The following is a 57,671-nucleotide window of genomic DNA, read 5'->3' as shown; positions in this document are numbered from 1 at the left end:
CCACCACAAGCAACAACAGCCCACGAATGCCATGGTGTGTCTTTAGGAGCTGTGGTAACTCCAAGATTGATATTCGGAACATTCCAGCTAACATCTCCAACATCTGTAGAACCACCACCAGGATGTTCTTTTGTTTCTTCCAGCGGATTAATAGCACTATCCATACCAACTTGTTCTTTCTTGGTAACCTCTTGAATTTTTTTACCAAAAGCAATTTCTTCATCTGTATAAGTGATTGGTCCTAAAAGTTCTAAGTTCTGTTGCATCAATTTTCCACCTTCACGATTAACTAAGACTTCATAAATTCCTGAAATTAGAGAGATTTTATAATCTACATTCGCCATAATCGCAGCTCCTTCTGCCATTTTTTTAACACGCTCATATACTGGTATCATTCCAGAACGTTTAGTGTCTCTTACTCGCATCCATAATCTGGAATAATCGGGTACTACATTTACTACTTGCCCTCCATCCTGAATATGGTAATGCATTCTCACGGTTGGTTTTACATGTTCGCGGTAATAGTTGATACCTGTCGTATAAAGTTCTAATGCGTCTGAAGCACTTCTACCGTTCCATGGATCGGCAGAAGCATGTGCTGCCTGCCCAAAAAATTCGACTTTAAAATCTACCAATGCCAGAGAACTTTGAACATCAGCTTTGGTAGAAGCTGATGGATGCCAACTAATATTAGCATCAACACCATCCCATAAGCCTTCTCTAACCATCCAGATTTTCCCGAAGTACTTTTCTTCACTCGGAGTTCCAAAAAACTTAACAGTTCCTTTAATTTTTCCAGATTCTATTAATTCTTTTACTGCAATTGCAGCTCCTAAACTTCCTGCACCAAACAGGTTATGTCCACATCCGTGACCAGCGCCTCCTTCCGTTAATGCAGCTTTTGTAGGTTGTGCTTTTTGAGATATTCCTGGTAATGCATCAAACTCTCCAAGTACACTAATTACTGGTTTTCCTGAACCATAAGAAGCTACAAAGGCAGTTGGCATTCCTGCTACACCTCGTTCTACTTTGAAACCTTGTTTTTCTGCATAATCGGCCAGTAACTTAGATGATTGATTTTCCTCGAAAGCAGTTTCTGCTAATGCCCAAATTTGATCGCTGATATCGATTAACTCTTTTTGATGCTTTTCTACAGAAGCAATAATGGCTTGCTTGGTAGATGATAACTTTTTTTGACTATATATTGGAGTAAACGCTAATACAGAACAAAAGAATAGATTTATGAAGTTGAATGATTTCATATGATAGTCTGAATTGAATGAGTTTGCTTGTGATACGAGTCATAAAAATAAGACTTTTTTATGGTTTCAATCCTATATAAAGAATTACCTGTAATAAGCTGGGGTTAAAGATTTAAATGTATTTGTATAAAACGCTTACGGTACAACCACAGGTCCATAAAAACGATTACTAACTTACTACTTACGAATACTCATTTGTTAACATTTCTTAACGTTAATTACAATAGATTTAACCCAAGATAAAGTAATAGAATAGATATTAAGTTGTTATCCATACTTAAGAATTAATAATAAATCAATTTTTAAAATGAAGATTAAAACCCCATTTAATTTTTTAGCTCTTATTCTTATCATAACTTTTGTTTCTTGCGATAATTTGGTTGTAAAGAAAAATCCAAATGCAGGAAAAAATGACAAGTTAATTGCACAAGCTGATATACCTGTAGAAGAAAATAAAAATCTTACCATCAATGAGATTTTATCATTTGATATTGCTTTTACTCAATTAAATGAAATCGTAAAATCTTCAGAATTTTCTGAGAAATTCAAAGGAGAAAAATCATTTACTGTTTTTGCACCTTTAAATGGAGCGTTCTCTAAACTTCCAAAAGGAACGTTAGAGGATCTTAAAAAAGAAGAAAACAAAGAAAGCTTAGCAGCTATTTTAAATTGTCATATTATACCAGGTACGATAAACGAACAAGATATTATCAAAGCAATTAATGAAGGAGGCGGAAGTGTTAAATTAAGAACTCTTGGAGGAAACAAATTAATAGCTAGTAGGAAAAGAGGAAAGATATACTTGATCGATAAAAATGGAAATGCTGGAAGATTGATGAAAACAGATATTGAAGCTACAAACGGAATGATTCATACCCTTGAAACAGTTATGCTTCCGAAAAAATAAAAGACCATAATTTAATGTGTTTGTTTAAAACCGGGAAACCTCACAATAGATAGAGTTGTGAGGTTTTTTTTGTTTTGTAAGGTTATAGAGGTTTAGAAAACACTTTATTGCTAACTACTCTAAATTCTAGAGCAACTAAAATCAGAATGATGAAAGCCTCAAGACCAAAATAAAAGAATCCCCATAGCGTCATCTGATCATAATAAAAGATAACCGCCCCTACAGTTATAAAACAATAGATTAGATTAGCAAATGCGATTATTTTTACGAAAAATTCATATTTTAAAGGGTTTAAGAAAAAGCAAACAGTAGAATATAGGAGCAGTACGATTGCTATTATGGCCAAAAAATGTAGTGCTTTTAGTGGAATTCCTATGAGCTGTCGTATAGCAGGAAGTAAAATGGATAAAAACACCAAAGTTAGTAATGCGCCTATTCCATCAACTAAAAATAATAGTTTAGGATTTTTCCTAAAAAATGGAACTAATGATGACAAGATATAGCTCATTAATTGATATGTTTTCTAACTATAATATATATCAAAAGCAATTAGTTTAGATAGAGCAGAAAACCTCTTAATAGCATGGTTTATTTCTGCTTTAACCTTTACCAACATTAAATGAATAAGTAGCTACAATATCACCATTTATTCTAAGATGTGTGTCATAACGTCCTTTATTTTTAAAAGTACAAGTGAAAGATGTGATGTTATTGTTGTTTTGAGTATTGTAGATATGAATATTTTTTTCTTCTGATCCTGAGTAATAAACCAATTCAATATGATCTTTTTTGATTTTCCGTGAAGATTTAAAACTAAAAACGACTTCGGTATTTTTAGGTATAGCTGTATCTAATTTATTCGGTGAGACGGGCTGTATATCGTTTGCAAAAGCTTCTCCATAGATCAACGGAGCGCTTACAAATGAAGAGACTTTTATCGTATCATCTAATAGCCATTCTTGATGTATTGGAAAGTGATTTTTGGCAAAAAATACTGGATCAGTTAAGAAATAGCCGTCATTATAGGAAGTGATAAAAACACCATATTCATCGAGGTAGCCACTAGACCAAGTAGCATCACATAAGTACCATTTGTTATTTAGCTTAACAGCATTCCAAGAATGATTAGGCATTTCTAATTTTTTGATATTAGAGGAAACAGACCTGCCATAACCATCAATAATTTTACAAGAAATGTCGACCAAATTGCAAAGTTCTTTAACCAAATATGCATATCCTGTACACATGGTTTTCTTTTTGTTTACTAATCTCTTGAATACTTTTTTCTTGTATTGATGATTCCATTTCATAAATGAAACGGAATCATTTCGATACTTCCTTCTTTTTCTACTTACCTGAGAGAATTGCACTTGATCTCCTTTTATATTTTGACAAACCCATGTGTATATCGCTCGGAATTTCTCTACCTCAGTAGGTAATTCATTAGTTAGCTGATACGCTAACAACGGAAGATTTTCTAATGAAGCTCTTTTGTAAGAAAAAGCAATCTTATCCGCTTTGGTAAAGTCTACGGATTTAAAATCCGAAACTTGGGAAAATACATTGCAAGCAATTAGAAGAAAGAGTGTAGTGCTAAGAAAAAATTTCATGTGTATGCTTAAATTAATCTTTTGTAGAACTATATAATTTTTTCACAGCTACTTTTCCCATCAGAACACAACCATCTGGTTTTAGATTTACATTAAGTGCAATATTGTTTCCAGAGGTGTTATCTTGAATTTTTACTTTTTTTGACGTAAAACCAATATAGCTAAATACCAGAACATCTCCTTTTTTTAGCATTACTGGAAATTCAAAATTGCCATCAAAATCTGTTGATGTACCAATGGCAGTTCCTTCTAGTAGGATATTAGCACCTGGTAATGGATTTCCGCTTTCGGAAACAATACCCTTAACTATAATCGAATTGTCATTAATAGCACTTTGAAGTTTTGAAGGATTATTAATTGAGTTTCTTGTTTGATTATCTATGTTTTGCGCATGAGTCTTAGCAAAAGAGAATAATGCCATACAAGCTATAGTGATTGCTCCCAAAACATTAAACTGGCTTTTTCTAAATTCCTTGTAAGTAGTTAATTGGTGTTTCTTAAATCGACCACAAACGTTATTCGAGGATTGGCTTTTAAAGTAGTTTGTAATTTCTACAGAAGTCATACCCGAAAAATCTATTACTTCTTTTGTACAATGATTACAAAATCCACCTTTATCTGTTGGAGAAAAGTTTTCGAAATTCTGATGGCATGGCTCTTTGATGTTTACAGTAAATTGATTCATAATCTTATTCTTTTTAGTTTATACATCAAACTTAGACGCTTTGTTTTGTATATAAAATGTAGAATTAGGGAACACAGCTTTTAGATAGGTAAACATTGCTTTTTGCAGAGTGAAGAAGAGTTATCTTGGCAGTTAAATGAGTTAATCTCTATTTGTATTGTAAATCTTTGGTTGTATCCATCTTATCATAAAGTAACCAACAATTAAACCAATAAATGAAAAAAAGATGTCATTAATATCATAGACATTATTGCCTCCAAGGTTATGAATTTTTAGTTCTTGAGTTATCACATATACTCCAGCTAGTATAGTTGCTAGTACGTAAAGTTTGTAGATGGAGATTTTTGTTTTTTCGGGGAGTATACGGAAATTAATATAAAGACCTATTCCTGTTAGTAGGAATGTCCCTATGATTGATTCAAAGAAATTGGGTAATGAAAGTAACACGATTTTAACCCAGTTATAGGTGCTGCTATTTAAAACAGTTGGTCGAATGAATTTGAGTATAATAAACAGGAAGACTAGTATCGTTTGAATTCTCGCTAGTTTCAATAAATCGGTCATGAAAATAATTTTGTTGATGCTTACTGGTCTATTAAATACATGAAATGTTACTCATCCATACTCTATTGCATAAAATGATTATTAATTCTTTAGAGGGGTATTCATCCAGTAGTTGGATAATATTTCGGGAGAGATAACAGATTTACTTTTAAAGATTGGTTTGGTTTTTATCATAAATAAGCTGTCACGTATTGCTTTTGTATCTATGGATAATTCTTGTACAAAAAACTCTCTGTACTGATGGAAAGAAACTGATTCTCTTTGGTTGATGAGGTTTCCTTCTAAATCTCTGATGTTTTTAATTTCTATAGCGATTGCTCTATGGCTTTGCTTTTTTTGCTTGCTAATAAGCTTGGTGCCGAAAACTAATTTTCTCTTTTTAGGATATATATAGATGTTTTTTTGTAGTAGTCGAATACTGTCTATTTGTAGTTTAGTTCCATAATACCATAGGCTATAATTTCTTTTTCTAAGAGCCTCTCTTGAAAAAGGTCTTTTATTAAGAACAATTTCGAAACGTTTTTGCATTTGATTTACATATACTTTTTCAGGGAAAAATTTTGGAGGATATGATGTTTCAAATGTATTATCAAATGAAATATAACTTGGATACATTTTTTCAAAACGTTCTTGGTATTCTATAATGATTTCATAGAGTAATTTTCCAGATGTTTTTTCCGTTGTATTTTTTTCTTCATCTTCAGGTTTAGATGAGTCAAAAACTGAATATATCATCTTATAGATTTTGAAATCTCCTTTGCTGATATAGATTTTTCCAGAAACCTTTATGTTTTGCTGGGTTTTGGAAATACCAATGGTATATAATGGTATATTATCAATAGAAGTAGAGGGAAGTATTTTAAATCTATGGTTCTTTATGAAGTTTCTGTTAAATCTATTCACAAAATCATAAGTATTTATACGATAGTTTCGGAGTGCATCATGTAATCTTAAGAGTGTATATTCATTTCCGCCTTGTCCATTCAATGTTGCGTTGTTAGATATAATTTTATCTCTATTTACATAATTATAGGGTTTGGCGGCAATAGTATCAACGGGAAAGTCTAAATTATTTTTGTATTCTAATATTTTTATTTTGGTTTCTTGTAAATCATCAGATTCAAAACCTTTATCAAAAACTTCTAAAATGGCTTCATTTAAATTTATATAAGATTGATCTTTTATTTGGTAATCTCTATAATAGCCTACATATGAAAAAGGAGAAAATGGATGATTTTCTGGTATCTTTTCTATGGCTAGTCGTACAATTATATTTGCTCCATATCGTTTTATCTTTTTGGTATTCGTTACAACGACTTCTTCCAATTCTTCAATTTTCTGAACTAATGATATGACATTAACTTGTTCAGATTTGAGTTGAGATAATAGTATGTTTTTAGAGATATATCCTATTGAAGATACAACTAGCGTATCGCTTATGTTTTGAATGTTCGTAGGAATCTTAAATCCACCATCTGCATTTGAAATTAGACCTTGAGATTTATTTTTGATTCTAATGGTTGCAAAAGAAATCGGTTCTTTGGTTTTAGAATCGACTAATTTTCCTTGTATAAATTCACTTTGTTGTCCAAATACTATAATCGATTGAAAAATAAATAAAAAGAAATATGGTTTTGGTGTCAGTTTTGAAAACAAAGACATACCGTTTTTGATTGAATTTGATTAGATGAATTGTAAAACGTATTAAAAATAAAGCTTAATTCTTTGTTTCACAATGGTATATGTTAAAATAACAATTCTGTAACATAATTGAAGTAATAGTAGTACTATTTAAAATTTTACGTTTGTGCTAATTCAAAAACGGTAATTTCTGGTCTTACATTAAATCGTACCTGATATAGATGCCCGATAGCTCTATTGATGTATAGTTTTCTTCCATTGTTAAGATCAATCTCTCCAGCATCGTATTTTTTATTCTTAACCGGAAGTAGAGGAGGTTTTAGAAAAGGTGGTTTGCATTGTCCTCCATGGGTATGCCCGGATAATATCCAACCTTCATAATTATTCCAAACATCCAAATCACAAACATCAGGATTATGACAAAGTGTGATATTGGCTTCGTCTTGGTTTTGTTGTGATAATATTTGTTTTGGGTTAAAATTTAATCCCCAATAATCATCAATTCCAATAATGTTTAGCCCGTTTATTTTTTCCGAGTTATTACTTAAAATTTGAATTCCAGCTTGTTCGAGTTGGTTGGTAATTTGATCTGCAACATCTTGTTCAGACCATTCCTCTCCATAATCATGATTACCAAGAACTCCATATGTGCCAATTTTTCCTCTAACTGTGTACTTCAGAACTTCATTTAACTGTGCAAATTGTTGTTCATTTTCATAGCTAACATAATCACCTGTATATACCACAAAATCTGGATTAAGTCTTTGAGCTTTCAAAAAAGAATCAATGATGTATTGATAATCAAATTCATTTCCAATATGTACATCACTAATTTGCATCAGTGTTTTTCCAATAAATTGATCTGGGAGATTTTTCACAGGCATTTTTCTATGAACAAATTCTAACCAAAAAGGTTCTATTTGCCAAGTGTAAAAACCTGTGGTAATAGCAATTCCAGCAGTTCCTAATATTCCTTTTTTTATAAACTTTCTTCTATTCATATGCTTTTTGAGAATAATGCTGGGATACTAACTCGATAAACAACAGTGGATTTATGTGTTTTTAGGTTTATTGTCTAAAAAATTATTCAAAAATACAATTCTTTTATCTGTTGAATAAATTTTTAGGTTGAATGACATCTACTCGTACTATTTTATCATTTTCAAAAGTGAAAATTTCAACAATGTTTTGACCAACCTTATCAGATTCATCAAGCCAAACTTTGTCATGTAGAATTACTTTATCATCTATTTCCACTAGGTGTTGTATTTCAGATATAACATTTGGATGACTTTTAAAATGGTTTGCTCTATTAGCTTTCAAATTTTCTCTTCCATGTATCTTTATTTCAGATTCAACAAAGACCTTTACATTTTGATCAAATCCAAGCACGTATTTTTCAGCATTTTTTTCGTTAACGGCATCAATTATAGAAACAATCGTTTTACTATTCTTTCCTGAAATTTCATAAGTGGGTTTGGAGTTATTAGTGCAACTGATGAAGCATAGACCGATTAGTACGGATAGTATTTTAACGGTGTTCATAATTCCCTTTATTTTTTGTTCTTTTTATTCCACTCTTCCCAGTTTTTAGATTCTTTTCGCCAAAGAGGTTTTGCTTCTATATCTAAAGAGTGTTCGGGATACAAAACGTACCAAGTTGTTGCAGTATATCGATCAGTACCACCACCAACAATAGAATCTTTGAGATAATTGGTCATGAAGTTGGTAGCATAGCCGTTAGTTCCTGAAATTTTTGTCCAATGGTTTTGTGTTCTGAATCGAAGTTTAAGAGAATCATTATCAATTGCTGGAGCTTGACCAACAATGGTATTGATTTGTGCGAAAACTTCTTTTCCTTCAAAAATGGTTAAAAAGGTTGCATCCGCAATATGTTCGACCCGATTACCACCCCAACCAATTCTAACTGGATATCCTAATCGTACCGCATCGATTAATTTTGATTTATCTCCGTAAATGACATCACCACTTTCATCATTTTGAAAAACCTTTTGCCAACCGGCATTAGATTTTTCAGTAGAATTACAAGAACAGCATAGGATACATATTAAACAAAGAATTTTTACTAAGTGATTTGTTGTTTTCATTTTGAACAATTTTTATTAGCATTTCTTTTAATAAGATGATATATCCTCTGGAGGTGTTCATCCGATATAATGGGTAACCAGCCCTTAATGTACGACTAATTTTTACGGTATATTAAATTCTTATTTAGCAATTACTTGTAAATGTATAATTAGGTGTGCGTATTTAGTGAACTTTTACCCGTACTCCTTTGGAATGGCTACTAAATTCTGGAGCGTACATACTTTGAATGGTAGTAATACCATTAGAGAAATCCCCTTTATTATTGACACGTAGATCATATTCAAACACGTGTACTCCCTTTGGTAAATAATCAAAGAAGAAATTGGTAGATGCATCTTTGGTACTTTCATAATAACCCAATCCATCCTGCCATTTGTATTTAGAGATAACATTGGTAGGTTCTAATCCAGATGCTCGCATATCTTTCATATGTACAAACTCGAAGTTGTTTTTTACATTGAGCTCTACACGCACAGTGATTAGGTTACCTATCTTAAGTTTTTCGCTACTCGTAATTCTTTTTAAAATCGTTCCTTCGGTAGTATTTTGTTTAAGAAAAAGTTCTTTTTTGATTATAATTTTATCTTCTTTTGGACCAGTAATTTTATCGAGATCTTCAAAATATTGCCAATAATATCCTCCGTACTGCGGCACAGCACTTTTGTTTTGCACCGTTATATGGTCCATTGTATTAGTGATCTCTTCTGCATTCCATTGTATTTTACTATATCCGGTACCTGCTTCAATTGTATTCATTGGGAGCAATTCAGTTTTATTTAATGTTGTTCCAAATGAAATTTCAGCGTTTTTTTCTACAGATAACCAATCACTACCTTGTAATAGTAGGGCATAAATGGCTTCTGTAGTCGCTTTAGTGGTACTCCAACTTTCTAGTTGTTTCTTTTTTAGTAACCACGTTTTTAATTCATTAATAGTATTAGTGTTACCGGTAATTTCAGAAAAAGCTTCTATTATCAATGCTTGCAATTCTATAGGAGATTGATACCAATACCAACCAGGTTTGTTTTCTTTCCAGTACATTCCGTTTTCCTTAGATATTACTGCGTTTTCTTCTAATGTTCTAATAATGTTTTTGGCGATTTTGGAGTCACCATATCTATATAGTATTAATGCTAGCATAGTTTTTTGAAATAGACTTTCTTGCATCCATTTGTTTTGCTCTTTGGGAATATGTTTCCTGTAAATACTATCGATTTTTTTGCTTATTGGATATTTTTCATTCCAAAAGCTTCGTGCATAGAAATAGTGAAGATCACTTCTGGAAAAAGCGTATGTGCTGTCGATACGTAGTTGCTGCTTATAATTTTCCACGTATTTACTGTCCAGATAAGCGATTGCTTTTTTTGCAATAACATTAGAGGTGTAGGCATGTTCTGTATCTATTTGTAGTTTTTTAAGATGTCCCAATCCAGATACAATATGTCTGGTAATATACTGATTTGTATTACCGCCACTAAACCATGGAAATCCTCCTGAAGTATCTTGCATGCCTTTTAGTTTATCCAAAATAGTTTCTTGTTTTGTGGTGATTTTGACAAGATCAAATAATTCTGCTAATCTTGTTTGTTGTTCTTTTTCATTTTTAGAATTTCTGAGCCATGGTGTTTCCTGAATCAATATGCTTTTTAACTCTTGATTCTTTTCTAGATCAGATACTAATTTTCCATTTGCTTTCCAGCGGTCAAATACTTTTTTAATTTTCGGATTGCTGTTCAAGATATGACTAGCGATCTCATTACTATAATATTTGGCAAAGGTTTGCTCTGCACATTCGTATGGATATTCCATTAGATAGGGCAATGATTTTATGGCAAACCAGGTAGGGTTGGTCGTATATTCTAAGGTGATCTGGTGGTTTTGTCTGGTAACAGAAGGTTGATCTATCATTTTAGGAAACCCAAACGTTTTTTGTTCTCCGGGACGTACCCACATAGGAATACTTTCTGTCACTAACATTCTATTGGTTAAAACTGGAATCACACTTTCTTCTCCATCACTAAATTTACCAGCTTTTGCTACAATCTTGTAGCGGATAGCTTGTACGGATTTTGGGATGTATAATTTCCAACTTACAGAAGTATTTCCTCTAGCATCTATAGCAAAGTTTTGTACAGTATTGTTATCTAGAAAAAGTGTTTTTAAATCGTTTTGAGAAACTTCATCAATTAGGGTTAGAGATGCCAGTCCTTTCATTTTCTTAATGTCCATATTAGCAATTTTAGCTGATATAGTTACAGTATCGCCTTCTCTTAGAAAACGAGGAATATTAGGAACAATGCTTAGTTGTTTTTGGGTAATTACTTCGCTTTGAATTAATTTCGTATTTAGTTGTTTGTCATAAGCAAATGCCTGAAATTTCCATCGAGTCAACGCTTCCGGAGAAGTAAAGCTAAAGCTTACGTTTCCTTTTTTATCGGTTTGTAACTGTGGAAAGAAGAAGGCCGTTTCTTTCAAGTTTTTTCTTGGTATCACTTTTTGTAATGCTTCTACACCTTTTTTAGTAGTAATGATAATAACACCGTTAACGGCTTTACTTCCATAGATGGCTTTGGCAGCACTACCTTTTAATACTTGCATATCTATAATATCCTCGGTGTTTAGCGATTGTCGACCTTTTAGAAAGGGTACTCCATCAACAACGATTAGTACTTTTTCTTTATCTTTTACAGAAGCATATCCTCGTATTTTTATAGAGGAAGAAGATCCAGCCGCCGCTGTTGCTGATGCAATTTCTACCCCTGCAACTTTTCCCATCAACGTCTGATGATATATACTGCTAATCTCTTGTGAACTTACAGTTACTACAGAAGCAGTTACACTTCTTGTTTTCCTAGTTCCATAACCTACTACAACCACTTCTTCTAACTCCGATGCATCTTCTCTCATCATTATGGAAGCTCTATTGTTATTTCCTTTGATTTCCGAAGAAATAAACCCTAGATAAGAAAATATAAGAAGATCATTTTTGTCAGCTTCAATTGTAAATAACCCATCAAAATCTGTTTGTGTTCCGCGAGTTGTTCCTTTAATCACAATATTTACTCCTGGTAATGGATGCCCGTCGGCATCTGTTACAATACCGGTGATTGTTCCTCCTGTTGCCTTTAATCGTTTACCTTTTTTAGGTTTTGTCGGTTTAGAGTGATATGAAATGGTTCTTAGATAGTTTCTATGACCTCGTTCTGGATTAGAAAAATGAAATCCAAAGGTATTGATTGAATTATAGGTGAAATTCCGTGGGCGATAATATTTTACCTGTAGGTTTTTTATCCAAATAGAAAGGTTTCTAAACGAAATCTGTGTTTGTATACTGGGAAGATTATTATAGTAATAGGGTTCTGCAATGGGTATTTTTATATCACCTTGCCACTCGTGACTAAGGAAGGTGTCCAAAGACATATCATACATGGAAGCTAGTATTTCTGCAGAAGCAGCTTTGTTGTTATTGTTTAAAATTTTAAGCTTCCAAGTCTCATTGTTGCCTGGTTCTAGTTTATTTCTGAAGGTCTCCAACTCAATGTTTAGATCCGTACTTTCATCTTGATGTGGAAAATAATGCGCAATCCTTTCAGTCCAGATGCAATTATACTTTATAAAAGAAGCTTGTATATCGATTTGATCTTTTTTTTGCTTTAAATGTATTGGTATGTTGTATTTACCATTAATAATTTCTACGACATCTTTAAAAATCACTTTATTTTTTTGATAAGCTTCTACATGAACAAATAAAGATTTTGCAGCGGTTCTTAATTCTATGTTTAGGATATTTTTAGTCTCTACTTGACTATCATTTATTTTAAAATTAAAAATTTGATTATCTGCAAGGTATTTTTCTTTTGGATTGGTGAGTGTAAATTGGTGTTCTGCAGTAATGTCATACCCAAACTCATCTTTAGTATGAAATTTAGCAACGTATTTTCCTCCTTTCCAATTTTTTATGTTGCCTAATGTTATTTTATCGTCTTTCTCGGTATTTATGGTATAAGTTTTTATAATATCCTTATCGTTATGTGTATCGAGGTCTTCGTTTTTATATGCATCGTTCGGAAACAATTTAACAAATGTATCTTTTGGAATTTGTTGAATATCTGGTGAGTTCCAAGGTCTTTTACGTAAAACTTTATTTGGATGTTTTAATTTATAAATGGATACCGTTCCTTTATAACCTATTGGATGATTGTTCAGATTTTTGATGCTTACATAAAGTGTATTATCTGTTTTATCTGATAATAAGTTCTGATTCATAAGGATATTAGCTTCTAAGCTATGGTAGCCTAGTCTAATGCCTTGCGTTTCATTTCTCGTTTCACCATTGATATCAGTAATCTCAGCATTTATGTTATAATTATATATGAGGTTAGATACTGATTTAGTTATAGAGTTGATTGAAGGAATAAAAGAGATAACAAAATTACCTTGCGAATTTGTCGTTGTACTTCCTGTGATCACAACTTCTTCTCGATCGTCGAGTAATTGATAATTTCTTTCTCTGGTAATTGTATAATTTACTTTGGTATTGGATATTGCTGCTCCTAAAAAAGCTTTAGCTACTCCTTTAATTTTCACAGAATCATTTAGGGTATAGGTTTCGGTTATTTTATCGAATGTAATTTCAAACCTAGGACGCTTATATTCCTCAACCCTAATTGTATGTTCTTCTACTTCAAAATTATACATATCCTCCCAGAACTTAGAGTCCTCTTCATAATCTTCGTCCATTTCTATAGTGAATTCTCCATTTAGTCTATTGGTAGGTAACGTAAATTCGCCATGTACAGAACCGAACTCGTTTGTTTTAAGACGTAGTTCTTTAACTTCATCATTATTGGCATCATATAATGTGACGGTTACAAATTCTCCAGCAACTGGGCTAGATTTTTTCTTATTTCGTTGTGTTAAAACTCCTTTGAAATATACTTTTTGCCCAGGTCGATAAATACTTCGATCTGTGAATATTTTGGCTTTAGCTTCTAAATCCTTTGAATAACTTCTATGATATCTTTTAGATACATATTTGGGATTAATAAATGTTTCCAGAAAAAGAGAATCATTACCTTTTGATACGAATGTATTTAGTTGATGTGATTTCTCTTCTAGGTTGATTGTTGCTTTTCCGTTTTCGTTGGTGGTAAGTTTTCTTAAAAAAGGCATTTCTTTTCTAATATCTTGTAATGATATAGAAGCATTTTCTATGGGTGATCCACTATATCTATTCACGACCTGATAACTGGTTTTTTGGTTTCCAGAGAAGGAAATTAATGCTAAAGAGCTAACTTGGATATAATTAATACCATAGATATCATTTTTGAAATCTGTACTAGGATTTTTTCTAACGATAATAAGATATTTTCCTGATGTTAATTCAGGTAAAATTACCTCGGTTGATCTTTCTATGTGATACTGATCCTTTGGTAAATTATATATCTTTTTTTTGACAGGAATGTGGTTTTTGGTAAAATCTGTGATTAAAGAATCAATATCATAGTAGCTATCCTTTATGGATTGATAAGAAAAAGGTACTTTATAAAATGAAATATGGATGCTATCGATATCTTTATATTTAATGAGAGCTCTACTTTTTTTGTTAGGTATAAGAAAATTTTCTGTGGTAATTTTTAAACTTGGATTGGTAATTAATTCTTTAAGTTTTTTTGCTTCAATTCCTGGAGGGGTATTCGGTGCTTCTTTTAGAATCTGATCACATATTTCTATAGCTTTCGTATTGTAATCTGGACGAAAATAGATATGCATATTATTTTTATAATACTTTGCTAAATCTAAGAATATCGGTATTCTAGATATTCCTGTGTATTGTGATTGTAAATTTTTTAATGCATCGAAATACAAGTTCTTTTGAGAGTTATTTTTTTGTTTAACAAATTTTAAACGATCTAAAGCTGTATGAATAAGCGATAAAGAATCTTTTCTTAGTAAGTGTATTTTTTCAATACTTTGATATAATTTCAAAGTGTTTTTTATGAATGAAAATTCATTCTCATTACCAATTTCTTTAGTGCTAAAAACGGTGGGGATACTATAATAATCGGGTAGGATAGGAGCAAGATCCTTTTTTGTATGGGAATAGTTGTTTGAATGATAAAAACCAATAGCTCTATTGGCTAAAAGATCATACAGTGTATTTCGGTATTTTTGGTCATTATCTCCAAGTTTTAAAATTTCTGAAAATACGGTGTCATTAATTATTAAAAGTTGTTCTGGTTGTTTTAGAGAGTTTTGATAGTATGTGTGTATTTGTTCGTTTAATGTGTTGATATCCCAAGTTCTATAATCTAAGGATATAATTGTGTCAGTACTAGTTCGGTTTCTGATTTTATATGCATTGCTGTCTAGATAGTTTTCTAAACTTTTAGCAAGAATAGACTCTAGAATATTTTTAGTAGGGAATTTTGTTTTCTTTATCTCAGAAAGTAACATTTCATATACATTACTTTCCGCATTTTCCTCCAATAGAAGTTTATACTTAGCTTGGTATAAAAATGATTTGATGATTTGCGATTGGTTGTCTTCTCGCTGTGCTAGTTTACGTATTAGATCAATTTCTTTGTACGCAGATCTCGTTTTGCCTTCAAGTTCTAGGTTTTCAATTTTTGCCCATAGTTTATCGTACTTATATTGAGCACTACTGCTGATTGTAAGAAAGAAAAGTAGGAAGAAGATGTAGTATAGATTTCTCATAGTAGTTAGTTTATTACTACGAAGTACATAAATCAATACAACTTATAACATCAAGAATGAGCGAATGAGGTATTTGGATTAGGGAAGTGATATATGTTAAACATTCTCTTCTTAATACATATGGAAGAAGAGAATGTTTAATATAGAATACAATATTCTTTATTCCTCATAGATATCAAATTCTGCAGAAACAGCTTTCATTAATTCTCCATCTTCGAAATCACTATCAGACATTGTAGAGAGTTTTTCTAAGTAGAGGTCGAATTGTCCATTTTTAAAAATGGTTAGCATTTTACCACCTTCTTTACAGCTAGCCGCATGCCATACGTTTGGAGGAACGGTTATGGTATCTCCAGGTTTTGCGATAACGGTCTCATCATCAAAAATTAATTCTACTTCTCCTTCTAGGATATAAAATACCTCGGTCATAATTTTATGATGATGTCTTGCCAGGTAGAAACCAGGTTTTAAGGTGTCTTCTACAAAGCATAATTCACCATTTGTTGTATCTGAAGAAAGTTTGATAAAACAGTGATCCTGAGAATAGTTATAGTTTTCTCCTTGTCCGTTTCTAATAATTTCTTTGTCTTTCATTTATGAATATTTTTAGTGAAACCAAATTCGTTTTAATGTGTTTTCTTTTTTCTGGATTAAATGGAGTATAAAACCAGCAATATGTAATAGTAATAAAAGGAACATCATTTTAGCAATGATATGATGCGATAGCATAATCGGATGAAATCCATCTGCATTGATTTCGGGTAAATCTTTCCAATTTCCTGATTGTAAAGAAGGTACTATTCCTTCCAAAACAAGTGATAGGAATCCAGATGTACACATCCAAAGAATAACCAGATAGAATCCATAATAAACACCTTTTCTTAGTTTTTCTCTGAATGATGTAGTTGGATACAAGTTCTTAGGTTTAGTATCGCTGAATAGTGCAATGATTCTGATAATTGTTAATAAAAATACCAAACTTCCCATTGAGAAATGCAATTGATATAGGAAGTATTTTTCTGCACTTACGGATAGGTGTTCCATTTTAATTCCTGTAAAGATGAGTCCAAAAATCAATACTGTAGAAACCCAATGAATCCATACGGTTCGATTGCTATATGTAGAAAGTGATGTGTCCATCGTTTTTAATTTGGGGTTATAGACTGCTTATCAAATAAACTTTACCATTATACATGGGTTGTAAATGATATGTTGGATTTTGACTTATGACATCCAAAAAGTGCTGTGTTTCTTTCATGTCTGCATTATCTACATAAACTAAAGTATCTTTATGGAAATTAGGTGCTAACATTCGGAATAGTGGTAGATAGAGATCTTTCCAACCATCTAAAACCAAAAGATCTATGGGTGTTTCATGATCTTTTAATGTTTTCATAGCATCTCCAATTTTTACGTTAATAAGGTGATCTACTTCAGCTTTTTTGAAAGTTGTGATAGCTTTTTGAGCTTTGGATTCAATTAGTTCTGTAGTTATTATAGAACCATTAGTTTCCATAACACCTAACGCTAAGTATAAGGTTGATATTCCGAAAGAGGTACCAAATTCTACAATATTTTTATAATTGTTTTTTATGATAAGTTGTGTTAGATCTTCGCCTTGCTCTTTGGAAATTGAAAGATATAGATCTTTAAAATCCTCGGGTTGTAAAGGTCTGATCACACCTTTTGAAACAGCCTTTATCATTTTGAAAAAATCACCTCTAGAATCGAGAAATAATTCATTTATTACTGAGTTTACTTTATCGTTGTTTATCGTATTCATATGAAATAATAAATTTGGTGTATGATTCTTTTTGAAACATTGTCAATGAATAAAAAATATCATAGCGTTCTTAAATTTAGGGGTAATGATTAATGTTAAATTCTATTTATAGTTAGGGTCTACATTATCATATACACGAATACCAGTTATTTTACCAGTTTCTTCATTGATATCATAGATGGAAACTCCTGCTTGGGGTTTGAAGGAAGCACTTCCCCATACGTCGCAAGTATATTCACCAGCGAAGGTTCCTTTATTATTATCAAAAATGTAATTATGGAATTTTAAAGGAACACCGCCATCGCTAAAAAAGTGATCAAAATGTTCTTTTAAACCTTGTTTGGTTTTGTGATTCCATCTCCAACCTGCAGGTTCTCGGAAATACACATCATCTTCAAAAGACAGCGTTTCCATGGTTTCTTCGGTTGATCCCACAGCAATAGACTTAAAATAGTTTACTACTTCCGTGGGTTCGGTTAATTCGATACGTTCTGATAAAATAGATGCTCTAAAAACATGTCCTTCCGTAATAGGATACACAGAATGATATGTTCGTATCGCACTGTATTTATCTCCGTCTTTTTCAAAAATTATCACTAATGGTAAATCAAAAGTATTGTTTAGCAGTATGTCGTATTCTATTACCAGATGTTTGCTGTCTTCAAATTCTTTAAAAATTTTAATCTCTTTAATTTCATCTTTTAGATAATTATGTTGTTTTTCCAGAAGTTGAAGAGCTTCATCTTTCCCATTAGAGACTCCTACACTTTGTAGGTTAAGAATTATATTATCAGAAAGTTGGGATAATATTTCGTTATATTGTTGTGTTGTTATTAATTGTATATAGTTCATGTAAGTTATATTTTAATTACTATTTTTAGATATAGGTAATTACATTTGGTGTATTAAAAAACTTCGTTCTCCAAAAGCAGGAACGGTTAGTGATTCTTCTCCTTCAAAAAAGAATGAGATTTCATCTTTCTTTTCCATAAGTCCCAGGCTATATAAAGATGGAACATAATGGTCGGGAGTTGGAGCGGCTAGAATTCCATATTTATGACTGGTAGTGTAATTTATCAATTCATTGAAATTTCTAGCTTCGATTTGTTTTTTCAACCAATCATCATATTCAGCTTCCCACCCATATAATGATGTGTCTTTTTGCATCATTTTTTGCATCCCTAACCTTATATTATGGATAAAAGCGCCACTACCAATTATTAATACTCCTTTTTTACGTAAACTCTTTAATTGTTTTCCTAATTCATAATGATAATTGGGATTGGCATTATAATTAATACTCATTTGAAAAACAGGCACATTTCCATCAGGGAATAAATGCATTAACATTGGCCATGCTCCATGATCCAAACCCCAATCGATTGTCTCTTTTGCAGAAGAGACAAGGTTGACAACTTCTTTTGCTATATCCGGTGCTCCTTTTGCATTATAAATGACATCATAATACTCTTTTGGAAATCCGTAATAATCATAAATCTGTTGTTGTGTATGAGATACGTTAACCAATGTTTGATCATTGGTACACCAATGGGCAGAAACAACCAGTGCTGCTGTTATCTCAAATGTATTTTGCAACTCCTTTCCCAAATCATAAAGAGTATTCCAAAAAACTCGTTCTTCTCTGGATTTTATAATGTCCATTGGATTTCCATGAGAAGTAAATAATACTGGCATTTTTCCTCCTTGAATTGGGAGGGAATCTGTAAATTTTTTGAAATTATTTAATGTAGACATATGAATTATATGTTAGTTTTAAATTTTGAGGTCATATGTTATTTTGGTTTTTAATAAAATCGGCGACTCTCTCTGCAATTAGGATAGTTGGCGCCATTGTATGGCCAGATATAAGATCAGGAATTGCAGAAGCATCAGCTACCCGTAAATTCTCTATTCCTCGTACTTGTAGTTTAGTATTTACAACAGCCATTGGATCATCATCTGATCCCATTTTGGCGGTACCTACAGGATGATAGATAGATTCTGCTTTGGCTCTAATGTAGTTTTCAATTTCTTCGTCTGAGGCATTGATAGGTAATGTAATTGTATCTAGATCTGTATAGGCCTTAAGTGACGCTGTTTGAAAAAACTTTAGGGCAATTTTCATACCCTTGATATATGTTTTTATATCCCTATCATCTCCCAGATAATTAGGATTCACTAGGATTGTATCTTTTGGATCCGAAGAAGCTAATCTAATAGTACCTCTACTCTTAGGTTGTACTAAACCTACATCAATATGGTATCCTGCATTTTTTGGTGGTGGGGCGCCCCATTGCATTGGAGCATTAATGTTGAACATTAACTCCATATCTGCAACAGGAAGATCTGGTGATGATTTGAAAAATGAAACACTTGTGTTTTCTGCAACGGAAAGTGGACCATATCCTGTCGTTCTCCATTCTTGCAATTGATTGGGATCTTGAGGGTTTGCTCTTAATGATACACCAACTCCATCTGGAGCGGTAACACCGATATCCGTTCGTAAGTGATCTTTAAGGTTTTTACCTACACCAGGTAAATCCTGAACAACTTCTATACCTATTTCCTTTAGATAACCGGAAGGGCCAATCCCCGATAACATGAGAATTTTTGGTGTGGCATAAGTACCTGCACAGAGGATAATTTCTTTGTTGGCCTTCACTATTTTAGTTTGACCATCTTGAAAATACTCTGCTCCAGTGGCTTTTCCGTTTTCAATAATTAACTTAGAAACGAAAGATTCTGTTTGAATAGTTAAGTTGGGACGTAATCGAGCATTATCGAGATAGTTTACTACGGTATTATGCCTTTTCCCATTTCTGTATATGCATTGCCATATGTCGAAACCTTCTAATTTTTCACCATTTAGATCATCGGTTATGCCTAATCCTACTTCTTTGGATGCTTGTTTGAAGATTTGGGTCATATATGTTCCTTCTGGCGTTCGTTCTAATTTCATTGGTCCATCGAATCCTCTATATTGTCCACTCCCATGATCACTACCTTCAATTTTTAGGTACCATTTTAATACAGTGTCCCAATCCCAACCTTCTAAATTCCAACTATTATAATTCGACGCAGTACCTCTAGACCAAGATCCAATATTTATGGAAGCGGATCCACCTAGAACTTTTCCTCGAGGTTGCATAATAGCTCTGTCGTTCAACCCTTTTTGTGGAGTTGAATTATAGCCCCAATTAGTATCAGGTGTCCACATTTGTCCCGCACCTTGGACATACCCCATGGCTTCTTTGTTATTTTCTTTTCCAGCTTCAATAAGTAGCACTGAGTTAGCTGGATTTTCTGTCAGCCTTGTGGCAATTACTGGACCAGCAGTTCCGCCGCCAACAATGATATAGTCAAATGATTTGTTTGGTTCCATGAGTTTTGTATGATTTTTATGTGTTGATAATAGTAGGTAGTTCATTCAACAATCTATAATTGCTGAATGAACTTTTAAGACCTCGCCTAGTTAAGTTAGTTGTGTAGTGGGGTTGAAGATTTAGTTAGTTTAGGGTAATTGTAAAGGAAGCTCCTGGTTGAAATTCGAATCCTTCTCCAATTTCAACTACTAAAATATTATTAGCGTCGATTCTTAGAGTTACCGAACTGTTACTAGAAGAAAATCCTTTTACGTTTTGTGCTTCGTCAAAAGTTAAATAGTATCTGTCGAATGTATCAGGTTCTAATGTTCTAAATAAAGGCCCGTAGTTTGGATCGTTAGCCCCAGCTACTAGTTCAAAAGAAATACTGTTTTGATCGATGTCAATATCATACAACCCTAGTAAGTATGCCGGGAATTCAGTAGCATCACTGACATTTGCAGTTGCTTCTAAAGAACCTGCCGGTTGCATGAAAAGATCTTCAATAGCGGTTTCGACTCCTGACGTAATGGTAGCAGATTGAAATGTGTTTGCCACTGTTACACTTACTCCTGTATTGATGGGAGGTATGGTGTTATTATCATCATCACTATCGCAAGAAATAAATAGTGAAGTTGATACTATTGTTAAAAATAGAAATAGGGTGTTTTGCTTTAATTTTTTCATAATTAAGGTTTTAAAAAGTTTACGTTTGTTTTGAAATATTTGAATAGTAAAAGGGAATCTTGGTTTAGAATTTCCCGTTTTCGTTTTTCCAATCTGATTTTGCAGGTATGGTAGTTATTACATCCCAATGCTCTACGATAAGACCATTTTCTAGTCTAAATAGATCGTAGAATGCGGTAGGATCTCCTTTACCGAATTTCCCTTCGCTAACAGCTAATACGAAATCACCTTCAGCTATAGTCATATGTACTTTATCGTATTCCATAACCAAACCGTTTTTAGCAAAGTATTCCATGGCTTCTCCAAATCCCTTTAATCCATCTGCCACTGCAGAATTGTGTTGTAAGTATTTTTCGGGATTGATATAGGAGGTTATCTTTTCATTTTGGTGATTCAGTAATACATCATTGATAAAGTTTTTTACGATAGTTTTATTAGCTGCAGTTTTATCACGATCACTAATTTCTGATGTTCCGTCTAATTGTGTTCTTCCGCTTGGGTTTGGTGGAGTAATAGGAGCTAGGTTGTCCCAATGCTCTACGATTTTACCGTTTTCGAATCTGAAGATGTCGAAACCTACTTTTGGACCAAAAAAGTCATACTCTGTATGTGTGAATACATAGTCGCCATCTTCAAAAGCTCTAACCACTTTTGCTTTAAATCCACCTTCTGGAGCATTTTTCATTAACTTACCAAAGCCTGTTAATCCATCTGCTACATCTAGATTGTGCTGGATGTATTTCTGCGGATTGATATAAGAAATTGGTGTTTGATCTCCAGTATTGAAACTGTTTAAAAGTGCTATTACTTTTTCTTTCTTACTCTTATGAAATGGTAATAATTCATAACGTCCCATGAACATACTGGATTGGTCCATTTTGGACATGAATTCTTTGGCTGTTGGATCTGCCATAAAATCATTGATCGAAGCATCCGATGCTTCTTTAGTGGTCCAATATACTGCAACAGCTTGTTTTCCTTGTTCATTAACTCCAGTGAGTCTTTGTAAAAAACCATCCCTTTTTCCTGTGAAATCTGTTTCTACTTTTTGATTTAAGGTATCGAAACTATCTATATCCGTATCTGGTTTTAGATTAAAAGTCATTACTTCTACAAACTCACTTTTATCCGCGTTAAAAGTTTTATCCATTCCATAGCGTTCCATTTTCATTGTAGAACCATTGATCATTTTAGCGTAATCTGCAACAGATGGATCACTCATAAATTTATTCATAGATGCTTCTGCATCTTTTTGACTTTCCCAAAAGACGATGACTACATACTCTCCTTTTTCATTAATTCCGCTTTGTCTTTTGATAAAACCAGGTTGTTTGCTGGTAAAGTTCGTTTCAATTTGTGCATGTCTAGTTTTAAAATCTAATGGGTCTACTGTTCCGTTAATTCCGAAAGTAGTTACTTCCATAATTGTTTTTGCTTCTTTTGACGTACCTTTTTTTTCTGAACATTGACTAAATAAAACAGCCAATAGAATTATTGAGGTAAGGTTGATTGCGTGTTTCATGTTACTGTATTTGATAATAATTAAAAGTTATCATCAAAATTAATTTACAGATACAAGAGTTAGATGGTGAATTTGATCCTAAATAGTGTCAAAATCGGAAAAATGTTAACGATGTGATTTTCTGAAGATTTCTGGTGAGGTTCTGACATGCTTTTTGAAGTATTTAAAAAAATTAGCCGGATCATCGAAACCAGATGTATATGCAATTTCTTTTATGGATTCATTAGAACCAATGAGTAGTCTTTTGATCTGGGTAATCGCGATCTCATCAATGAAAGTTTTAGCGGGTTTGTTCAGTATAGCATTGACGATATTATTGATGGTTTTTGTAGAACATCCCATCTTATCAGCATAATACATTACTTTTTTATGTTGAAAGCAATGCTCTTCTACTAATTGTTGAAAGGATAAAAACTCTGCTAAGTATTTTTTCTTTCCTAATAACTGTTCATTTTTGAATTTAGTTCTAGACAGTTTTGTAATTACCATATGCAAGGCACTACGAGTTATACTAATAGAGTACTCATCTTTTATTTTATATTCTAATTGCATTTGATTAATCAGAGTGGAAAAATCGGAAAATGTAATATCATAAGGATCTAGTTGGATTTTGGGAAAGCTAAGCAATTCATTAAATAATTGAAACGATTTAATTGCTTCTAATTTGCTAAGATGACTGATAACAAATTCTTCTGTAAAGATTAATAAAAAGCCTTTCACGTTAGGACTTTTAAAAAACTTTTGAATTTGATCTTTTCTTATTAAAAGTATCGTGCCTTTTTGATACGGATAGTCTACAAAATCAACAGTATGAAATCCTTCACCTTCTATAATAAAAAGGATGATATAGAATTTAACGAGATGATTTTTGCAAATGTCATGATCTAGTTTTCTTGTTAATAGTTCTTCGATCTGAACAATTTCAAAATAGGATTTTGGATTTGTTTTATTGTCAAATTTTATATGTTTTATGTCATCTTTCATTTTGAAATTTCAAATAAACATTATAACCATTCAGCATCAACTCCCATTTTTTTAAGGTCTGGAATTATATGTTCCTTTGCATAGCAAAGAGTTACTTTTTTCAGATTTGGAAATTTTGTGACGTCTTCAATATTTTCAATGTCCCAATAATCTTCCCATCCTTCGGCATATCGTATCAGATTTAGGTAGATATCATTACCACCATCTTGGTATATTTCAGTTACTTCTGAAGCTAATCGTTTAGGGATCGGTAAATCCCTGAAATACTGAGTTACTTCTTCAATAGGATCATACCCTTCTTCTTCGAGATCAATTTCTCTTTTGGAATACCATAGTACAAATTCAAATAGGTCAAATTTAGGTTGTATAAATTCTTTGGAATACATCAACTCTTGAACGATCGCTAGTTTGAATCCAAAATCTGTAAAGATAATTTCTTCTTCATCTAGTTTTCTAATAATGTATTTGTCTTTAGGTATTTGTTTTATACTTGTACCTTGATAGCTTTTAATTTCAATGGCTTCAATAGAACCTTGATCGGTACTAAACCAAACACTAATGTCATTTAAAACTAAAGCACCAGAAGTATCTCCTTCAAATAGCTGTACTCTTTTATTCTTATGCTCTTTGTAGTAGGAAATAGCATCTTGGTTTTCAAAAAGAAAACTACCTATGAAAAGTTGTTTAGGGCTAAAATCAAAATCTTCTTTTTGTAGTTCCAGATAGATGCTATCTATGTGTTGTTGATCTTTTGAGTATCCTAGAATACCAAGATCATCCCAAGTATAAATAGTATTGTATTTTTTTTTGTGAACCCGATATGGAACTTTTAATATTTCGTGTAAACTTTCAAAAGATATAGGGAAACTAACAGAGATATTGTTAATCAAAAAGCTATTCTCAATCAGTTTAATATTAATCATGGTATTGATTTATAAAGAAATTTAAAAACTTATAGTGGATTGTAATATTTGATCTCCCAGTTTTTATCTTGTAGATCTAAATATTGATAATGTATTTCATCCGTCTTATCAAATTCACCATCTTTATTTTTGTCTTGCACTGTTTTAATATACAGCCTGTTTTTAGAAGTAAGTATTTTCCAATTTATTAATTCCTCATAATCTGGAGTCAATTTTATAAAATCAGATCCATCAATCTTGCTAATGTACAAAGAGGTAATATCCTGATGATTTAATTTTTGATCCTTATTGGTATCTTGATCAATTACTTTATAGAGTAGATATTTTGATTTTGTTCTGTCGAAAACTTCTTTTAAAAATCTTACGGATGTTATGATTAGTGTTTTCTCGGTAAGTGGAATCATTTTTTCCGAATCTATATGTTGGAATTTTAAATTCGTAAGCTTTCCCGTTATTTCATAGTTTGAATGTCTTGATAAAACAAAATTTGTATTTTCATAATTTGATCTGAAGGAGATTTTAGATCTCGATCCATATACTTTTAGATATCCTATTGGGTGTATCAAATAATTAGTACTATCTATCTGAACTGGGAGATCGGCAGCTTCAATTAGTGTTGAGTCTTTTTTTAATTCTGTCGCTTCTTTATTTGGATCAGTATCATAGACTACTCTGGGTTTTTTATCATTTCCGCAGCTTGCAAATACTATTATCGAAAATAAAAGTAATACTGTTTTGTTCATTTTTTTAATCTTAAATATTAATCTATTTGAACTCGAATCCCTTCTGAATGACTACTGAATTCTGGCGCATACATACTCTGAATAGTGGTAATTCCATTGGAGAAATTACCTTTATTGTTCACACGAAGATCATATTCAAATACGTAGACTCCTTTTGGTAAATAGTCAAAGAAGAAATTAGTAGATGCATCTTTCGTGCTTTCATAATATCCTAGTCCATCTTGATATTTGTATTGTGATAGTACATTTATTGGCTCTAATCCAGAAGCACGCATATCTTTCATATGTACAAATTCCATAGCGCGATCAGATCGCAACTCAATACGTACTCTTACTAAGTCACCAAGTTGTAGTTTAGTTTTTTCGGTAATCTCTGTAATCTCTTCACCACGATCTGTGTTTTTCTTTATAAACAGTTTTTTCTTAAGCTGTAAAGGAGTTTCTGCTGAGGTGATTTTATCAAGGTTTTCGAAGTATTGCCAGTACAAAGCTCCCCAGGCGATTCCTTTTCCTTTTTTGGTAATTTTGGCAGTAGCCATATCCTTTTGGATTTCATTACCATTCCAGGAGGTTTTAAAATATCCTGTTCCAGCTTCTACTTTTACATCTTCGATCTTACTAGGATCAATCTTTTGATTTCCAAGCACGATTTCTACCATATCGGTTACAGATAACCAATCACTACCTTGTAGTAGTAACGCATATACAGCTTCGGTAGTAGCTTTTGTAGTCTTCCATTGATTAGTCTGTTTATTTTTTAATAACCAAATCTTTAGGTTGTCTACAATTTCTGTTTTTTTAGGTTCTTGTTCAATTTCAGAAAAGACTTCGATCATCAATGCTTGTGTTTCGATGGGTGCTTGATACCAGTACCAACTACCTACGTTAGATTTCCAGTACATTCCTAATTCTTCATTAGTAATACTTTTTTCATCTAGAGATCTTATGATTTTTGTAGCGGTGATGGAGTCATTATTTCTATGCAAGATCAGCGCTAATAGTCCTTGAGCATATAAACCTCTTTTTAACCAATATTTTTTAGACTGACCTAAGTAATACTCCCAAGCTTCATTGGTGTTCTTATTTCTTTTGATATCCGAAAAGAAACTACGCATATAGAGATAATGCATTTGGGTATAACTCAAATGATCTTTATTGATATCAACATTATGTTTTTTACAATATCTTTTTAGCTCTTCATATTCATCTACAAACTCTTGGTCTAGATAGCGAACTGCTTTTTGCATCATTCCTTTGGTTTTACTATCGTATTGCGTAACACCAAGTTTTTTAAGATGCCCAAACCCTGAAGCAATATGTTGTGTGATGAATCTGTTTTCTCTTCCGTCTTTAAACCATGGAAAAGCACCAGATCCATATTGCATTTGCTGTAGTTTATTAATAGCGCGTTGCAGCTCATTATTCATTTTATTCAGATCAAAAAGTAAAGCTATGCGTTTCTTTTGTTCACTTTCGCTCTGCGCATCGCGTAACCAGGGTGTCTCTTGGATGATCAATGATTTTAATTCCTGATTCTTTTCTAAGTTACTTTCTAAAGCATCCGTGTTTTTCCATTGATTAAAGACTTCCTGAATTCTAGGATTAGAATTGGCAATATGACTTGCCAAAGAGTTCGCATAATATCTAGAAAATGTTTGTTCTGCACATTCATAAGGGTACTCCATTAAATAGGGTAATGCTTGCACTGCATACCAAGCTGGATTAGAAGTCATTTCTAACGTAAGCTTATGATTCTTTAAGGTGTTAGAAGTGTTATCCTTTAACTTATCTAAGTTAAATGTCTTGGTTTGATCAGATCGAATCCACATGGGCAATGTTTCTGTAACCATCATACGATTGGATAGAACGGGTAATACATTTTGTTCTCCATCAGAAAATTCACCTGCTTTTGCTATGATTTTGTATTGCACCGTTTGTACATTATCCGGAATTTTTAATTCCCAAGAAATATTAGTGTTTCCCGCAGCTTTTACAGCAAATTCCTGTCGAATATTGTTGTTTTGTAAGTCTGTATCTATTGATTTTCCAGTGAGTGCATCGGTAAGTTGTAGTTCTATAATACCGGTAAGATCCTTAGTAGAAATATTAGATACTTTAGAACTCAGAATGATTTGATCTCCTTCTCGCAAAAACCTTGGTGGATTGGGTAAGATCATTAATTCTTTTTGCGTAACTGTTTCTAGTAATTGCGTTCCCGCGTTTAATGTTTTGGTATGTGCTAATAATTGTACTTTCCATTTTGTTAATGCTTCTGGAGTCGTAAAATTAAAACTTATGTTTCCTTCATTATCAGTAGTTAATTGTGGAAAGAAAAATGCTGTTTCTTGTAGGTTTTTACGAATTTTTACTACTTCTAAAGAGGGACCTTTTTTGCCATAAACCCCTTTTAGAGAATCAACAACTGCGTCGGTAAGTGAATTAAGTGGTTTTTGTACTATTTGTGATTCCTCCTTAGCTAAACCAGCTACAGTACCTTCTTCTAATTGAGCTTCATCTTCTACCATTTCCATAGCAGCTGCAGGAGCAGGAGCACTTCGTTCTGCCATTCTGCTCATTTTCTTTCCGCGAACATTAGAGAAAGTGTTTAGACTTCTGTAAGAGTTTCCAAAATATAACCCAAACCAATTAAGCTGGTCATAGTATTGACTGGTAAAGCTGGTTTTCCAGAGTTTGTGAGGATAGATATTAAATTTTCCTTTGGTAAAACTCTTGTTAGCATTACGCTGAGAATACGAATAGAATACTGGTCTATTGATTGGGTTGAAATACCATTGGTGCGGTTTAAATTGATCCAAAGATGCATCGTACATACTTGCTAATAGTTCTGCAGATACTTTATCTCCTTTAGGTCCTTTGATAGTAAAACTCCAGGTTTCTTGCTGTCCAGGTTGTAGTTTATCCCTGAAAGTTTTAGTTTCTATAGATAATTGTGTTGATTCATAAGGTACAGTAATAGGTATAGTACCACTCTGATATGCGTTATAGTTGGCAAAACTGTACGAAATAGCAAATCCTCCAAGATCAGTTTTGTTTACCGGAATTTTAATCGTTTTACTATTGTTAGAAAGTTTAATAATTCTGGTATCAACTTCTTGTTTGTTTTTTTCGATATCTAAGGTTACGACGATATCTTCAGAAGCAGAACTAATTTTTAATACAACATCATCTCCAATATTGTAGGTATTCTTATCTGTAGTAATTTCGAAAAGTTTATTGTCTGCAATAGATTTTTCAGATTGATCGAATACATTGATATAGGTAATATCTTTTACTTCTTGTCCAAATTTGTCCTTGGTTTTAAGTTCTATGATATATTTACCTGTTTCCCATTTTTTTAAGTTTTTAAGTTCTATTTCTGCGGTTCCTTTGGTATTGTCTTTCGTTTCCTTAGTATCGTATGATGCTTCTAAAACCGGATTGCTTTTTTCCCAGTTTCTAAAATCATCTTCATCCTGGAAGGCATCATGAGGGAATAGTTTTTTAAATTCTTCTTTGGTGCTACTTTTATAATCTGGTGCTTTCCATGGGCGAACTCTAAGCGGACATTCTGGAGCTTGTAATTTGAATATTGTAATGTTTCCACTATTTTCAACAAGCTCTCCATTTAGATTTCTAGTGGATACAGATAAAACTTGATCTTTTTTGGTTCTATCAATTTCCGAACTAATATTTAGTGAGGCTATCAATGCATGGTATCCTACATTTACATAGGTTGTAGTACTCCTGGTTTCTCCATTGATATCAGTTACATCGGCGGTTACTTTATAAGTAAAAGTAGGTTGATTTTCTTTAGAAACACTTTTGTCAGGTAATGCTGCAAAAGTTATTTTATATTCACCACTATCATTTGTTTTTGTTTCTCCGTGGGTAATTTCTTGTTCTTCGGATCCGTATGAAGGGAACCAATAACACCAACGAGGATATTGCACCTGTCTATATACACGATATACCACTTTGGCATCGGTAATGTTACTACCAGCATATGCAGTTGCAGTTCCTGTTAAATGGATACTATCATTTACTTTGTAGGTTTCGGTAACAGGATTAAATTTTGTTTCAAACTTTGGTCGTTTATATTCCTCAACCGATATATACGTACTGTTATAACTATCCGTTTGAATTGTGTAATTACCTGTTAGTCCCGACGAAGGTAAAATGAATTCTCCAGCAAATGATCCATACTCGTTAGTGGTGAAATTAAGAAGTTTTACTTCTTGTCCATTCATGTCTATAAGTTTTGCAAAAGTGGCTCTGTTTGCTACAACTTTATGCTTTTCATTTCCAGCAGAAGACATCATTATTCCTTTAAAATAAACTGTCTGTCCTGGTCTGTAAATACTTCTATCTGTAAATAGAAATGTAGTATATCGCGTAGTATTGTCAGGCTCAGAATCACCACCGTATTGGTTTAGGTATAAACCATTGAAATAAGCAGTATCCTCTCCTTTAGTAACCGTGGCTAATACATTATAGTAATATCCTTCTTGGGTAAAAAAGGCTTCTCCTTTATCATTAGTACTAAGTTTTTTATTTAGTTGGTTTCTTCCTCTATCAGAAGTAAGTTTAATAGAAGCATTAGAAATGGGAGTTCCGTTTGTTCTATTGATTACCTGAAATTTTGTAACCTTGTTCGTTTTGCTTTCTACAAGAGTTAAGTCTGTTACCTGAAGATTACCAAAAGAGAAAGACGTATTAACACTAAGATCTTTAGAGGTAGATCCAACAATCATATAAGATCCTTGAGGCAATACAGGAACGTTAATTTCTATAGTATGATTCTGATAATCCTTTTCGTCGATCAGCTTAGAATTCCATGAAGTTACAGTAGATAACTTGTTTAAAAAAGATATTTTTTCTTTGCTTTGGTAAAGCTGGTTAAAGAATTTTAATTCACTTCTATTAATTTTTAAAACCCTAAAATACACCTGATCTAGATTTTTGTAATTGATTAGAAGTTTGGAAGGCTTATTTATAGGTATATAGCTTTCTAATGTTATACTATTAATATTTGGATCCAGAATTTGTTCTTTTAGGTAAGCACAATTATTAGCTCCTCTGGATTTTGGATGTTTAGAAATAGCATTATCACATATTTCTATTGCTTTTTGTAATGTCCAGCGATGTGTTTCATTTTCTTTTGGGATGTATGTAGCTGCCTGTGTTTTATATAAATCGCCAATCTCATAATTGTATAAGGTAACTGCAGGAAATTGTTGGTGTTTTTCTTTTTCTGATAATAATGTGGTTAGCAGTAGTTCTTGTTTGTTGCTATAAATAGCATGTTCATACACGAATTTTAGACGTTCGATATTTACCTCGATCAAAGCAGCTGGTTTCTTATCTCTTTTATGAAAATTGATAAGGTTTTGATATATTTTTAAAGCATGAAATTGTAATGATAAAGAATCTTTTGTTTCTAGTTTTATTAAAGAAAATTGTTGGTGGTCTTTTAAATAGTCTGGAGAATCAATTTCAAAAGCATACGCTGGCTTAGTAATACTTGTTTCAGAGGTCTTGTAAAATGCTAATGCATTATGAGATAAAAAATCAAAAAGAGTTGGGCGGTATATTTTAGAATCTCCCGATTGTTCTAAGATATCCTTAAACTGCATTAAATCTGTTTGCTGGGCTAGCAAGCCATTATCTAAGGATTTCTGATAATAGAAATGAATTTCTGCAAACAATGTTTCTAAATCCCAAGTTCTAAAATCTTCTTTATCAACTTTTTCGGCAGTTTTAGTTCTGTTATAAAATTGCCATCTATGTTGCTGAAAATATTGCCAATATAAATTAGCTAAGATACTTTCTAGTATATTTTTACCAGGAAATTTGCTATTTGCAATTTCTTTTTTGAACTCCTTAATAATATTTAATTGTGCGTTTTCTTCTAAAACTAAAAGGTATTTGGCTTTATAAATCAGCGCTTTTGTAATCTGATTTGTATTGTTAGCTTTTTTTGCTTTACTGTGTATAGCTTCTACAATTTCTAATGCGGATTTTGGTAGCCCATCTTTATCAAAACTTTCTACTTTTTTCCAATCATCTTGGTAGTTATTATTGTTTTGAGCCATTGTATAATTTAGGTTTATTATAACGAGTATGAAAACAAGAATGATTCGTTCTTTCATCTGTTTGATTTTTTGTGTTTATTAAAACTCAGTGCAAGTCTTATACCATTTCATGATAATGTAAAAACTTACTGCTAGTAAATAACTTTATAAAGCTACATAATTGCAACGATAAATTAGGGAAAAGCTTATGTGGTTTAGTATACTATTTAATTTATTGAGTTTTTAGGATTTTGTAAACTGCTGGTTTTTAGAGTTCGATGACAAATTAAATAATGAATTCATGAGTAAGGATGTTAAAGGTGTACTACTTGTTTATGTTGGTTAATTATCGATTCATTTTTACTATTGATATCTTTTGGTAATTGCAAAACATAAGTGTTGATTTCGGTAATTTCTTATTTTATGATTATCTTTAAGAGGATTACAGGTTTAATTTTTCCCCACTTCGTAAAAAAACTTTGATCAGGTAGAAAAGACACTAATTTATTTCAATTACTATAAACCAAATTTTCAACTATGAAGGGCATTATTATTTTTTTGTTAGTCATTATCACTCTGGTAATGGGGTATAATCAATATCATAAATACCAAAGATTTCACCCTAAGAATGTAGCCTATGTATCCAAAGATACTGTAGATAATTCTTATCATGATCCGCAAGTTGTTATGAATTATTATGAAGCTATCGAAATGCTTAATGGATATATAATCTCACAATGGTCTACAAACCGTATAGACGTTAGAAATCCGAAAAAAGACAATTCAGCTACTCGATATGCTATTAACGAATATCAAAAGAAATTAGGAAAGGTGAAATATTACGAAGCTATCCTTATGCAATCTACAGTGTATAAATCTAAAGGATTATCTAATGATGAAATAAAATTGCTAGAGCAGAATCAATTATCACAAGAAGATATAGCAGAGAACAATAGAAAGGAAGCATTTTACGATTTATTTCAAAAAACAGTTTTGCAAAAAACATTAAAAACGGGAGATCGAGGTCCATGGGTGTATGAAATGCAAAAGCGCTTGGTCGCCAGTGGGTATACGATTGCCGTTGATGGGAATTTTAAAATAGAAACAGAAACGGCACTAAAAGATTTTGAATACAAACATGAATTATTTCCGGATGGAATATTGGATGTTTTAACACTTCGCGAACTTTTGAAATTACCAGAAGAAGCTACAAGACCCTTATTGGCTACGCAATAATTTTACAGGAAAATCTGAAATTGATACAATCTACTAGTTATTTTAAAGTTAGTTTCTTTAATAATTAAAAGTAGGTTGTATCTTTACTTTTTAGAATTAAGAACACTATTATGCGCGTACATTTTATTGCGATAGGAGGGAGTGCTATGCACAACCTTGCTATGGCATTGCATCAAAAAGGATATAAAGTTACAGGAAGTGATGATGTGATTTTTGAACCTTCAAAATCACGATTGGCTAATCATGGTTTACTGCCTGAAACTTTTGGTTGGTTTCCTGAAAAAATTACTAAAGAAATTGATGCTATTATTTTAGGAATGCACGCCAAAGAAGATAATCCAGAGTTGGTGGAAGCCCAAGAATTAGGATTGAAGATATATTCTTATCCAGAGTTTTTGTACGAGCAGTCTAAGAATAAAACTCGTGTTGTGATTGGTGGTTCTCATGGTAAGACTACTATTACTTCTATGATTTTACATGTTCTACACTACCATGATAAAGAAGTAGACTATATGGTAGGAGCACAATTAGAAGGTTTTGATACAATGGTTCATCTAACGGAAGAGAATGATTTTATGGTGTTAGAGGGTGATGAATATCTGTCCTCTCCGATAGATAGAAGACCAAAATTTCATTTATACAAACCAAATATTGCATTACTAAGTGGGATCGCATGGGATCATATTAATGTGTTCCCAACTTTTGATAATTACGTAGAACAGTTTCAGATTTTTGTAGATAGTATCGTACGCGGCGGAAGTATTAACTATAATGAAGAAGATCCTGAGGTGGTTAAGGTAGTTGAGCATTCTGAAAATCAAATTAGGAAAATACCTTATACTACACCCGATTACAGAGTAGAAAATGGAGAAACCTTATTAAATACACCGGAAGGTGAAATGCCTATCGAGGTATTTGGGGCTCATAACTTAAGTAATTTAGCAGGAGCAAAGTGGATTTGTCAACATATGGGTATTGATGAGGATGAATTCTATGAGGCGATTGCATCCTTTACTGGTGCTTCTAAAAGACTAGAAAAAATAGCAGAGAGTAATGCTGCGGTTGCATATAAAGATTTTGCCCATAGTCCTTCTAAAGTAAGTGCTACCACAAAAGCAGTAAAAGAGCAATATCAAGACAGACAACTAATAGCATGTCTAGAGCTACATACGTATAGCAGTCTAAACGCAGAGTTTTTAAAAGAATACGAGGGAGCGTTGGATGCAGCAGATCAGGCAATAGTTTTTTATTCGCCTCATGCGGTAAAGATTAAACAGCTAGAAGAAGTATCCGAAGAACAAATTGCTACAGCATTTAACAGAAAAGATTTGTTGATTTATACAAATCCTGAAGAATTTAAGGAATATCTGCAACAAAAGGATTTTGCTAATTCTGCACTATTACTTATGAGTAGCGGTAATTATGGTGGATTAGATTTCGATGAGGTAAAGGAGTTGATATAATATTTTGTTATTCTAAAAAAAACTTACCGACTTTCTGTTGATTGTTTTATGGTTATGGTTAGTATATCACTAAGCCCTTTATTTTCTTCGATTGTACCATCATTACTAAAGGTGTCCCCCACAGCTATAATCGAACCATTACTTAGTTCTGCCACATCATAGATGTAATCGAACTGAGACCCTCCAGTACTTATTTGCCAAACAATATCTTGATTATTGTCTAGTTTGATAATCCAGCCGTCGATTTGCCCTTGATTTTCGGAAGTATCTCCATCTTCGCTCCGCGATGATCCCACAATTAAATAACCTCTATCAGCCGTATTGATAATTTTTTCTGCTGTATCAAAATTACTACCTCCAATAGTTTTTTCAGAAATCAAATCTCCAGATGGCGAAATTTTTACTAACCAAATATCCGTAACACCTTTGTTAGCTGAAACATCAATATCTGAGCTTTTGGTAGCCCCAACAATTAAATAATTCCCATCATTCGCTTTAGTGATACTAAATCCATTATCAATATTACTTCCGCCAAAAGACTTTTGCCATTCTAAAATTCCTGTATTTGAGATTTTAATAACCCAGAAATCATAAAAACCTTTGTTGTTAGTAATGTCTAAATCATCACTGTCGGATTCGCCAACAATAATATAACCTCCATCATCCGTTTGAATTACATCTTTTGGAGTTTCTGAAAAACCACCGCCAAATTGTTTACTCCATTCTAACATCCCATCTTCGGTAATTTTAATTGCCCAATAATTGCCTCCTGTATGTCTATTGCTAGTAGTTTTTGCAGTGTCACCTTCGCCATTCGATCCTACAACGTCTAGTTCTCCAACTAATACATATCCACCTTCACTTGATTTAATTAGGGATGTTCCAAAATCTTCACCAGAATAGCCAAAGGATTTTTGCCAAATAATGACTCCCATAGAAGATAACTTAAGAACCCAATAGTCTTTATCACCTTCATTATTAGTAGCGTCTCCATCATTGCTTGTGCTATAGCCTAATATTACTAAACTTCCGTCTTGATTTTCTATTAAATCATAACCTCTGTCATTACCCGTTCCTCCATAGGTTTTGCTCCATTGCAATTCGTTTAACCCATCGTATTTTAATAGATAGAAGTCAGCATCTTCTCCTTCCTTATCAGTGATGTCTTGGTCGTTACTTAATGTATACCCCAAAACAATATAACCTCCATCTTGGGCAGCTTTAATTGCTTGTGCACTATCATTATTGCTTCCTCCGTAAGTTTTGACTTTATCCAATATACCTACATTTATATTGTTATTGGTAACGGAATCTTTATCATCATTCGAACAATTTATAACGATAAATGATATAAGTAAGATCAATGAAATATTTAATGTTCTTGTCATGGCTACAGTTCTTTTCTTTATGAGATCTTTTGATATAGGTAGATTTGGAACTATTATTTATGGTTTTAAAAGTCTTAAGAATTATGTAAACTCAATTTAGTGTTTAGAACTTTAATAAATTAGGTTTAGTATACGTTAGAAGTAATATTTTAATCTAATGGTATTCTTAAGTTCATAGAACTTATATTGAAAAGGAATAGAATGGTAGTTAAAACCTTTAGAGAATAAGGAATCTGAAGAGATGCTTAAAAATGATTTTGGAATAAACCATTAACAAAATCAACAATACTGATCTGGTTATTTTTGATCAATTCATGTTTTGCATTTTCTATGTCAGCTGGTATTTTATCTTGGCTTAATTTAAATTTACCTTCCCAATGTTGTACTTCAATCTCAAAACAATGAATATACGGAACCAAACGATCCATTCTAGGGTCTTCTTTTAATAGTTTAAAACCATCATTGGGATTTTCTAAAAAGTCAGTCATTACTACCATTGATTCTTTGATTAATTCTGGATCTTTGATCGTCTTTACAATACCTACTGCGTGTGAAATAATGTAATTCCAGGTGGGTAATTGCTTGGTAGTATAAATCGTTGGAGAAATATAGGTTTGAGGTCCTTGGAAAATTGCTGTGACTGGATAGTCATTTTGCAATAATTCTACATGTGGATTATTAGCGTCTATGTGGCCGACAAGAGTGTCTCCTTTCAGAATTAATGGTGCGTGAGTAATGTATGGTGTTTTGTCTTTGGCAGATACTAAGGTAGCAAAAGGATATGCTTTAGCTACACTTTTAATGTTCTCTACGTTATAGTCTTGATGATGTTTTGGTGGATACACAGACTATACGTTAAATTGTTGTAAATGATGATCTAAATGCTTGTATTGCATTTTTCCCCATTGATCTTTGGTAAACTGTCCAAACATAGGATGCGGATCCCATTCGGAAATAGTTCTCTTTTCTGAGAATTCACTGATTAAATTTAATAATACCTTTTTTTCTTCTTCAAAAACTTTACTATCAACAACTTTTAATTTTGGATGTGTAGGTAAATTTTTTTTCCAAGGTTTGTCGTTATACAAGGATTTTTTAAAGAATATCTTAGCCAATAAATTTGGTTTTACCGTTGGATGCTTTTTTTTAAGTGCAATTTTTAAAGGAAACTGACAATGAAATAACATTTGAGAAATATCCATTTTGCCCCAATTTGGAGAGCTTTCTGTAGATAATTTCTGAATTCTACCTTCTATTTCATTTTTTACGGGTTCATCAAAAAGAGATTTCATCTTATGGCATATTTAAGCTGTACATACCAAAAATAACAGAATTATTTTAAATATGATCCATAAAAAACCTAAGCTATTGCTAAAATAACTTTAAAGATTAATCGTAAAAATAAATGATTTAATTATCCGACCTTTTCGAAGACAAGTTTAAGAATTCCTTCCAAATCTCCGTTTGCTGATATATCCGAAGGTGTTCCAAGATTTATCATCAAAGGCTGATCTTTAATTTTTCCCATTAAAAAATATTGGAAAGTAGTACCAGATTTAAATTTAAAACCTTTCAATTCAGATCCAAAGGAAGTAAATGTTACAGCCGTCTTAGAAGAGTTATCTGCTCCAAAAGCATCAATAGTAGCGTCAAATACTGCAGTTAACATATCATCACTGTAATAATCCCATTTAATAGAGGTTCCATTACATGCTTGCAGCTCAAATTCTGATTGCGCTTGACATCCTCTTGGCACTTGTATGTGGTTTCCTACTAAATTTAAGAAGCTTATGCGTTTCCTGTCTTGTCCATAAAAACTAATGGTAGCTAATAGTAATGCGAAGGTAATAATGTTCTTCATAAATAGGTTAATTTGAAGTTGTTAAATTCTCTTTTTTTAGATTATGGGTGTTCAAATATAGTAAAACTTTCATTTTCAAACAAATATATGTATAAAGAATCTTAGAATATCGACAGGGTAGACAATTTTTATTTTTGTAAATTATAGAATAATATATTGTATTTGAGCGGACTAGTTTATAAATAAGTATCGAAAAATTTAGGGAATAATACTTCTAAAAAAAAATATATGATTGAAAATAATGCTTCATTTTCGATTAGAAAATGGAATGAAAATGATCGTCCAAGAGAAAAATTATTGGTTAAAGGGAAGAATTCTTTAAGTGATTCGGAGTTAATAGCGATTTTAATAGGTTCTGGGAATAAAGAAGAAAGTGCCGTAGCATTAAGCAAAAGAATTTTAGCAAGTGTGGATCATCAAATAAATGCTCTTAGTAAACTTTCAGTAAAACAGCTCATGGATTTTAAAGGAATTGGAGAAGCTAAAGCAATATCAATCGTAGCAGGTTTAGAGTTAGGAAAAAGAAGAAAAGAAGAAAGTGTTCCGATGATACCTAAAATAGGGTCGAGTATGGATGTATTTCATATAATGAATCCAATTATAGGGGATTTGGAACATGAAGAGTTTTGGGTTTTGTTTCTTAATAATTCTAATAAGGTTTTACAAAAGAAGCAAATAAGTGTAGGAGGGAAGACCAGCACTTTGGTAGATCCAAGAATTGTGTTTAGATCTGCGCTAGAATTTAATGCCACAGCAATTATATTGACACATAATCACCCTAGCGGAACTTTAGTGCCAAGTGAATCCGATAAAGCCTTGACACAAAAATTGAAACAAGCAGGTATGAGTTTAGATATTAAACTATTGGATCACTTAATAATTACAGAAAAGGATTATTTTAGCTTCGCAGATCAAGCTATACTTTAATAACTATGCTATTAATCCATGTTTACAAGATAACACCTAGAGTATTATACACTTTTAAGCATATCTGTAAAAGAGTTTTGGGTTTAGAAGTTGATTTTACTTCCAAAATTGAATCTTTTATTGCCCATGATGGTCCAAAATTATCTTATGGTAAACAACCTTTAGGAAAAGAGCTTTATTTTCAAAGTGTAGATTTGCTTTTTGAGCACGGTTTCAACGAAGTAGAAATACAAGTAATGCCTTGGGAAGATACTCAGTGTTTTTTTTCGGTTAAAAACCAAAGTACGGCTTTGCCATTTGATATATTCGCGGCAACATTTTATTTGTTGACAAGATATGAAGAGTATTTACCTCACGTAAAAGACGAACTCGGAAGATTTGCCGCAACAGAAAGTATTGCTTATCAGAATGGTTTTTTGCATGAACCTGTTGTTGATATTTGGGCGCTAAAGTTTAAAAAAATACTAAAGGAAAAGTATCCAGATATTAGATTTAAAGAAAAAGAGTTTAAGATTCAACCTATTATTTATGTGAGTCAGACTTTTGCGTATTGGCAAAAAGGAATTTTAAGATCTGTAGGAGGAGGTATTAGAGATCTATGGCAGTTAAAAGTTAATGAAGTTACTGATAGAGTCAAAGTAATATTGGGGATTAAAAAAGATCCGTACAATACTTTTGATTTTGTGATTGATTTGCAAAAAAATATACATAGAAAATGTCTCATGTTTTTTGGCTTAGGGGATTACACGAATTTTGAAAAAAATATCAACCATAGTAATCCAGAACATAAGAAAGTTATTAAACATGTATCAGATTATTTAGATGTTGGTTTGAAGGTTTCATATGATGCTATTGCCGACTTAGAAATATTAAAGCAAGAAAAAACGAGAATAGAGAATATTGTGAATAGACAATTAAAGTCTTCATTATGTTCTTTTTATAAAATAAAACTTCCTGAAGCATATCGAAACTTTATTGAATTAGAAATTCAAGAAGACTATTCAATGGGGTATCCCGGACATGCTGGTTTTAGGGCAGGGACTTGTACACCTTTTTTGTTTTATGACTTGGATTACGAAGTACAAACACCTTTGGTGATTTATTCTTTTTGTATCACTCCTAAAAGTTTTGAGAATGCTGATAACGAATATGTTGTTAGGCAAGAAATTATAGATTACTTGGAAAAAGTGGAAAAAGTAAATGGATTATTTATTCCTGTTTTTAGTAATGGCTTATTAGGGGATCTTAATGAACAATCGTTTTGGAAATCAATTTTTAAATTTATTTGGACTAGGGATGAGACTAACAAAAATTGATCATATATTTTTTGATCTTGATCACACTCTTTGGGATTTTGATAGAAATTCGACTTTAGCATTTCAAAAGATGTTTGATAAATTCAATATCGAAATAGACGTTTATCAGTTTTTGAGTGTTTATCAGCCTATCAACTTACAATATTGGAAGTTGTATAGAGAAGAAAAAGTGACGAAACAAGAGTTGCGCAGAGGGCGTTTAATTAAAGCTTTTAATGCTTTTAGTATATCTTTTTCAATTGAAGTGATAGATCAGTTGTCTGAAGATTATATAAATTTTCTTCCTTTAAATAATTATTTGATAGAAGGTGCTGTGGAGTTGTTAACCTATTTAAAACCAAACTATCATTTGCATATTATAACAAACGGCTTTAGGGAAGTGCAAAACACCAAGCTATCTAATTCTAATATAGCGCAATATTTCAAGACTGTAACGAATAGTGAGGATGTAGGTGTTAAAAAACCAAACCCAATTATATTTGAGCATGCGATAGCTATTTCTGGCGCGAATATTGATAATAGTTTGATGATTGGAGATAACTATGAAGCGGATATTTTAGGGGCAGAATCTTTGGGGATCAGGTCAATATGTTTCAACTATCATAAGGAACAAATACCTCAGAATATATTGCAAGTTTCTTCATTAAATGAAATAAAAAATTACATTTAGTAATAAATATTTGTATATTTTCGTTACATACTAAACAACTCCCCCAGATGAAAACAAAAAAAACTTATGCATTGCTGCTGTTTTTTAGCGCAATAATGTCAACCGTTTCGTGCGTTGAAGAGCTAGATTTTGAACAACTAGAAGATGTTGTTTTAACACCTGTCTTCGAGGCTGATTTTATTTATTCAGAATTTGATATCGAGGAATATATCCCGGATGGACTTCCTCCTGATACAAATTTTACCATACCTCCTGAGGTTGTAAGGGATACTGCAAATTATGATTTAGTAGGAACTGATTTTGCAGTGGATAATTTAGATAGAGTCGAACTTACAATCGAAGTTCGTAATACTATTGAGCGAGCATTTCTTATTCAATTTCAATTTTTAACCGAAAATGATCAACCAATCGGACAATTATACAATGTTCTTGTGCAAGCAGGAATGGGACCAGGTACACAACCGGTTGTATCTTTCTCAGATCCTGATCCAATTGTTTTAGATAATGCTACTTTAAACCAATTGTCTTCTGCCCAAAAAATTGCAACAGAAATCATTGTACCCACATTAAACACGGACTTAAGAGGTGTTTTACATATTAGATCAAAAGCCAGTTACTATGTAAATTATGAATTATGAGAATCTTATTGTGCCTTTTTTTAGGTTTATTGGGATGCTCATTATATTCTCAAAATAAAGAAACCTTATACGATTTTACTGATCTACCGCAGTCGCTTATGCTTAATCCAGGCGCAGAGGTGAATTTTAAATATCACGCTGGAGTTCCTTTTTTATCTCAGATACATCTAAACGTTGGCTTTAGAGGAGCCTCAATCTATGATGTGTTTGCAGATGATGGTAGGGATATTAATGATAAAATAGAGAATACAATCAATACACTTACCAGTAACGACTACTTCACTTTAACAGAACAATTAGAGTTACTTAGTTTTGGTTGGCGTAGCAAAAACAATAAAGATTTGTATTATTCAGGCGGATTGTACCAGGAGCTTGATCTGATTGTATATTTTCCTAAAGACTTCGCAGTTCTAGCTTATCAAGGAAATCAGGATTTTATAAATGTCCCATTTCGGTTTTCTAATATAAGAGCTACAGGAGAATTGCTAACAGTGTATCATTTTGGTTACAATAAAAAAGTAAATAAGAAATTAACTTTTGGAGCTAGAGCAAAGTTGTATTCTAGTATTTTTAATTTTAGAAGTACAAAAAATCGTGGGACATTTACTACTATCGAGACTCCACAAGGTAATAACATCTATCAGCATGTAATTAGCAATGCTGATGTAAGTCTACAAACAGCAGGTTATGCGTCTCTGCGAGATATCGAATCTGAGGATAATGCAGATGGTGCTAGTCAAGTGGTGAATAAGTTTATTGGAAGAGCATTTCTTGGAGGAAACTTAGGAGTAGGTGTAGATCTAGGATTTAGTTATAAAATAGAAGATCAGTGGACGCTTACGGGAAGTATGACAGATTTAGGAATGATTTTTTATACCAAAGATGTGGAGACTTATAGGGCAAGAGGTAATTTTGTTTTTGAGGGATTAGAAACTCCCATTACAGATGATAATGGGCAAGATATATTGAATGAATTAGAAGAAGCAATACCGATTGATACGCTAAGTACAAGTTATGCCGCGTTAAGACCCTTAAAACTGAATAGTTCTATAAAGTATTCGTTTAACAGATATGATGACGGTACTTGTAACTGCGCGATAGAAGGAGAAGGACCTTTATATCAAGATGCGTTTGGACTGCAAGTATTTACACAATTTAGACCAAAAAGACCCCAATATGCGGCATCATTGTTTTATTACAAACGATTATCCAGTTTTCTGAGAACAAAATTAACATATACGGTAGACGATTATTCCTTTAAAAACATCGGTTTTTTAATGTCTACTCATTTTAATAAAATTAATTTTTATATTTCGGCAAATAATCTTTTAGAATATTCTAATCTGGCCGATGCAAGAGGAGCATCCGTCCAATTAGGATTTAATGTAATAATGTAATGAATATAACACGTGTTTTCTTTTTTGGGCTTGCTTTTTTCTTTATCAATAATTTCTGGGCTCAAAATTCGGTGAATGATTATAAATATGTAATTGTGCCAGAAGGTTACGTCTTTTTGAGAGAAAATGATGACTATCAATTAAATTCGTTAACCAAGTTTTTATTTGAAAAATATGGGTTTACTGCTTTTATTCGAGGTGAGGATTTACCGGAAGATTTAAAAACTAATGGTTGCAAGGGGTTAACAGCAGATGTAAGGAAAAATTCTGGATTATTGAAGACCAAACTTATTGTAGATTTAAAAGATTGCAACGGAATAGTTGTATTCAGTACTAAAGAAGGGACTAGTAGAGAAAAAGAGTATAAAAAATCTTATCATGAAGCTTTAAGAAATGCTTTTAAAGATATCCAAGCCTTGAATTATAAGTATAACGGTAAAAAAGAGAATATGGTTGCAGTGAGCAGTCCACAGTCCAATGTGCCAAAAGAAGTAAATAATTCAGTTGAGAACGCAGCGCCTACTATGTCTAAATCAGAGAGTGCAAACTCAATGATAAATGAAAAGAATACTAAAGAGCAGGTTCGGGAAAAAACAATTGTATCTTCTCAGAAAACTATTTCTTTTACTTATAACGATGAAATATATCTTTTAAATAAGAAAGAGTTTGGTTTTGAGTTATCACAAAAAAAGGGGAGTTCTGTTCTTTCTTTAGGCAAGATTTTAAAGTCTAGTAGAAAAAACGATTATATCGTTAAAGCAGGGGATTTAAGTGGTAGTGGTTATTTTGATGCTTATGGTAATTTTATTTTAGATAGAATTAATCCTGTTACTGATAAATTAATCACGGATACTTTTGCGCGTCAATAAACTAGTAATTGTACTTATCTTTCCATCGCAATTTTAGAAATGATCTAAAAGCATCCTCTCGTTGATTATTGCCAGGTTCATAGAGTTTTGTGTTTTCTAGTGATTCTGGTAAAAACTCCTGATCTACAAAGTTATTTGTATGGTCATGAGCATATTTATAATCTTCTCCATATCCTAGTTCTTTCATTAATTTAGTAGGAGCATTTCTTATATGCAAAGGAACAGGTAAATCACCAGTTTGCCTAACTAGTTGTTGCGCTTTATTAATTGCCATGTAGGATGCATTACTTTTTGGAGAAGTTGCTAGATAAACTGCACACTGGCTTAAGATGATTCTGGCTTCTGGGTATCCAACTGTGGTTACAGCCTGAAAAGTGTTATTTGCCATAATAAGTGCTGTCGGATTCGCATTTCCAATATCTTCCGAAGCTAAAATAATCATTCTTCTGGCCAAAAATTTAAGATCTTCTCCACCTTCTATCATTCTTGCTAACCAATACACGGCTGCGTTTGGGTCACTGCCTCTTACTGATTTGATAAATGCGGAAATAATATCATAGTGCTGTTCTCCGGTTTTGTCATACCTAACAGTGTTTTGTTGCACCAGTTTAAGAACCAGATCATTCGTAATTATTATTTCATTGTTTTCTTGACTACTGACAATCAGTTCAAAAATGTTTAATAATTTTCTAGCATCACCACCGCTTAAACGTAATAAAGCTTCCGTTTCTTTGAGTTCAATGTTCTTTGATGATATATGTTCATCTTGAACCATTGCTCTAGCTAAAAGTGCTTCTAATTCCTTTTTTTCGAAAGGTTTTAAAACATAAACCTGACATCTGGAGAGTAAGGCAGGAATTACTTCAAAACTTGGGTTTTCCGTAGTAGCTCCAATTAAAGTTACCCATCCTTTTTCTACTGCTCCGAGTAAGGAATCTTGTTGTGATTTACTAAAACGATGAATTTCATCAATAAAAAGAATTGGATTTTTAGAAGTGAACAATCCACCGCTTTGTTTTGCTTTATCAATTACCTCTCGTACCTCCTTTACACCACTATTAATAGCACTGAGTGTATAAAATGGGCGATCAGATTCACTGGCAATAATATTAGCTAGTGTTGTTTTACCCACGCCCGGAGGGCCCCAAAAAATTAGAGATGGGATGATTCCATTTTTGATCTGTTTGGTTAAGGAACCATCATCACCAATCAAATGTTCTTGACTTAAATACTCTTCTAAGGATCTAGGACGTATTCTTTCCGCTAGAGGTTTGTTCATAATTACAAATGTAGTAAATGGTGTTTGCTTTTGTCGTGATCTCTATGAAAATTAAGTTACTGACAATTTAGCGTGATATAGTCTTTGGAAGATTTTTTGATATATCTAACAAAGTTATGAGAAAAAGAGATCAATTTGTTTTTAGTACAGGCGTTATTGGATATCCTTTATTGTTTGTATTGCTGATATGGATAGTTTTCTGGTTTGAAGTGAGATTTGGCTTTGATTTTAATAATTTTGGGATATATCCAAGAACTTTAATAGGGTTGAGGGGGATTCTGTTTTCTCCTTTTATTCATGGAGATTTGTCGCATTTGTGGCATAATACTTTGCCATTATTTATTTTGTCTTCTTCACTTTTCTTTTTTTATCCCAGAAACTCTTGGAAAGTTATTCTTATAGGAGGACTTCTTACAGGGTTTTTGACTTGGTTTCTAGGTCGTACAGCAAACCATATAGGTGCAAGTGGATTAATTTATATGTTATTTGGTTTTTTGTTTTTGAAGGGTATTATTGCAAAGCACTACAGGCTAATAGCACTATCTTTTGTAGTGGTTTTTATCTATGGTAGCATGATTTGGTATACATTTCCTATTGATCCAAAGATTTCTTGGGAAGGGCATTTATCAGGATTGTTAGTTGGATTTTTTTTGGCTTTTTGTATTAAAAAAGGCATTGCTACACCTAAGAGGTATAATTGGGAAGAAGATGATTTTGATCCTGAAGAAGACGACTTCTTAAAACATTTTGACGAAAACGGTAATTTTATAGAGAATTTACCAGAACCTGATGAACAGGAACATATAGAAATCATTTATAACTTTAAGTCTTCAGATAACGATAATTCTGAAGAAGAATGATGATCTTCTATGTGTTTATAATCTTTGTCTAATGGTTTCATACAAAAATACTCCACACGCGACAGAAACGTTTAAGGAAGCTATTTCTCCGTACATAGGAAGTTTGGCCATATGATCAACAATTTTTAAAACAGAGTTAGAAATACCTTTTCCTTCACTTCCCATTACGATAGCAGTTGGTATTTTAAGATCTATATCATAAATAGGGGTTACTGCTTTTTCACTTGCCGCTACTATTTGCATTCCTGAGCCCTGGAGATAAAACATAGCATCTTTAATATGATCAACTTTACAGATCGGAATTTTAAAAATAGCTCCGGTCGATGTTTTTACTGTGTCCGAGCTCACAGGAGCGCCTCCTTTTTTCTGAATTATAATACCATGGACTCCAGTGCATTCTGCGGTTCTAATAATTGCTCCAAAATTTCGAACATCAGATAGTTGATCAAGAATTAGAAATAGAGGTGTTTCTCCAGATTCAATTACTTGCATTGTTAGATTTTCTAAGTCATGAAATTCTATGGGTGAGATGAATGCTACAACACCTTGATGATTTTTACGAGTTAGTCTATTTAGCTTTTCTACAGGAACCTGAGAAAAAGAGATATTTTCTTTTTTAAGTAGCGCTATCAATTCTTTGGATAGCTCACCTTGCAAACCTTTTTGGATAAAGATTTTATCAATTGTTTTTCCGGAATGAATAGCTTCAATTACTGTGCGTATACCAAATATTTGGGATTCATTATTCTTCATATAGTGCAAATATAATGCTATATAAAAAAATCATCCCGATGAATTTTCATCGGGATGAGATTTTATGTATTTCTTAAGTTTTTATCTAGTTCTTAGACATTACTAAGAAGTTATCTATAAATCCAGCAGACTGGATAGAAATATCTACAGTTCCAGTACAAGAGAAAACAAATCCACTTACACCTAAATACGCAGCAGGACCGAAGGTATTGAAGTGAATAGCTTCACCAGATCCTCCGTAAGATGCAATACCTGTATTAGGGTCAACAGAAATAATTAAATCGTCAGCTCCGTCTTGGATAACAGCTCCACCTACAACTGTGATCTGATTCTCTCCTGGTCCAGCTACAACTGTTCTAGTAGCTACAGCTCCTGGGAAAAACCCATCAAATCTATGGAAAGAAACAGTATATTCTCCTGCAGCATCTGCCGCATTAAACGGACAAGAGATAAAAGTATTGTAACTTAAAGCTTGTTGTAATCCAGGGTTGTTAATGTCTCCTAAGAATTGAGTTTCATCAGCACCATTAAATTCAACACCATCGTTATCTGTAATGATAACTCTGAAGTTAATTTTGTCTCCAGGATTTAAATCTGCTAAAGTTAAACCTAAAGCTGTAGTAACTTCAGTAGCATTTATACTTAGATCAGCAGGGAACTCAGTTATAGTCTTTAATGGAGTTAAAACCAAGTTCTCATCAGCATCTTCCTCATCGTTAAGATTAACGAATATTTCGTAAGATGCAACATTATTAAATGGAGCAACAAGTTTAGCAGTATATGCAGAACCTTCAAGGTTTGTTACATCGATTACAGGCGCATCTATTGACTCAAAGTATACCCAAGGTGCCTCTACTGTATCTGTTATCTGATTTTTCTCATCGTCCTCACAAGAGAAAAATATCGCCGCAATAAAAACGACTAAAAATATATTTATTAATTTTTTCATTTTATAAAAATTTTAATTTTTTATTTAGTCAACAAATCCTTCTGGGTTTGTATCCCAGAATACTGGAGAAGCTTGATTAGCTTTCTGATCAACATTAGAGTTTCTGTCAACTAAAACACTTGGATATAAGAAAGATCTGATGTATACACCTGGATTCGCTAATAACGATGGCTGTAAATTTTCTGGTTTACCAGTTCTTCTATATGTGTTGTATGCCTCAATACCGTTTCCGTATAATGCGATGAAATATTCTTGAACAATAATTTCTAATCTTTCATCATCATCAGCAGCAGTATCATAGTTGCCAAGTACTTCATCAATGTAATCTTGTACATCTAAAGCAGTAGGTGCTAATGCAGCATCAGTTAAGTCAGGTCTGAAGTTCATAACTTTAGCAAATGATTTGGTCAAACCAGCTTCAAGATATGTTCTAGCATCTCCAGTAGTACCTAATTCAAGTGCAGCTTCTGCTAACATAAAATCAACATAAGAACTTAACATGATTGGAGATATACCAGCTCCCTGAGCTCCTACAGTTCTGTCGTTTGTTCCGTCAAAACTATTATCATCGAAACGAGCTCCAATTGGATAAACTCCCCAATCTGTTCTGTCAGCTTCATCTGGTGGGATACCATCATTATCATGGTGATCTCTACCATTATAACCTTGACCAGCTACACAGAATACAGTACCAGCAGGATAATGAGCAGGTGCAGTTTCAGTGATACATGGTAATGCATTAGGATCTGTAGAAGCGTTAGATCTGTTTCTATAGAAATAGTATCTGATTCTTGGATCTGGTGCGCTTTTACCATTTAATAAAACATCCATGAAAGAGTTTGATTGGTAATCTGTAACTCCATTATCAAAGTTTCTTGAAAATATTGGGTGTCTACTATCTGGGTTAGCATCTACAGAAGAATACTGAAATTGGAAATCTTGATCAGCAGAAACTATATAGTTTCCAGAAGCTAAGATTTCATTAATACCTGTAGTCGAAGCTGTAGCATTTACTAAACGAGTTTGTAAAAATAATTTGATTTTTAAAGTATTCGCAAAACGAATCCAGTTATCAGTATCTCCATCGTAATATAAATCAACAGCTGGTTCACCAGTAGAAGTAGCATTCAAATTAGCGATAGCACTATCTAATAATGCAAACATTTCATCGTAAACAGCTTGACCACTATCTAAATTTGGATTTTCATTTTCTAATCCTAAAATAGCTTCACTGTATGGAACATCTCCTAAATAGTCAACCATTGTTGCTATAGTATACGCTTCAATAATTTGACCGATAGCGATATGAGTGAAAAGACCCAATTCTTCTGCTAAAGGTGCCATTGCTCTATTGTCTGCTAAAATACCAGCATAAGCTGTAGTATAAGGAGCATCTAATTGAGCAGGTCCATAACCATTATCATATGTAGGTCCAGCTTGATGAAGAATACGAGTTACTTCCATTCCTTCTTCAGTAATTTGCTCAAAGAACGTTGAAGCACTTATTTGCATACTATTTAGAAAGAAATCTACATCAGCCTGATCTGGACGAAGTACGTTCGGACTTTCCAGAATCTCTAGTTCCGTTGTTTCACAAGAATTGAATCCCAAAGCTAATACTGCTAGGAATAAAATTCTTTTTATATTTTTTTTCATGTTTATCATTTTTTTATTAAATAAAATTAGAAAGTAGCTCTAAAACTAAGACCGTATCTTCTAGAACTAGGACCAGTAATAAAATCAATACCTTGTCCGTTACCAACTCCTGTACTTAGAGTGTTAGTGTCAAAATTAACGTCATCAGGGAAATTAAATGCTTTGTACCATAAATTAGATCCAAGTAACGTAATTGATAATGATCCAAATGGAGTTTTGTTTAAGAACTCTTTTTTGAAATCATAGCTAAGACTAACTTCATTTAATCTTAAAGTAGTACCATCATATATTTGCGATTCGTTTGGTCCAAAACCGAAGTTACCAAAGAATACGTTTGTAGCAGTGATTGGAATGTTATTTGGTGTTCCATCTTGGAAAACACCTGGTAATATGTAAGCTCCTCTTCTGTCTAATGGGTCATCAGCATCAACAACTCCACGTCCTACAAGAGTAGAAGCTGTTTGAGAGAAAATATCTCCACCATGTCTATATTGGAAATCAAAAGAGAATTTAAATCCTTTGTAAGAAAAAGTATTCTTTAAAGTACCTGTCCAATCTGGATTTGGATCTCCGATAATTTCAATGTCTGTAGTAGCTAAGTATAAACCATCACTACCTACGATTGGATTACCGTCTGCATCTCTCTGTATTGCAGTTCCTTGAAGGATACCAAAAGCTTCTCCAGCAATAGCATAGTTTGCAGGTCTTCCTCCAATAGAAGCAGTAAGAGCAATCTGATCAGTAGGTAACTCTGTTACTACGTTTTCATCAGCATAGAAGTTACCATTGATTAACCACTTAAAGTTATCAGTTTTCCATGGAGTAATATCGAAATCTACCTCAATCCCTTCGTTTTCAGATTTACCTAAGTTTACTACCTTATTAGTAAATCCAGAAGCAGGATCTAATGCTTGATTAGTAATTAAATCTTTTGTGTTTCTTTTGAATAAACTAACGTTTAATCCAACTCTGTTGTTGAAGAAACGAGTTTCAACACCGATTTCAAATTCTTGGAATCTTTCAGGCTTAAGATCTGCGTTTCCTAAAACGTTAGAAACAGCATTACTAGAAATTACATTTCCTTGTGCATCAACAAATGCTCTAGAGTTAAGTCCTAAAGTATTTCTAGTGCTAAATGCTCCAGGTGCTCCTGCAGATTCTCCATATGCTACTCTTGTTTTTAAGTAGTTAAACATATCTCCTTGTAAACCAGGTATAGCATCCGTAGCAATTAACGAGATACTCGCTCCAGGATATAAGATTGAGTTGTTGTCTTGTTCTAATGTAGAGAACCAGTCATTTCTAACAACTCCATTAAAGAATAAGTAATTCTTATAATCTAGACTAACATCTGCATATACACCGATCGTGTTATCTTCAAATTCTAAGTCTAAACGTCCACCGTCAAAGTCAGCTGTTGACTGGTTTACGAAGTTGAAGTGTCTTAAAACTCCAAAAGCTAACTGCTGAGTACTTAAAGTACCTTCTTGTTGGTATGTGTTTCTTCTGGTATTTAAACCAGCTATGAAAGTTAAACCAAGGTTTTCGTTAAGTTGCTCATAACCATTTAAGATTAAACTGTTATCAAATATAGTGTTTCTTACCTGAATAGTTCTGTAGAAACCTGTTACGTCACCATCAACACCACCTTTGTTTTGACCGTTAGTGTTAAATTCTGTAAATGTATTTAAACCAGCTCTATATGTTAAAGAGTAGTTATCGTTGAAATTGTAAGTAAGACTTGCATTTCCGAAAATGTTATCTGTTTCCTGTGTAACTTTTGCATTTGCAACAGTCCATAATGGATTCTGAATATCGTTTCCAGATCTATAATAAACACTTCGTCCATCTTGTGCTTGGAAAGGTAATCCAAATAAATCAACACTTCTTGGTGTATAAAGGATATCACCAAAAACAGAACTACCACCACCAACAGTTCCACTACCAGCAGATGCTGAAATTGGAGGAGTCTTTAATCTAGAATTAGTATAGTTTGCAGTACCTTGGAAAGTAATTTTGTTACTTAATTTTGCTTTACCACCAAAACCAATGTTGTTTCTTGTTAATTGGTTTCCTGGTGTAAAACTGTCTTGATCAAAATAACTGTAGTTAGCACTGAAAGATGCATTTTCATTACCACCAGTCATACCTATAGATGTGTTAGATATAAAACCAGTTTTAAAGAATCTATCAACACTATCATAAGGTCTGTAAGCATATTCTGAAGCAGCGATATCTTCAAAACCAATCACTAAACTTTGGTCAGCGATTTGAGATAAAGGATTGGCTACAAAAGTATTTCCAGGAGCACCGCTTCTATATAAAGGGTTAGCACTTATGTCTCTATTAAAACTTGGACCCCAGTTACTAAAGAAGAATCCAAAGTTTTGGTGGAAACCACCTCCGTATTCGTCCTGATATTTTGGTAATACAGCTTCTTCTGCAAAAAGAGATTGAGAAAAAGTAACTTCAAATTTTTTGTTTGAAGCTTTTGCAGCTCCTGTTTTTGTAGTAATAAGAATTACCCCATTTCTACCTTCTTGTCCATATAATACAGATGCACTAAGACCTTTAAGTACGTTTACGCTTTCGATGTTATTTGGATCAATATCCAAGAATCTACTTGATTCCGTAACGTTGTTAAAGAAAGCATTCTGTTGGTTTGTATTATTAGCGAAAGGAACACCATCTACAATAAATAGTGGCTGGTTACTTCCTGAAACAGTAGATAAACCACGAATAATGATATTTGTTCCAGAACCTGCAGTACCGTTTGTAGATGTGATATTCAAACCAGCTGCTTCACCCGATAGGATTCTACCAAGGTCTGCACTAGACTGTTCTTGAATATCATCAGATGCAACGGTAGAGATAGCATAACCTAAAGATTTTCTTTCTCTCTTAATACCTTGTGCAGTTACAACAACTTCTTCAAGTGTCGCTGCATCTTCTTCAAGTTGTACATTGATGGTGTTGCTGTCCCCAACCACAACTTCTTTTGTTGTAAATCCTAAGTAACTGAAAGAAAGTACAGCTCCTCTGTTCACTTCGATAGTAAAGTTACCATCAAAATCGGATTGAGTACCCTTACTGGTACCTTTTACAACGATGTTTACCCCTGGAAGCGGTAACCCACTATTGTCGGTCACATTACCTGAGATCGTTTTTTCTTGTGCAAACGTTAGTTGCACTACAAACGCCAGCAATAGCGTTAGAATTCCTCTAAACTTTGTTCTCATTTTATAATTTATTTGAATTAGCCAATGCCAAAAATCATAATAATATCTTAATTAAACAACTTTTATTTAGTTAAAAATTAAATTATTGTTCAGGTCAAGTTAATATAATGTGAAATCCCACTATAACGTTGTAGTTCTGTGATTAGGCATATTTTTGGTCTGTTTTTTGGTCCTCAATTTGATGGATTAAACTATTGTTTTAGGATTCATTTTTTAGTCTAAATCTTTTGTTTTGAGTTTGTTATAGTCTGGGTGTGTTCTTTAGGTTTTAGTGGGTAGGGTGGTTTTAAGAGTTTTAATTGATTTCTTGTTGAAATGTTAATTTTTTGGATTTTCTTAAATATGGAAATTGTAGTTAAAATTGACTTGTAATATTAGATTTTTAGTGTTTTTTCTATCAGAAGATGGCTTTTTGAGCTATTTGGTGTTTAGAACGTAGCATTCAAGCTAAGGTGTACCTTAGTGTTTGAAAACTCAAAGTTAGCGTCGCTATTTTTTCCGTTAGCGAAGATTATTCTGAATAAACCAGTTTTTGTATTTAGGCCTAATCCAAATCCAAAGCTGGTTAGATTATCGGATATGTTGTTGGTTTCGTCTTCGAAGTAGGAGTAGTCAGTAATTGTGTGTATGTATATGTTATTTGATAAGATATATCGATACTCAGTTGAAAAAACATTGAATAATGAGGCATTGATGCTGTTTTCTTCAAAACCTCTAACAGAATTAATTCCACCAAATCTATAAAGCTCATTAAAAAAAAGATCTTCAGAAAAAATTGCAGCCGAACTATTTTTAATAAAAATGTTATTTCTAGTGTTTAACTTGAATATGTGTTCTATGTTGATAGTTCCTTTTATTTGATTAGTCTTCAATGCATCAGTATTTCGTGTCCCGTATTCTATTTCTAAGAGGTAATTGTTTTTTATTGGAAATAATATGTTGTTTTGTCTTTTTGTATGGTTGAAGCTTATTCCGAAAAAATTAGCGGAATAGTTTTCTATGTTTAAACTTGGTAGTGGTTCATCTAGAAGATTGTCTGAAGAAATTGATTTGTATCCTAAGGCAATATTATTTTTGTCATTTATTAAATAGTTAAGCTTTAGTTTTTGTTCGGTAATCAAAAAACTAGAGTCTTTTTTGAAAATGTCGAGACCTGCTTCAATACCAATAGGGGATTTGAAAACATAAGGTAGGAATAAATTGGCTTGGAATCTTTGTTGTTCATTTCCGTCACTCTTATATATTAGATTTAATCTTTCTCCAAAATTAAGATTGTTTATCAAATTTAAATTTAGATATCCATTTAATTCAAGGTTGTTGGATTCGGAGTCGTTCGAAAACCCAAGGAAGCCATCAAAGCTATTAGCCGATTTCTTTTCTAGATATAGATAGATTTTGGTGGAATCTTTTTCAAATAATATTTCAGGAGGTTTTATGTTCTTGCTGAAACCGAGATTGTCGATTGCTTGTGATTTTTTTAAAACATCACTTTTGTTAAAAACGCTTCCCTTTCTTATTTTACTATTATACTTTAAAAATGAATTTGGAAATTTGGTATAACCTTTTATAATGATATCATCGATTTTTCTTTCAACTCCTTTTTTGCTTATAAGTTTAGCAAAGACCTTTTGTTCTTTTTTTTTGATTTCGGTTAAGGAAAGGTTGGTAAATGTGTTTCCTTGGTTTACCAGGTAATTGGTTAAGTGTTGTAGGGTGTTTTCTGTTTTTTCAATGGGGATGATAAATTCTGTAGTGGAGGGGTTTTTAGAGATCTCTTCTATTATTTTTAAGGGTAATGTTTCATTGTCATATTTTATAATAAGTTCGGTGTATTTTTGGTTAAGTTTAAAATTACTTAGAAATGTAGTGTCTGAGGTTTTTGTGATGCTTCGCCATTCTGCGTCAAGGTAACCTGTTTTTAATAGTTTTTTGTGTAGGTTGCTCGTTTCTGTTCTTAAATCAATATAATTGTCGAATGTTTTCTTGTAAGAAATGCTATCAATCTTTGCTGTTTCGATAGAATCTTTTCCTTTTACTTGAAGGGTAATCGACGAATTTTGTCCATTACAAAAAGAATGTATACATATATTAAGGACGAAGATGTAAAAATATAAGGTTCTCAAACTGCAATTTAATACTGCTAAAATAACGGAAAATACAGGTATTTCTTACGGTTTAATCCTATCATTTTAAATGTGTTTGAAAATTAATGCATTAGGATTTGAATTGCTGAAAAATATTTCTACCTTTGCAGCCCTCTATAAAGAGGTAATTTAAAATTATTTTAATAATAGTGTAAAGCAAATTATGCCAACAATTTCACAATTAGTAAGAAAAGGTAGAGCCAAAATAACTAAGAAGAGTAAATCGGCTGCTTTGGATTCGTGCCCGCAACGTCGCGGTGTTTGTACGCGTGTTTATACTACTACACCAAAAAAACCAAATTCAGCAATGAGAAAAGTTGCTCGTGTTAGGTTGACTAATGGTAAGGAAGTGAACGCATACATCGGAGGTGAGGGTCACAATCTACAGGAGCACTCGATAGTATTAGTTAGAGGTGGAAGGGTAAAAGATTTACCAGGAGTTAGATATCACATTGTTCGTGGAGCTTTAGACACCGCTGGTGTTGAAGGTAGAACGCAACGTAGATCTAAATATGGTGCAAAACGCCCTAAAAAGTAATTAAAAAACTTTAAGAAGAAGACATGAGAAAAAGAAAGGCTAAAAAAAGACCTATTTTACCTGATCCACGTTTTAATGATCAATTAGTGACTCGTTTTGTTAATATGATGATGTGGGATGGTAAGAAATCGGTTGCTTTCAAGATTTTCTATGATGCGATTGATATCGTAGAAGAGAAAAAACAAAACGAAGAAAAAACAGCTTTGGAAATGTGGAAAGATGCGTTATCAAACGTAATGCCACATGTAGAAGTAAGAAGTCGTCGTGTTGGAGGAGCTACTTTCCAAATTCCTAATCCAATCAGACCGGACAGAAAGATATCAACTGCGATGAAATGGTTGATTCAGTTTGCTCGTAAGAGAAATGAAAAGTCTATGGCACAGAAACTTGCTGCAGAGATTATTGCTGCAGAAAAAGAAGAAGGTGCTGCGGTTAAGAAAAGAGTAGATACCCATAAGATGGCTGAAGCAAATAAAGCATTCTCACACTTTAGATTTTAATCACGAACAGAAATGGCTAGAGATTTAAAATATACAAGAAATATTGGTATTGCTGCACATATTGATGCAGGAAAAACTACAACTACAGAGCGTATCTTATATTACACAGGTGTAAGTCATAAGATCGGTGAGGTGCACGACGGTGCTGCTACTATGGACTGGATGGAGCAAGAGCAAGAAAGAGGTATTACAATTACTTCTGCTGCTACCACTTGTGAGTGGAAGTTTCCGACAGAAAATGGTCAGGCTGTTGCAGATACAAAAGGATATCATTTTAATATTATCGATACTCCTGGACACGTTGATTTTACGGTAGAGGTTAACCGTTCTTTACGTGTTCTTGATGGGTTGGTGTTTTTATTTAGTGCGGTTGATGGTGTTGAGCCTCAATCAGAAACTAACTGGAGACTTGCAGATAACTATAAAGTACCGCGTATCGGATTTGTAAATAAAATGGATCGTCAAGGGTCTAATTTTATGGCAGTGTGTCAACAAGTAAAAGATATGTTAGGTTCTAATGCAGTTCCTATTGTAATGAATATTGGTGATGAAGCTGATTTCAAAGGAATTGTGGATTTAGTTAAGAACCGCGCTATCGTGTGGCATGATGAAACACAAGGATCTACTTTTGATGTAATTGATATTCCAGAAGAATTAAAAGAAGAAGCGGCAGAGTTAAGAGGAAAACTTATAGAAGAAGTTGCTGCTTACGATGAGGAGCTTCTTGAGAAGTTCATGGAAGATGAAGATTCAATTACAGAAGAAGAAGTTCACGCTGCTTTAAGAGCTGCGGTAATGGATATGTCTATCATACCGATGATTTGTGGTTCTGCTTTCAAGAATAAAGGAGTTCAATTTTTATTAGATGCAGTATGTCGTTACTTACCTTCTCCAACAGATAAGGAAGGTATTGTAGGTGTTAATCCAAATACTGATCAAGAAGAAATACGTAAGCCAGATGTTAAGGAGCCGTTTGCTGCATTAGCATTTAAGATTGCTACAGATCCTTTCGTAGGTCGCTTAGCATTCTTCCGTGCATATTCAGGGCGTTTAGATGCTGGTTCTTATATCTTGAACAATCGTTCGGGTAAAAAAGAGCGTATTTCTCGTATCTATCAAATGCATTCTAATAAGCAAAATGCGATAGAATATATTGAAGCTGGAGATATTGGAGCTGCAGTAGGTTTTAAAGATATCAAAACGGGTGATACGATGTCGGATGAGAAAAATCCTATCGTTTTAGAATCTATGGATTTCCCTGATCCTGTAATTGGTATTGCTGTTGAGCCAAAAACTAAAGCTGATGTTGATAAGTTAGGTTTGGCGTTAGCTAAGTTGGCAGAAGAAGATCCAACATTTACAGTAAGAACAGATGAGGCTTCAGGACAGACAATTATTTCTGGAATGGGAGAGCTTCATTTAGATATTATCGTTGACCGTTTGAAAAGAGAATTCAAAGTAGAGGTTAATCAAGGTCAGCCACAAGTAGAGTACAAAGAGGCTATTACCGCTAGAGCCGAACACAGAGAGGTTTATAAGAAGCAGTCTGGTGGGCGTGGTAAGTTTGCGGATATTGTATTTACATTAGAGCCAGCAGAAGAAGGAAAAGTAGGGTTAGAGTTTATTTCCGAGATTAAAGGAGGTAACGTTCCTAAGGAATTTGTTCCTTCTGTAGAGAAAGGATTTAAAATGGCAATGCAAAATGGGCCGCTTGCGGGTTATGAAGTAGATGCTATGAAAGTTACACTTACGGACGGTTCTTATCACGATGTGGATTCTGATCAATTATCATTCGAATTGGCTGCTAAGCTTGGTTTTAAAGCAGCGGCAAAAGCAGCTAAAGCTGTGGTGATGGAACCTATCATGAAACTAGAGGTTATTACACCAGAGGAAAACATGGGTGATATCGTAGGTGATTTGAATAGACGTAGAGGTCAGGTAAGTGATATGGGTGATAGAGCGGGCGCTAAAACGGTTAAAGCTACAGTGCCTCTTTCTGAAATGTTTGGATATGTAACAACATTAAGAACTTTATCATCTGGTAGAGCGACATCTACAATGGAATTTTCTCACTATGCTGAGACTCCTTCAAATATATCGGAAGAAGTGATTGCAGCAGCAAAAGGAGTTAACGCTTAATTTTACAGAAATGAGTCAAAAAATTAGAATAAAATTAAAATCTTACGATCATAATTTAGTAGATAAGTCTGCTGAAAAGATTGTTAAGACTGTTAAGAGTACTGGAGCTGTGGTGACTGGACCAATTCCATTACCAACACATAAAAAGATCTTTACTGTTTTAAGATCTCCACACGTAAATAAGAAGTCAAGAGAGCAATTTCAATTAAGTTCTTATAAAAGACTTTTAGATATCTATAGTTCTTCTTCAAAAACGATCGATGCGTTAATGAAGTTAGA

Annotated in this window: 46 protein-coding genes (2 of these 46 running past the window's edge); 15 read left to right on the top strand and 31 right to left on the bottom strand. The window is 33.0% G+C overall.

Going from position 1 to position 57,671, the window contains the following annotated elements; translation table 11 throughout:
* A protein-coding gene (locus Q1A73_RS18490; RefSeq protein WP_299608507.1) for an amidohydrolase crosses the window boundary here: on the bottom strand, positions 1-1,262 show its 5' portion. Its footprint begins 190 nt before the window's first position; only the first 1,262 of its 1,452 coding nucleotides appear in the window; the start codon lies at positions 1,260-1,262; its stop codon lies beyond the left edge, outside the window.
* 307 nt (positions 1,263-1,569) lie between these two features.
* On the opposite strand from Q1A73_RS18490, the gene Q1A73_RS18485 reads away from it, so the two are divergent.
* Both Q1A73_RS18485 and Q1A73_RS18480 read left to right on the top strand, forming a co-directional pair.
* Positions 1,570-2,169: a fasciclin domain-containing protein gene (locus Q1A73_RS18485; protein WP_299608504.1), complete on the top strand. Its 600-nt coding sequence runs from the start codon at positions 1,570-1,572 to the stop codon at positions 2,167-2,169.
* Positions 2,170-2,507: 338 nt separating this feature from the next.
* Positions 2,508-2,672, top strand: coding sequence for a hypothetical protein (locus Q1A73_RS18480; protein ID WP_299608501.1), 165 nt, complete (start codon positions 2,508-2,510; stop codon positions 2,670-2,672).
* A 96-nt stretch (positions 2,673-2,768) separates the two neighbouring features.
* Here the strand turns inward: Q1A73_RS18480 and Q1A73_RS18475 are convergent, their stop codons facing one another.
* The 20 genes from Q1A73_RS18475 to Q1A73_RS18380 all read right to left on the bottom strand — a co-directional run bounded on the left by Q1A73_RS18475 (position 2,769) and on the right by Q1A73_RS18380 (position 31,648).
* Positions 2,769-3,779: a transglutaminase domain-containing protein gene (locus Q1A73_RS18475; RefSeq protein ID WP_299608497.1), complete on the bottom strand. Its 1,011-nt coding sequence runs from the start codon at positions 3,777-3,779 to the stop codon at positions 2,769-2,771.
* Between the two features lie 13 nt (positions 3,780-3,792).
* Complete coding sequence (locus Q1A73_RS18470) at positions 3,793-4,464, bottom strand: carboxypeptidase-like regulatory domain-containing protein (RefSeq protein WP_299608495.1); 672 nt, start codon at positions 4,462-4,464, stop codon at positions 3,793-3,795.
* 141 nt (positions 4,465-4,605) lie between these two features.
* Positions 4,606-5,028, bottom strand: a complete 423-nt coding sequence (locus tag Q1A73_RS18465) for a hypothetical protein (protein ID WP_299608494.1) — start codon at positions 5,026-5,028, stop codon at positions 4,606-4,608.
* A gap of 81 nt (positions 5,029-5,109) precedes the next feature.
* Positions 5,110-6,690, bottom strand: coding sequence for a carboxypeptidase-like regulatory domain-containing protein (locus tag Q1A73_RS18460; protein WP_299608490.1), 1,581 nt, complete (start codon positions 6,688-6,690; stop codon positions 5,110-5,112).
* A gap of 137 nt (positions 6,691-6,827) precedes the next feature.
* The gene (locus Q1A73_RS18455) at positions 6,828-7,670 is read right to left on the bottom strand and encodes a metallophosphoesterase (protein WP_299608487.1); all 843 of its coding nucleotides are present in this window, start codon (positions 7,668-7,670) and stop codon (positions 6,828-6,830) included.
* A gap of 103 nt (positions 7,671-7,773) precedes the next feature.
* Positions 7,774-8,214 (bottom strand): nuclear transport factor 2 family protein, encoded by a 441-nt coding sequence (locus Q1A73_RS18450; protein WP_299608484.1) that lies wholly within the window; start codon positions 8,212-8,214, stop codon positions 7,774-7,776.
* A gap of 8 nt (positions 8,215-8,222) precedes the next feature.
* Entirely contained in the window at positions 8,223-8,777 is a 555-nt protein-coding gene (locus tag Q1A73_RS18445; protein WP_299608482.1) for a hypothetical protein, read from the bottom strand.
* 163 nt (positions 8,778-8,940) lie between these two features.
* Complete coding sequence (locus tag Q1A73_RS18440) at positions 8,941-15,495, bottom strand: MG2 domain-containing protein (RefSeq protein WP_299608479.1); 6,555 nt, start codon at positions 15,493-15,495, stop codon at positions 8,941-8,943.
* 159 nt (positions 15,496-15,654) lie between these two features.
* Positions 15,655-16,089, bottom strand: a complete 435-nt coding sequence (locus Q1A73_RS18435; protein WP_299608477.1) for a cupin domain-containing protein — start codon at positions 16,087-16,089, stop codon at positions 15,655-15,657.
* Between the two features lie 12 nt (positions 16,090-16,101).
* Positions 16,102-16,635 (bottom strand): cytochrome b/b6 domain-containing protein, encoded by a 534-nt coding sequence (locus Q1A73_RS18430; RefSeq protein ID WP_299608475.1) that lies wholly within the window; start codon positions 16,633-16,635, stop codon positions 16,102-16,104.
* Between the two features lie 16 nt (positions 16,636-16,651).
* Complete coding sequence (locus Q1A73_RS18425; RefSeq protein ID WP_299608472.1) at positions 16,652-17,278, bottom strand: class I SAM-dependent methyltransferase; 627 nt, start codon at positions 17,276-17,278, stop codon at positions 16,652-16,654.
* Between the two features lie 102 nt (positions 17,279-17,380).
* Positions 17,381-18,130 carry a hypothetical protein gene (locus Q1A73_RS18420; protein WP_299608469.1) on the bottom strand — a complete coding sequence of 250 codons (750 nt, stop codon included), beginning with the start codon at positions 18,128-18,130 and terminating at the stop codon, positions 17,381-17,383.
* Positions 18,131-18,169: 39 nt separating this feature from the next.
* Positions 18,170-19,033, bottom strand: a complete 864-nt coding sequence (locus Q1A73_RS18415; protein WP_299608466.1) for a class III extradiol ring-cleavage dioxygenase — start codon at positions 19,031-19,033, stop codon at positions 18,170-18,172.
* Positions 19,034-19,064: 31 nt separating this feature from the next.
* Positions 19,065-20,660, bottom strand: coding sequence for a GMC family oxidoreductase N-terminal domain-containing protein (locus Q1A73_RS18410; protein ID WP_299608463.1), 1,596 nt, complete (start codon positions 20,658-20,660; stop codon positions 19,065-19,067).
* A 124-nt stretch (positions 20,661-20,784) separates the two neighbouring features.
* Positions 20,785-21,327 carry a hypothetical protein gene (locus tag Q1A73_RS18405; RefSeq protein ID WP_299608461.1) on the bottom strand — a complete coding sequence of 181 codons (543 nt, stop codon included), beginning with the start codon at positions 21,325-21,327 and terminating at the stop codon, positions 20,785-20,787.
* Positions 21,328-21,391: 64 nt separating this feature from the next.
* Entirely contained in the window at positions 21,392-22,849 is a 1,458-nt protein-coding gene (locus tag Q1A73_RS18400; protein ID WP_299608459.1) for a hypothetical protein, read from the bottom strand.
* Positions 22,850-22,954: 105 nt separating this feature from the next.
* Positions 22,955-23,833 carry a helix-turn-helix domain-containing protein gene (locus Q1A73_RS18395; RefSeq protein WP_299608456.1) on the bottom strand — a complete coding sequence of 293 codons (879 nt, stop codon included), beginning with the start codon at positions 23,831-23,833 and terminating at the stop codon, positions 22,955-22,957.
* Between the two features lie 20 nt (positions 23,834-23,853).
* Positions 23,854-24,756 carry a hypothetical protein gene (locus Q1A73_RS18390; RefSeq protein ID WP_299608454.1) on the bottom strand — a complete coding sequence of 301 codons (903 nt, stop codon included), beginning with the start codon at positions 24,754-24,756 and terminating at the stop codon, positions 23,854-23,856.
* Positions 24,757-24,785: 29 nt separating this feature from the next.
* Positions 24,786-25,499, bottom strand: coding sequence for a hypothetical protein (locus tag Q1A73_RS18385; RefSeq protein ID WP_299608452.1), 714 nt, complete (start codon positions 25,497-25,499; stop codon positions 24,786-24,788).
* Positions 25,500-25,516: 17 nt separating this feature from the next.
* Entirely contained in the window at positions 25,517-31,648 is a 6,132-nt protein-coding gene (locus tag Q1A73_RS18380) for an MG2 domain-containing protein (RefSeq protein ID WP_299608450.1), read from the bottom strand.
* A gap of 459 nt (positions 31,649-32,107) precedes the next feature.
* Between Q1A73_RS18380 and Q1A73_RS18375 the strand changes: the two genes are divergently transcribed.
* On the top strand, positions 32,108-32,806 hold the full coding sequence (locus Q1A73_RS18375) for a peptidoglycan-binding domain-containing protein (RefSeq protein ID WP_299608448.1): 699 nt from the start codon (positions 32,108-32,110) through the stop codon (positions 32,804-32,806).
* 110 nt (positions 32,807-32,916) lie between these two features.
* Positions 32,917-34,269, top strand: a complete 1,353-nt coding sequence (locus Q1A73_RS18370) for a Mur ligase family protein (RefSeq protein ID WP_299608446.1) — start codon at positions 32,917-32,919, stop codon at positions 34,267-34,269.
* A 23-nt stretch (positions 34,270-34,292) separates the two neighbouring features.
* On the opposite strand, the gene Q1A73_RS18365 is transcribed toward Q1A73_RS18370, so the two are convergent.
* From Q1A73_RS18365 to Q1A73_RS18350, 4 genes are all read right to left on the bottom strand, one after another.
* Positions 34,293-35,657 carry a hypothetical protein gene (locus tag Q1A73_RS18365; protein ID WP_299608444.1) on the bottom strand — a complete coding sequence of 455 codons (1,365 nt, stop codon included), beginning with the start codon at positions 35,655-35,657 and terminating at the stop codon, positions 34,293-34,295.
* Between the two features lie 245 nt (positions 35,658-35,902).
* The gene (locus tag Q1A73_RS18360; protein WP_299608441.1) at positions 35,903-36,502 is read right to left on the bottom strand and encodes an FMN-binding negative transcriptional regulator; all 600 of its coding nucleotides are present in this window, start codon (positions 36,500-36,502) and stop codon (positions 35,903-35,905) included.
* A gap of 3 nt (positions 36,503-36,505) precedes the next feature.
* Positions 36,506-36,949 (bottom strand): DUF1569 domain-containing protein, encoded by a 444-nt coding sequence (locus Q1A73_RS18355; RefSeq protein WP_299608438.1) that lies wholly within the window; start codon positions 36,947-36,949, stop codon positions 36,506-36,508.
* A gap of 122 nt (positions 36,950-37,071) precedes the next feature.
* Positions 37,072-37,518 (bottom strand): hypothetical protein, encoded by a 447-nt coding sequence (locus Q1A73_RS18350; RefSeq protein ID WP_299608435.1) that lies wholly within the window; start codon positions 37,516-37,518, stop codon positions 37,072-37,074.
* 228 nt (positions 37,519-37,746) lie between these two features.
* On the opposite strand from Q1A73_RS18350, the gene radC reads away from it, so the two are divergent.
* From radC to Q1A73_RS18320, 6 genes are all read left to right on the top strand, one after another.
* A complete protein-coding gene (radC, locus tag Q1A73_RS18345) occupies positions 37,747-38,445 on the top strand; it encodes a DNA repair protein RadC (protein ID WP_299608433.1) in 699 nt (232 codons plus the stop codon).
* Between the two features lie 5 nt (positions 38,446-38,450).
* Complete coding sequence (locus Q1A73_RS18340) at positions 38,451-39,761, top strand: polysaccharide deacetylase family protein (RefSeq protein ID WP_299608431.1); 1,311 nt, start codon at positions 38,451-38,453, stop codon at positions 39,759-39,761.
* A complete protein-coding gene (locus tag Q1A73_RS18335) occupies positions 39,694-40,431 on the top strand; it encodes a YjjG family noncanonical pyrimidine nucleotidase (RefSeq protein WP_299608429.1) in 738 nt (245 codons plus the stop codon). Before Q1A73_RS18340 ends, Q1A73_RS18335 begins: the two co-directional genes overlap by 68 nt.
* Positions 40,432-40,478: 47 nt before the next feature.
* Positions 40,479-41,069 carry a hypothetical protein gene (locus Q1A73_RS18330; protein ID WP_299608426.1) on the top strand — a complete coding sequence of 197 codons (591 nt, stop codon included), beginning with the start codon at positions 40,479-40,481 and terminating at the stop codon, positions 41,067-41,069.
* Entirely contained in the window at positions 41,066-42,466 is a 1,401-nt protein-coding gene (locus Q1A73_RS18325; protein ID WP_299608424.1) for a DUF5723 family protein, read from the top strand. Before Q1A73_RS18330 ends, Q1A73_RS18325 begins: the two co-directional genes overlap by 4 nt.
* Before the next feature lie 71 nt (positions 42,467-42,537).
* Positions 42,538-43,335: a hypothetical protein gene (locus tag Q1A73_RS18320; RefSeq protein ID WP_299608422.1), complete on the top strand. Its 798-nt coding sequence runs from the start codon at positions 42,538-42,540 to the stop codon at positions 43,333-43,335.
* A 1-nt stretch (position 43,336) separates the two neighbouring features.
* Here the strand turns inward: Q1A73_RS18320 and Q1A73_RS18315 are convergent, their stop codons facing one another.
* Positions 43,337-44,614, bottom strand: a complete 1,278-nt coding sequence (locus Q1A73_RS18315; protein WP_299608420.1) for a replication-associated recombination protein A — start codon at positions 44,612-44,614, stop codon at positions 43,337-43,339.
* 116 nt (positions 44,615-44,730) lie between these two features.
* Here Q1A73_RS18315 and Q1A73_RS18310 point away from each other — a divergent pair, with 116 nt between their 5' ends.
* A complete protein-coding gene (locus Q1A73_RS18310; RefSeq protein WP_299608418.1) occupies positions 44,731-45,474 on the top strand; it encodes a rhomboid family intramembrane serine protease in 744 nt (247 codons plus the stop codon).
* Positions 45,475-45,489: 15 nt separating this feature from the next.
* Here Q1A73_RS18310 and rlmB read toward each other — a convergent pair whose 3' ends face one another.
* The 5 genes from rlmB to Q1A73_RS18285 all read right to left on the bottom strand — a co-directional run bounded on the left by rlmB (position 45,490) and on the right by Q1A73_RS18285 (position 54,194).
* Complete coding sequence (rlmB, locus tag Q1A73_RS18305; RefSeq protein WP_299608416.1) at positions 45,490-46,227, bottom strand: 23S rRNA (guanosine(2251)-2'-O)-methyltransferase RlmB; 738 nt, start codon at positions 46,225-46,227, stop codon at positions 45,490-45,492.
* 85 nt (positions 46,228-46,312) lie between these two features.
* On the bottom strand, positions 46,313-47,176 hold the full coding sequence (locus Q1A73_RS18300) for a hypothetical protein (RefSeq protein ID WP_299608413.1): 864 nt from the start codon (positions 47,174-47,176) through the stop codon (positions 46,313-46,315).
* A gap of 24 nt (positions 47,177-47,200) precedes the next feature.
* Positions 47,201-48,832, bottom strand: a complete 1,632-nt coding sequence (locus tag Q1A73_RS18295) for a SusD/RagB family nutrient-binding outer membrane lipoprotein (protein ID WP_299608410.1) — start codon at positions 48,830-48,832, stop codon at positions 47,201-47,203.
* A gap of 26 nt (positions 48,833-48,858) precedes the next feature.
* A complete protein-coding gene (locus Q1A73_RS18290) occupies positions 48,859-52,071 on the bottom strand; it encodes a SusC/RagA family TonB-linked outer membrane protein (RefSeq protein WP_299608406.1) in 3,213 nt (1,070 codons plus the stop codon).
* 428 nt (positions 52,072-52,499) lie between these two features.
* Positions 52,500-54,194 (bottom strand): BamA/TamA family outer membrane protein, encoded by a 1,695-nt coding sequence (locus Q1A73_RS18285; RefSeq protein ID WP_299608404.1) that lies wholly within the window; start codon positions 54,192-54,194, stop codon positions 52,500-52,502.
* Positions 54,195-54,378: 184 nt separating this feature from the next.
* Between Q1A73_RS18285 and rpsL the strand changes: the two genes are divergently transcribed.
* The 4 genes in view from rpsL to rpsJ are tightly spaced (at most 23 nt apart) and all read left to right on the top strand, a layout consistent with a single transcriptional unit that may run on beyond the window.
* Positions 54,379-54,753 carry a 30S ribosomal protein S12 gene (rpsL, locus tag Q1A73_RS18280; RefSeq protein ID WP_024770883.1) on the top strand — a complete coding sequence of 125 codons (375 nt, stop codon included), beginning with the start codon at positions 54,379-54,381 and terminating at the stop codon, positions 54,751-54,753.
* Between the two features lie 23 nt (positions 54,754-54,776).
* A complete protein-coding gene (gene rpsG / locus Q1A73_RS18275; protein WP_219009333.1) occupies positions 54,777-55,253 on the top strand; it encodes a 30S ribosomal protein S7 in 477 nt (158 codons plus the stop codon).
* Between the two features lie 12 nt (positions 55,254-55,265).
* Positions 55,266-57,392, top strand: coding sequence for an elongation factor G (gene fusA / locus Q1A73_RS18270; RefSeq protein WP_299608401.1), 2,127 nt, complete (start codon positions 55,266-55,268; stop codon positions 57,390-57,392).
* 10 nt (positions 57,393-57,402) lie between these two features.
* On the top strand, positions 57,403-57,671 hold the 5' portion of the coding sequence (gene rpsJ, locus Q1A73_RS18265) for a 30S ribosomal protein S10 (RefSeq protein ID WP_010181931.1). The gene runs 37 nt beyond the window's last position; the window shows 269 of its 306 coding nt (coding positions 1-269); its start codon is at positions 57,403-57,405; its stop codon lies off the right edge, out of view.

Origin of the sequence: uncultured Aquimarina sp., assembly GCF_947492115.1 — a bacterium.
GTDB lineage: Bacteria > Bacteroidota > Bacteroidia > Flavobacteriales > Flavobacteriaceae > Aquimarina.
The sequence above is the reverse complement of the archived record's forward strand: the minus strand, read 5'-3'. Positions and strand labels throughout refer to the sequence as shown.

Coding starts and splice junctions, on each gene's coding strand:
- Q1A73_RS18485 (WP_299608504.1), top strand. CDS start 1,570: ATGAAGATTAAAACCCCATTTAATTTTTTAGCTCTTATTCTTATCATA.
- Q1A73_RS18480 (WP_299608501.1), top strand. CDS start 2,508: ATGGCCAAAAAATGTAGTGCTTTTAGTGGAATTCCTATGAGCTGTCGT.
- Q1A73_RS18475 (WP_299608497.1), bottom strand. CDS start 3,779: ATGAAATTTTTTCTTAGCACTACACTCTTTCTTCTAATTGCTTGCAAT.
- Q1A73_RS18470 (WP_299608495.1), bottom strand. CDS start 4,464: ATGAATCAATTTACTGTAAACATCAAAGAGCCATGCCATCAGAATTTC.
- Q1A73_RS18465 (WP_299608494.1), bottom strand. CDS start 5,028: ATGACCGATTTATTGAAACTAGCGAGAATTCAAACGATACTAGTCTTC.
- Q1A73_RS18460 (WP_299608490.1), bottom strand. CDS start 6,690: ATGTCTTTGTTTTCAAAACTGACACCAAAACCATATTTCTTTTTATTT.
- Q1A73_RS18455 (WP_299608487.1), bottom strand. CDS start 7,670: ATGAATAGAAGAAAGTTTATAAAAAAAGGAATATTAGGAACTGCTGGA.
- Q1A73_RS18450 (WP_299608484.1), bottom strand. CDS start 8,214: ATGAACACCGTTAAAATACTATCCGTACTAATCGGTCTATGCTTCATC.
- Q1A73_RS18445 (WP_299608482.1), bottom strand. CDS start 8,777: ATGAAAACAACAAATCACTTAGTAAAAATTCTTTGTTTAATATGTATC.
- Q1A73_RS18440 (WP_299608479.1), bottom strand. CDS start 15,495: ATGAGAAATCTATACTACATCTTCTTCCTACTTTTCTTTCTTACAATC.
- Q1A73_RS18435 (WP_299608477.1), bottom strand. CDS start 16,089: ATGAAAGACAAAGAAATTATTAGAAACGGACAAGGAGAAAACTATAAC.
- Q1A73_RS18430 (WP_299608475.1), bottom strand. CDS start 16,635: ATGGACACATCACTTTCTACATATAGCAATCGAACCGTATGGATTCAT.
- Q1A73_RS18425 (WP_299608472.1), bottom strand. CDS start 17,278: ATGAATACGATAAACAACGATAAAGTAAACTCAGTAATAAATGAATTA.
- Q1A73_RS18420 (WP_299608469.1), bottom strand. CDS start 18,130: ATGAACTATATACAATTAATAACAACACAACAATATAACGAAATATTA.
- Q1A73_RS18415 (WP_299608466.1), bottom strand. CDS start 19,033: ATGTCTACATTAAATAATTTCAAAAAATTTACAGATTCCCTCCCAATT.
- Q1A73_RS18410 (WP_299608463.1), bottom strand. CDS start 20,660: ATGGAACCAAACAAATCATTTGACTATATCATTGTTGGCGGCGGAACT.
- Q1A73_RS18405 (WP_299608461.1), bottom strand. CDS start 21,327: ATGAAAAAATTAAAGCAAAACACCCTATTTCTATTTTTAACAATAGTA.
- Q1A73_RS18400 (WP_299608459.1), bottom strand. CDS start 22,849: ATGAAACACGCAATCAACCTTACCTCAATAATTCTATTGGCTGTTTTA.
- Q1A73_RS18395 (WP_299608456.1), bottom strand. CDS start 23,833: ATGAAAGATGACATAAAACATATAAAATTTGACAATAAAACAAATCCA.
- Q1A73_RS18390 (WP_299608454.1), bottom strand. CDS start 24,756: ATGATTAATATTAAACTGATTGAGAATAGCTTTTTGATTAACAATATC.
- Q1A73_RS18385 (WP_299608452.1), bottom strand. CDS start 25,499: ATGAACAAAACAGTATTACTTTTATTTTCGATAATAGTATTTGCAAGC.
- Q1A73_RS18380 (WP_299608450.1), bottom strand. CDS start 31,648: ATGAAAGAACGAATCATTCTTGTTTTCATACTCGTTATAATAAACCTA.
- Q1A73_RS18375 (WP_299608448.1), top strand. CDS start 32,108: ATGAAGGGCATTATTATTTTTTTGTTAGTCATTATCACTCTGGTAATG.
- Q1A73_RS18370 (WP_299608446.1), top strand. CDS start 32,917: ATGCGCGTACATTTTATTGCGATAGGAGGGAGTGCTATGCACAACCTT.
- Q1A73_RS18365 (WP_299608444.1), bottom strand. CDS start 35,657: ATGACAAGAACATTAAATATTTCATTGATCTTACTTATATCATTTATC.
- Q1A73_RS18355 (WP_299608438.1), bottom strand. CDS start 36,949: ATGAAATCTCTTTTTGATGAACCCGTAAAAAATGAAATAGAAGGTAGA.
- Q1A73_RS18350 (WP_299608435.1), bottom strand. CDS start 37,518: ATGAAGAACATTATTACCTTCGCATTACTATTAGCTACCATTAGTTTT.
- radC (WP_299608433.1), top strand. CDS start 37,747: ATGATTGAAAATAATGCTTCATTTTCGATTAGAAAATGGAATGAAAAT.
- Q1A73_RS18340 (WP_299608431.1), top strand. CDS start 38,451: ATGCTATTAATCCATGTTTACAAGATAACACCTAGAGTATTATACACT.
- Q1A73_RS18335 (WP_299608429.1), top strand. CDS start 39,694: ATGAACAATCGTTTTGGAAATCAATTTTTAAATTTATTTGGACTAGGG.
- Q1A73_RS18330 (WP_299608426.1), top strand. CDS start 40,479: ATGAAAACAAAAAAAACTTATGCATTGCTGCTGTTTTTTAGCGCAATA.
- Q1A73_RS18325 (WP_299608424.1), top strand. CDS start 41,066: ATGAGAATCTTATTGTGCCTTTTTTTAGGTTTATTGGGATGCTCATTA.
- Q1A73_RS18315 (WP_299608420.1), bottom strand. CDS start 44,614: ATGAACAAACCTCTAGCGGAAAGAATACGTCCTAGATCCTTAGAAGAG.
- Q1A73_RS18310 (WP_299608418.1), top strand. CDS start 44,731: ATGAGAAAAAGAGATCAATTTGTTTTTAGTACAGGCGTTATTGGATAT.
- rlmB (WP_299608416.1), bottom strand. CDS start 46,227: ATGAAGAATAATGAATCCCAAATATTTGGTATACGCACAGTAATTGAA.
- Q1A73_RS18300 (WP_299608413.1), bottom strand. CDS start 47,176: ATGAAAAAATTAATAAATATATTTTTAGTCGTTTTTATTGCGGCGATA.
- Q1A73_RS18295 (WP_299608410.1), bottom strand. CDS start 48,832: ATGAAAAAAAATATAAAAAGAATTTTATTCCTAGCAGTATTAGCTTTG.
- Q1A73_RS18290 (WP_299608406.1), bottom strand. CDS start 52,071: ATGAGAACAAAGTTTAGAGGAATTCTAACGCTATTGCTGGCGTTTGTA.
- rpsL (WP_024770883.1), top strand. CDS start 54,379: ATGCCAACAATTTCACAATTAGTAAGAAAAGGTAGAGCCAAAATAACT.
- rpsG (WP_219009333.1), top strand. CDS start 54,777: ATGAGAAAAAGAAAGGCTAAAAAAAGACCTATTTTACCTGATCCACGT.
- fusA (WP_299608401.1), top strand. CDS start 55,266: ATGGCTAGAGATTTAAAATATACAAGAAATATTGGTATTGCTGCACAT.